This is a genomic window from Mesorhizobium sp. M0983 (assembly GCF_040318975.1).
In the GTDB taxonomy this organism is placed as follows: Bacteria; Pseudomonadota; Alphaproteobacteria; order Rhizobiales; family Rhizobiaceae; genus Mesorhizobium.
Genome location: NZ_JAMYNH010000021.1, coordinates 1 through 56,728 on the forward strand (window position 1 = coordinate 1; position 56,728 = coordinate 56,728).

The window sequence follows — 56,728 nt, forward strand, 5'->3', positions numbered from 1 at the left end:
TCAACTGGCCCGTCTGCTTCACTGCCATCGCGATTCCCTCAGACCGTCCACCTCAGAGAATCACAATCAGCGAATTACGCAACAGGCCCCTTGTGGGAGAAGGGGCGCCCGCAACGCTGGCGCTCTCTCCTCACGACGATCCGAAGCACGGGTTGAGACCCGCAGCTCAACCCCTTAAGGGTGGGGCAGCAGAAATCTCGAACGGAATGGTCTCTCATGCCGACAGTCGCCCCGCTCGATCTCGAAGGCCACTGCCTCGCCGCCGTGTTCCTTGGCGACGTGCCGCATTTCGCGCTGGCCGACGGCACAATCCATCGGCTCGACCATGGGCACAAGACGGTGCAGGCCAATGACGGGCTGCTCGCCGCCCTTCACGATGGCGCAAACGACCGGCTGATCACCGGCGGTGAGGACGGCAAGATCTTTGCCGTGACCGCAGGCGGCAATACTGCGGAATTGGCGACCGCAGGCAAAAAATGGATCACCAGCGTGGCCGCCGGGCCGCAAGGCGCTGTTGCCTATGCTTCGGGCAAAATTGCCTATGTGCGTTTTGCTGACGGCAAGACCAGGGAATTCTCGCATCCGCGCTCGGTCGAGGGGCTGGCCTTCTCGCCCAAGGGCATGCGCTTCGGCGTTGCCCGCTACAATGGCGCGACGCTGCATTTCCCGGCCGCCGACGGCAAGCCGGTCGAGCTCGAATGGGCCGGCGCCCACACCGGCATCACGTTTTCGCCGGACGGCGGCTTCGTCGTCACCACAATGCAGGAAAACGCGCTGCATGGCTGGAAACTCGCCGACGGCAAGCACATGCGGATGTCCGGCTATCCCGGCAAGGTCAAAAGCCTGTCGTGGAGCGCCAAGGGCAAATGGCTGGCGAGTTCCGGCGCGCCGGCGGCGATCGTCTGGCCGTTTTCGGGCAAGGATGGGCCGATGGGCAAGGCGCCGCTGGAACTCGGCACGCGCGGCAGTGCGATGGTCACCTCCGTCGCCTGCCATCCGAGCCAAGATGTAGTGGCGGTAGGGTATGATGACGGCATGGTGATGGCGGTGCGCTTCGCCGACGCCAGGGAAGTGCTGCTGCGCCGGCCAGGCAAGGGCGCCATCACATCGATGATGTGGGACAAGGAAGAGCGCCGCGTCGCGTTCGGCAGCGCCGCCGGCGATTGCGGCGTCATCGACATTTCCGCCTAGCCCGTTAGTCGGCTCCGCAAGATACTTTGCCGGTCAATTCAGCCGGCTTGCCATCCTTTTCGGCATCGTCCGTTACATCATAGATTGAGAGCAAATAGCGGCCGTCATAGACGCCTTCGTCGCTGGCCTTGGTCAGGATCGCCAGTTCGACATAGTCGTAGGCGTTTTCGACCTGCCGTTCGCGATAGACGAGCAGCCGCAATTCCTTGTTGTCGAGCCAATATTGCGTGAGGTTCTGATCCTCGAACACAGTCTTGCGCAGACTGTCGCCGACTGGCCTGCCCAGAATTTCGAGCTCGCCGCGAAAATTGAAGGTCGGCCCGCCCATGCCTCTGGTGACCCCGGCATCGACCTCAAATTTGACGGCTGCATCCTCGGCGGAACACCAGATGCCGCCGGATACCAAAGCCGCACCAACCGACGACAGCAGCGTTGCCGCGCAGATGATCGCCCGCACCATCGTGTCCCCTCCAGCCGAAGTGCCATTGGCGCCCGAAGGCGGCTCGCGGTCAAGCGCCTGTTCCATTCAAATGACCGCTGACCCAACACAGGGCAGCCGCCCGCCAATTGCGGTGGCGGATGCCGATTGTCTAAAGTGCGGCGGAGAGGGCCGCCATGAACGTCATCGACCATTCAAAGACCTCCATCGGCGGCATCGGCCCGGCCCGGATTGCCGAGTTGCGCGAGACCGAGGCAGAAGCCTTCCGCCAGGCGCGGCCGAAATCGATGGCGAAAATCGGCAATGGCCTGCCCGGCTTCTTCGGCGGCGTGCCGATGCACTGGATGAACGACTGGCCGACGCCGTTCCCGATCCTCGTTGATAAGGCCAAAGGCACCACCATCAGAGATATCGACGGCAACCGGCTCGACGATTTCTGCCTCGGCGACACCGGCTCGATGTTCGGTCATTCGCCGCCGCCGGTCGCCCGCGCCATCCGCCGGCAGGCCGGACGCGGTCTGACCTACATGCTGCCTGCCGAGGACGCGCTCGCCATCGGCCCGCTGCTGCAACAGCGCTTCGGTCTGCCGTTGTGGCAGATCGCGACGACGGCAACCGACGCCAACCGCTTCGCGCTGCGGGTTGCCCGTGCCGTTACCGGCCGGGAGAAGATCCTGGTCTTCAACGGCTGCTATCATGGCTCGGTCGACGAGACGATGGTCCGGCTGGTCGACGGCAAAGCGGTGAACCGACCGGGACTGGCCGGCGAATTCCGCGACCTGACGCGGGCAACTGATATCGTCGAGTTCAACGATCTGCCGGCGCTTGAGGCCGCACTTCAGGGCAACGATCTCGCCTGCGTCATCGCCGAGCCGGTGCTGACCAATTCCTGCATGGTGCTGCCCGAAGCCGGCTTTCATGACGGCTTGCGGCGTCTCACCCGTGCGACCGGCACGCTGCTTCTAATCGACGAGACGCATACGATCTCGACCGGTCCCGGCGGCTATACAAGCAAATACGGGCTGGAGCCGGACCTGTTCGTGCTCGGCAAGCCGATTGCCGGCGGCATACCGGCGAGTGTGTGGGGCATGAGCGAAGGCGTTGCGGCGCGCTATGCCGCTTATATCAGCCGGAAAGAGCCCGGCTATTCCGGCATGGGGACAACGCTGTCGGCCAATCCGCTGCAATTCGCGGCGATGCGTGCCACGCTCGAAGACGTCATGACCGACGAGAACTACAGCCATATGGACCATCTGGCGCGGCGGCTCGACGCCGGGCTGACTGCCGTTATCGATCGCTATCGCCTGCCCTGGCATGTTGCTCGGGTCGGCGCCCGCGTCGAGTTCATCTGCGCGCCAGGCCCGCTGAGGAATGGCGGCGAAGCCGAGAGGGCGCATGCGCCGGAGCTCGAAGCGGCGATGCATGTCGCGCTGGTCAATCGCGGCGTGCTGATCGCACCGTTCCACAATATGATGCTGATCTCGCCGGCAACTCGCGCCGCCCAGGTGAACCGGCTGATCACCGCCTTCGGCGCGGTTGCGGCAAAGCTTACGGCATGAGACAAGCTGGCAGCATGAAACAAGCGCCCAAGCAAAGTTTGAACCTGGTCACGGCATCCCCTTCGGGCTCGACGCCCGCCGAGGCGCAGGCCTTTCTCGACGCCCATCCGGAGATCGAAGCGTTCGACATCGTGCTGACCGACGCCAATGGCGTGGGGCGCGGCAAGATCGTGCGCCGACATGAGTTGATGAGCATCTTCGAGGGCGGCCGGCACATGCCGATCTCGATCCTCGGCCTCGACATCACCGGCGAGGATGTTCACGAGACCGGGCTGATCTGGACGACCGGCGACGGCGACCTGCGGGCGTGGCCGATCCCCGGCACGCTGGTGCCGCTGTTCGGCACCCAGCCGCCGCGCGGCCAGGTGTTGATGGCGATGTACCATCTCGATGGCCAGCCGATGTCGTCCGACCCGCGGCTGGCGCTCGCCCGCCAGGTAGATATCCTCGCGGCCAAGGGCCTGCATCCGGCCGGCGCCTTCGAACTCGAGTTCTTCCTGCTCGCCAATGAGCGCGATGCCGAAGGCAAGGTGCAGCCGGCGCATGCGGTGCTCGACGGCCGCCGCTCGGCCAAGACAGAGGTCTATTCCGTCGACCATCTGCACGGCATGGAGCCGCTGTTTTCCGACATCTATGCCGCGGCCAAGGTGCAAGGCATCCCGGCCGAGACGGTCATCTCGGAATATGCGCCCGGCCAGTACGAACTGACGCTCAATTACCGCAAGGACGTGATGCGGGCGGCCGACGATCTCGTCATGCTCAAGCGGCTGGTGCGGGCGCAGGCACGCCGTCATGGTGTCACCGCTTGCTTCATGGCCAAGCCGATCGAGAAGTATGCCGGCTCTGGCATGCATTTTCATGTCTCGCTGCTGGATGATGCCGGCAAGAACGTCTTTGCCGAAGCCGGCGGCGAAAGCTGGTCGCTTCCGCTGCTGCGCGGTCTCGGCGGACTGATCCAGACGATGGCGGAATCGATGCTGGTGTTCGCGCCGCACGCCAATTCATGGCGGCGCTTCGTATCGCAATCCTATGCGCCGGTGGCGCCGACCTGGGGCGTCAACAACCGTTCGGTGGCGCTGCGTGTGCCAGCCGGCGATGCCAAGAACCGCCGCATCGAGCACCGGCCATCGGGCGTCGACGCCAACCCTTATCTAGTCGCGGCAACGGTGCTGGCCGGCATCACTAGGGGTCTCGACGAAGGTCTTGACCCCGGCCCTGAAACCACCGGCAATGGCTACGAATCCGCCGTCACGCGCACGACGATGCCGGTCGACTGGCGTGCCGCGATCGAGGCGGCAAGGGCGTCGACCTTCCTCAAGGGCGCATTGGGCGAAGACCTGCACCGGACATTCGTGGCGATCAAGCAGTCGGAATATCTGCGCGTGGCGCGCACGGTCAGCGAACTGGATTATCACCTCTATCTGCACGAGGTTTAGGGCTTCACATCGTCGGCCATCTGCCGGTGAAGGCCCATGCGGAATAATTTCAGCGGAACCTTCGGCGGGCTTTGCTCATTGCGTGTCTGATTGCAGGAGCGAACAAGGCCGCCTTAGTCATGATCGCCAGGATGCAGACAACCCCGACGCCGCACCATGCCAAGGTGCAGTCGAGAGGCTTGCCTGCAAGCAAGTCCCCGGACACGACAGAAATCGACGCCAGGACGATTCCTGAACTGCGCGAAACGGCCAAGATCTGCCGCCGCTGTCCGCTATGGCGCGATGCCACGCAGACCGTGTTCGGTGAGGGTCCTGATAAAGCCAAGGTGATCTTCGTCGGCGAACAGCCGGGCGACCAGGAGGACCTGGCGGGCAAGCCTTTCGTCGGTCCGGCCGGCAAGGTGTTCGACGCGATCCTGGATGATGCCGGCGTCGATCGGCTGAAAGTCTACGTCACCAACGCGGTTAAGCATTTCAAGTTCGAGCCGCGCGGCAAGCGGCGCATCCACTCCAAGCCGAATGCCGGCGAGGTGCAGGCTTGCCGCTGGTGGCTGGACAAAGAGATCGATCTGATCAAGCCCAACCTGGCGGTGGCACTCGGCGCCACTGCAGCGCAGGCGCTGCTCGGCAAGCTGGTGCCGATCATGAAGATGCGCGGGGCGGTAGTGGAGCGCGACGATGGCTTGCGTGTCTTCGTCACCATCCACCCGTCCTTCATTCTGCGCATTCGCGAGCCGGCGGACAAGCGGGCCGAACGCGAGCGGTTCCTGCAGGATATGAGAGCGGTGAAAAGGCTGATGGCGGCCTGAGCTATTTGATCAATATCGCCCGGAGATCGTTGATGTTTGTGCCGGTCGGACCGGGTACGAAAAGGTCATCTACGGCATTGAATGCCGTCCAGGCGTTGTTGCCGGCAAGCATGGCCTTGGCATCGACGCCCGCCGCGCGCATCCGCGAAACTGTCGAGCCGTCGGCGAAGGCGCCGGCATTGTCTTCCGAACCGTCAATGCCGTCGGTGTCGGCGGCCAGTGCGTGCACGCCCGCCATGCCGGTGATGCCGATGGCGAAGGCGAGCAGGAATTCCGAGTTACGGCCGCCTTTGCCTTTCGCGCGCAGGGTCACCGTCGTCTCGCCGCCCGACAGGATCAGCACCGGCTTTGCAAATGGCCGGCTGCGCGTCGCCACCTCGCGCGCGATTGCGGCGTGGATGCCACCGACCTCGCGTGCCTCGCCCTCGATGGAATCGGAGAGAATGACGGCCTGAATACCTCGGCGCTTCGCTTCGGCCGCTGCTGCTTCCAGCGAGACGCCGGCCGAAGCGATCAGATGCACCTCGTTGCGGATAAAACGCGGATCGTCCGGACGTGGCGCATCGGCCGCCGGCGACTTGATATGCGCCATGACCGAAGCCGGCAGCTTCATGCCATAGGCAGCGATCGACGCCAGTGCGTCCTCACGGCTGCCTATGTCCGGCACGGTCGGACCAGAAGCGACCAGAGCCGGATTGTCGCCCGGAATGTCTGATACCACCAGCGAGACCACCTTGGCCGGATATGCGGCGGCCGCCAGCCTGCCGCCCTTGATGGTGGAAAGGTGCTTACGGATCGTGTTCATCGCGGCGATCGGCGCGCCGGAGGCGAGCAGCGCCTCGTTGACGGCGATCTCATCGGCCAGCGTCAGACCTTCGGCGGGTGACGGCAGCAGCGCCGAGCCACCGCCGGAAATGAGCGCTACGACCAGGTCGTCCGCAGTCAGTCCCTGGACTTTTTCGAGCAGCCGTCGCGAAGCTTCCAGCCCGGCGGCATCCGGCACCGGATGCGCCGCCTCGATGATCTCGATGCGCCGGCAGGCCGCGCCATAGCCGTAGCGGGTGACGACCAAACCTTCGATCGGCCGGTCCCACACTTTCTCGAAAGCCGCCGCCATCTGCGCCGAGCCTTTTCCTGCACCGATGACGATCGTGCGGCCCTTCGGCCTTGCGGGCAAATGATTCTTGATCGTCCTCTGGGGATCGGCGGCGGCAACGGCGGCGTTGAAGATGGATATAAGGAAGGATTTCGGGTCGAGAATGGTCATACTGAGCTGCCACCGACGTTCTGCGAACTTCTGCGGCGTTTGCGCTGCCCCTCACCCTTACCCTCTCCCCGTCTAGAGACGGGGAGAGGGGGTAGCCAGCGTTGGAGCGCTTCCCTTCTCCCAGTCGCTAGACGGGGAGAAGGTGCCGGCAGGCGGATGAGGGGCGGCGCCAACGTCACGATGTTGCTTCCGGCGGCAGGACCAACTCCTGGTTATCCACGCCCAAATAGGCACAGAGCGCATCGACGACCACACCATGGTCCTCACGCTCCGGCAGGCCCGAGACGGCGATCACGCCGATGACACCGGCGCCCTTGACAGTGATGGGAAAGCCGCCGCCGGCCAGCACGTAGTCGACAATGTCCAGCCCCTCGCCAGGCTTGAAGCTGCGGTCGGGGCGCTGCTGCTCCAGCACCATGCGGTAGGTGCTTTTCAGGAATCGCCGCACGACGTTGATCTTGCGCCGCGCCCAGTCCGGATTGGAAGCGTTCGAGCCGGGCATTGCCGCATAGAACAGCGGCCGATCGAAGGTTCTGATATCGATGATGATCGGCAGGTTCTCGGTCAAAGCCCGGTCGCGGATCGCCGAGCCGATCTCGAAAGCGACAGCCTCGTCGAAGGCGGAGAAAACAAGCGCGGCTTCCTGTTTCTTGATCAGAGCGATGTCGTCCGCAACGGCCATGTCGTTCCCCTGTCAATCTCGCCGCACGCTTTGGCCGATGGCTGCCGTTCGGTCAAGCCGGGACGCCGGGACCAGCTAGGTCGCCATGTCCGCCTTAGCTGCCCGACCGGCGACATAGACCTCGTGCACGGCGCGGTCGTCGCCGAGCGTCTGCAGCAGAAACAATTCCTCGGCGAGCGTGTCCGCCGTCTCCACCCGCAGCCGCATCGCCGGCGTGGCGCGGGCGTCGAGCACGACGATATCGGCGTCGCTGCCTTCCTCCAGAGTGCCGATCTTTTCCACAAGCGACAGCGCCTCAGCATTGCCGCGGGTCAGTTGCCAGAATGACTGAAACGGATTGAGCTTCTCGCCATTCAGCGCGATCACCTTGTAGCCCTCGTCCATGGTGCGCAGCATCGAATAGTTGGTGCCACCGCCGACATCGGTGGCGGCGGCGATGCGGAGCGGCTTCTCGCGGCGGCGATAGCGCTGATAATCGAACAGGCCCGAGCCGAGAAACAGGTTGGAGGTCGGGCAGAACACCGCCACCGAGCCGCTATCGGAAAGCGCATCCGCCTCGCGTTCCGACAGATGGATGCAATGGCCGAACAGGCTTCTGCGCCCGAGCAGCCCGTAATGCTCATAAACATCGGTATAGTCGCGCGCCTGCGGATGAAGCTGCTGCGTGAAGGCGATCTCGGCGTGGTTTTCCGACAGATGCGTCTGCATATGCAATTGCGGATATTCGCGGCAGAGCGCGCCCGCCGTTTCCAATTGCTCGGGTGACGAGGTGATGGCGAAGCGCGGGGTGATGGCATAGTGCTGGCGCCCCTTGCCGTGCCACTCCTCGATCAGCGCCTTGCTGTCGTCATAACCCGATTGCGGCGTGTCGAGCACGCCGTCCGGCGCGTTGCGGTCCATCATCACCTTGCCGGCGATGTTGAGCATGTTGCGGTCATGCGACTCGGCAAAGAACGCCTCGGCCGATTCCTTGTGTACCGAGCAATAGGCGGCGACAGTCGTCGTGCCATGACGCAATACTTCATCCAGGAACAGCCTGGCGATACGGCGGCCATGCTGAGCGTTCTCGAATTTTGTCTCTTCCGGAAAAGTGTAGGTGTTCAGCCAGTCGAGCAGCTCGGCGCCGAAGGAAGCGATGACCTGCATCTGCGGAAAATGCGCGTGCGCATCGATGAACCCGGGCAGCAGCAGATGCGGCCGATGGTCGACCTTTCTTGTTCCCTCGCCCGCCTTTTTCTCGACCTCGGCATAGGCGCCGGCGGCAATGATCCTACCATCGCGGAGCAGCAGGCCGCCATCTTGCTCGTAGCGCCAGGCGGAATGGTCGTCGACGGTTTCGGGCCAGCGCAAAAACGACAGCGTGCGGCCGCGCAGGAGCGTGCTGGTCATTTCCTTGCGCCTTCGAACCATGCCACCAGCAGCGCCCGTTCCTTGTCGGTGATCTGGGTGACGTTGGCGGGCGGCATGGCGTGGCTGCGGCCGGCCTGCAGGTAGATCTCGCCGGCGTGCTCGGCGATGCCGGCATCGGTGTCGAGCATCACGCCCTTCGGCGCGTGGTAGATGCCCTCGTAGGACGGCTCCGCGGCGTGGCACATCGAACAGCGGCCAAGCACCGTATCGCGCACGGCAGGGAAATGCGCCGAGGCAACGTAGACCTGGGCCGCCGCCGACGCCTTCGCCTCGCCGGTCAGCAACTTCGGCACCGTCGACAGCCAGATGATGACCAAGAACAGCACGGCCGCCGCCAGCCAGGTCCAGGTCGGATTGCCTTTGCGCGCATGCCTGGTGTTGAAATAGTGCCGGATCAGCACGCCGATGATGAACACCAGCGAGGCGATGACCCAGTTGAACTCTGTCCCGAACGCCAGCGGATAATGGTTCGACAGCATCAGGAACAAAACGGGCAGCGTCAGGTAGTTGTTGTGCAGCGAGCGCTGCTTGGCGATCTTGCCGTATTTCGGATCGGGCTTACGGCCGGCGATCAGGTCGGCGACGACGATCTTCTGGTTGGGGATGATGACCATGAAGACGTTGGCCGACATGATCGTCGCGGTGATGGCGCCAAGATGCAGGAACGCGGCGCGGCCGGTGAACAGGTGGGTCAGTCCCCAGGCCATGAATACCAGCACCCCATACAGCACCAGCATCAGGCCGGTGTCGCTGTTGCCGAGCGGCGAACGGCACAGGAGATCGTAGACCACCCAGCCGACGCCGATCGTCGCCAGCGACAGCAAGATGCCTGTAGGCACCGACATGGCAAGCACATTCGGATCGATCAGGAACAGGTCCGCCCCGGCATAATAGACCACGCACAGCATCGCGAAGCCTGACAGCCAGGTGGCGTAGGATTCCCACTTGAACCAGGTCAGGTGCTCGGGCATTTCGGCCGGTGCCACCAGATATTTCTGCACGTGGTAGAAGCCGCCGCCATGCACCTGCCATTCCTCGCCGAAAGCGCCTGCAGGCATGCCCGGGCGTTGGCGCAGGCCGAGGTCGAGCGCGACGAAATAAAAGGACGAGCCGATCCAGGCGATGCCGGTGACGACGTGCAGCCAGCGCACGGCGAAACTCAGCCAATCCCAGAATATCGCGAAATCCATCATGAAAAATCGTCCCTGCCGATCGACTGACTTTACGGACTGGAGCGCAAACGGAAAGGGCTGAGGTGCACGATGACTTTCAAAAAAAATTGGAAAATACTAGGCTGATCATACGCAGCCACATGAGAGCCCCGAAAGCCGCATGGCCTATCTCGATAACATCGCCGTTTTTGTTCGCGTCGTCGAACTCGGCAATTTGTCGGCGGCTGGGCGCGACATGCGCATTTCGCCGGCGGTCGCTTCCAACCGGATCAAGGAGCTCGAGAAGCATCTCGGTGTCAGGCTGTTCAACCGCACGACGCGGCAGTTGATGCCGACCGAGCACGGCACGGTGTTCTATTCCGGCGCCAAGCAGGTGCTCGAGGCGGTCACCGAGGCCGAAGCTGCGGTCAGCGCGTTATCCGGCCAGCCGCGCGGCACCATAAAGGTGACAGCGCCGCTCGGCCTCGGGCGGAGACTGGTGGCATCCGGCATCCCGGATTTCCACGACAGATACCCAGATATCGAGGTGCGGCTCCGGCTTTCCGACCACAATGTCGATATCATGAAGGAAGGCATCGACGTTGCGTTCCGGCTGGGCATCATCGAGGATTCCAGCCTCAGGATGCGCGGCATCATGGACTGCGAGCGAGTGCTGGTGGCGGCTCCGCAATATCTGGAGGCGCGCGGCGAGCCGAGCGAGCCGAGCGAGTTGATCGGCAAGAAGCACGATTGCCTGATGCTGCGCTATTCCGGCGCGCGCGAATATGTCTGGACCCTGCAGACGCGGAACGGGCCGCAAAAGTTCGAAGTGCACGGCCCCTACGATACCGATGACGGCGACGTGCTGACCGGCTGGGCGCTGTCCGGCCGCGGCATCATCAACAAGCCGCGCTTCGAGGTCGAGCCGTTTATCCGCGACCAGCGGCTGAAGGTGATCCTGAGCAAAACGCCGCCGACGCCGGTGCAATTCGCCGCCGTCTACCCGCATAAGAAGCTGCAGGATCCGAAGGTGCGGCTGCTGCTCGACTTCATGGCCGAGCGCTGCCAGCGGCTGATCAGGGATATTCTGGCCGGCAAATGATCGCCGGCTGGCCGGTTGCTTTCCGTCCAGCCGGCGAAGATATTTCTTATGGAATCTCACTCACCAGGGAAGACCGATGGCCAGCGGCGCCACAATGCATCTAGCCGTTTCACTAGCTCCGGAAACTGCTCCCTCCTCTCCGTCCGACGTCGTTCCGGATTTCAGTCTGCTGACGCGGTCCGTGCAAAAAGCCGAAGCGGCCGGCCTGGATATGGTGTTGCTCGCCGATTCCGCGCCGGTTGCAGGCGGACCGAACCGGCAAATGCGCTTCGAAGCAACGACCTTGCTGGCAGCGCTGGCGACGGTGACAAGCAGGATCGGTCTCATCGCCGCGGCGTCAATGGTCGCCCACCAGCCCTATAATCTCGCGCGCCGTTTCGCTTCGCTCGACATTATCAGCCATGGCCGCGCCGGCTGGAACGCCAGCATGATGCCCGACCCGCGCGAGGCGGCCAATTTCAGCCGACCGGAAGGGTTTTCCGGCGACGCATTCCGCCTGCGCGCCGAGGAATTCGTCGGCATCGTGCAAGGCTTGTGGAAAGGCTGGGACGCAGACGCGCTTCTGTTCGACAAAAGTGGCGGCCGCTTCTTCGATCCCGAGAAGATGCACCTTCTCGACCACAGGGGCGAATATTTTTCTGTGCGCGGGCCGCTCAACGTGGCGCGGTCGCCGCAGGACACGCCGGTGCTGGTCATTTCCGGCCTGTCCGAGCCCGACATGGATATCGCCGCCCGCACCGCCGATGTTGTCCTGCTAGACCAGCGATCGATCGACTGGGCTGACGATCTGAAGCGCCGTGCGCTTGCCTTCGGGCGCAGGCCGGAGGGGCTGAAGGTGCTGATGAATGTTGTCACGGATGGCGAGATGGCCGCCATGCCGGATATGTTTGCGGATAGGCTCGAAGAGTGCTTTCGCTCGAAAGCCTGCGACGGTTTCAACATCGCCGTGCCGCTCACGTCGGCGCTCGACGATTTCATCGGTCTCGTGCTGCCGGAGCTTCGCCGCCGCGGCCTTGTCCGGTCCGGCTACAGCGCGGCGACACTGCGGGCCCATCTCGGGCTTGCAGGGGAGGATCGGCAATGAGCGCCGGTCGAGGCCAGATGAAGCTCGGCGCCTTCCTATGGGCGACAGGCCACCACATCGCCGCCTGGCGCCATCCGCAGGCGCATGTCACGGCTGGCATCGACATCGATCATTACATCCAGCTGGCGCGGACGGCGGAAGCGGCGAAGTTCGACATGATCTTCTGCGAGGACGCCGCCGGTGTGCGCGAGGCCAATGTCGACATCGCCAGCCAAACGTCGCGCTCGATTGGCTTCGAGCCGATCAGCCTACTTGCGGCGCTCGCGGTGCAGACGGAGCGCATCGGCCTCGTCTCCACGGCATCGACGAGTTACAACGAGCCTTACGGGCTGGCGCGGACCTTCCTGTCGCTCGACCATCTGAGCGGCGGGCGTGCCGGCTGGAACCTTGTCACTTCGGCCAGCCAGATCGAGGCCGCCAATTTCGGCTCGACCGGTCTGCGCCCGCATGCGGACCGTTACGGGCGGGCGCGCGAATTCGCTGCCGTGGTTGCCGGCCTTTGGCGAGGCCAGGGTGGACACGAAGGCAGAAGTTTTTCGGTGCGTGACCCGCTCGATCTGCCGCGCTCGCCACAAGGTGCACCGGTCATGGTGCAAGCGGGAGCGTCGGACGAGGGTCGTGACCTCGCCGCCCGGACCGCCGACGTGGTCTTTACGGCGGCGCAGACATTCGAGGAAGCGAAGGCCTTCTACGACGACCTCAAGGGACGGCTGGCTGCCTATGGGCGCAAGCCGGACGACCTCAAGATCATGCCTGGGGTGGCGCCGGTCGTCGCGGCAAGCGAAGCGGAAGCCCGGGCAAAACATGATGAACTGCAGGAGCTGATACCGGACGATGTCGGCGTTGCGCTGCTTTCCAGCTATCTCAGCATATCCGATCTCTCGCGCTATCCCATCGACGGACCGCTGCCGCAGCTGCCGGCCAGCGAAGGCATGCAGAGCCGGCAGGCGCTCGTCATCGAGCAATCGCGCCGCGACAACCTGTCCATTCGCCAGCTTGCCCGTCATTTCGCCGGCGCGCGCGGCCATTGGCGCGTCGTCGGAACTCCGGCCCAGATCGCCGACCAGCTCGCAGCACGCTTCGAGGGCGGCGCGGCAGACGGTTTCAACGTGATGCCATCCTATTTTCCCGGCGAACTCGATGCCTTTGCCACGCTTGTCGTGCCGGAGCTGCAGCGGTGCGGTCTGTTCCGTACGGATTATGACGGCAGCACGCTGCGCGACCATCTGGGCTTGAAAAGGCCGGCGTAAACGACGAGCGGAACGAAAGTCGGAGATCGCCGTTTTGGGATGCTGTGCCGCGGCGATGAGGGCGTCTGCGCGCATGTTCGATTGACCTTCCACAAACTTCGCCCTCTTCAAACCACGCGGACGCAACCGCCACAGGAGCCGATCATGGATGCCATCGCCACCCGCAACGACCTGCAATCCAATGCCAAGAAAGAGTGTATCGATCTTCTCAACGCCCGCCTCGCCGACGCCATAGATCTGGCCTTGATCACCAAGCAGGCGCACTGGAACGTCAAGGGGCCGCAATTCATCGCCATCCATGAGATGCTCGACACGTTCCGCGAGGAGATCGACGGACATGTCGACACCATTGCCGAGCGCGCCGTACAGCTCGGCGGCACGGCGCTCGGCACATCGCAGGAGGTGTCGAAGGCGACTATGCTCGAGGCCTATCCGACCGACATCCACAAGACCCGAGATCATCTGGCGGCGCTGATCGACCGCTATGCCGCGACCGCCAAGCGGGCCCGCGCGGCGATCGACGAAGCGGCGGGAGCGGGCGACGCCGACACCGCCGACATCTTCACCGCCTATTCACGCTCGCTCGACAAATTGCTGTGGTTCCTCGAGGCACACACGCAGGAACAGGAATAGAAGGAAACGTCAGCCCGCCATCGCCTTGCCACGACGTGCTTTGGACGGAGCTGCCGGTTCTATCGCGTGGGCGGCCAACGCCGTCATGATCTCGGCTGCGGCGAGTGCGGCGATCACTTGCGGGCGCTTGTCCTTGACGGCATCGCCGCCGATCGGCGAGACGAGGCGGTCAAATTCCGCCTCGCTTCCGTCCGCCGACTTAAGGAACCAGTTCCGAAACGTCGCCTTCTTGGTTCTGGAGCCTATCATGCCGACATAGGCGGCATCCCGGCGTTTCAGCGCCTCGGCGACGATCAGGAAATCCAGCGCGTGGTCATGGGTAAGGACGACGAAGGCGGATCCAGCCGGGGCTTCGCGCACCGTCGCCTCAGGCATCGGCGTCAAACAGGTTTCGACCGTGTCTGGCATGCCCTCCAGCGCTTCGGCTCGCGTCTCGGCAATGACGACATGCACCGGCAGCAAAGCCACCGCCGAGGCCAGCGCATGGCCGACATGGCCGCCGCCGAAGATGTAGACATGCGGCAGCTGCGCCTCCTCGGCTTCCGCCGCCGCGACCAACTTGGCCTCAAGCGCGGCGTCAACCAGCCGGATCAGCACCTCGACCCTGCCGCCGCAGCACTGCCCGATCTCCGGGCCGAGCGCGACGTCGAGCGTCGCGACAGCGTTGCGGCCAGCCCCCTTCTCCCCGTAACTATACGGGGAGAAGGGGCCGGCAGGCGGATGAGGGGCGGCGCCAGCCTCGACAGATTCGCCAGAACCTGAGGCCGATCGACCAAGCATCTGCCGCGCTTTGTCGATCGCCATATATTCGAGCTGGCCGCCGCCGATCGTGCCGAAAGTGGCCGATCCTGAGACGAGCATGAAGGCACCCCTCTCGCGCGGCGTCGAGCCTTTTGTCCCGGCCACCTCAACCAAGGCGACCCGGCAGGCACCGGCAAGAAAGGCTTTCAGGCTCTGCATTTTCGCGTTCATCATTCGCGTTCCCTGTTGGGAAATATAGAGTTTTTCGGCCTGAATTGCACGTTTTCCGGGATTCAAGTGCCGGTCCTGGCTTCTCGCTTCAGCCGTTCGATCGCCATCAGCACCCGTTCCGGCGTGGCAGGCGGGTCAAGGCGCGGGCAGATCTTGTGGCCAGCAACGCTCGCCACCGCATCCGACAGCGCATGCAGCACCGACATTGCGAGCGGAAAGGGCGGCTCGCCGACCGCCTTGGAGCGGTGCACCGTCGGCTCGCCTGCTTCCGCCCAGTCGGCCAACGTGATGTTGAAAATCTTCGGCCGGTCCGAAGCGAGCGGGATCTTGTAGGTCGACGGCGCATGGGTGCGCAGCCGCCCCTTGTCGTCCCACCACAGTTCCTCCGTGGTCAGCCAGCCCATGCCCTGGATGAAGCCGCCCTCGATCTGGCCGAGGTCGATGGCGCGGTTCAGCGAACGCCCGGTTTCGTGCAGAATATCGGTGCGCTCGACGACATATTCGCCGGTCAGCGTGTCGACCGAAACTTCCGAGCAAGCCGCGCCATAGGCGAAATAATAGAAGGGGCGACCCTCGCCCTTGTCGCGGTCCCAATGGATTTTCGGCGTCTTGTAAAAGCCAGCCGCCGAAAGCTGGATGCGCGCCATATAGGCCTGCCTGACGAGATCGGCGAAGGCGATCTCCTGGTTACCGATGCGCACCCGGTTTGGCAGGAACAGCACCTGGTCGCGCGGCACCTGGAATTTCTCGGCGGCGAAATTGGTCAGCCGGTCCTTGATCTGGCGGGCGGCGTTCTGCGCCGCCATGCCGTTGAGGTCGGAGCCGGAAGACGCGGCAGTGGCCGAGGTGTTCGGCACCTTGCCGGTCGTCGTCGCGGTGATCTTGACCTGATCGAGGTCGATCTGGAACTCTTCCGCCACAACCTGCGCCACCTTGACATAGAGGCCCTGCCCCATCTCGGTGCCGCCGTGGTTCAGGTGAACTGAACCATCGGTATAGACATGCACCAGCGCGCCGGCCTGGTTGTAATGGGTGGCGGTGAACGAGATGCCAAACTTGACCGGCGTCAGCGCCAGTCCCCGCTTGATGAAGCGGCTGTTGGCATTGAAAGCATCGATGGTGCGGCGGCGCCTTGCATAGTCGGAACTCGCCTCCAGCTCGGCGACGATGCGGTGGATGATGTTGTCCTCGACCGTCTGGTGGTAGGGCGTGATGTTGCGGTCGCTGGTGCCGTAGAAATTCTTCTTGCGGATTTCGAGCGGGTCCTTGCCGACGGCAAACGCGACTTCGTCGATGACGCGCTCGGCGCCGACCATGCCTTGCGGGCCGCCGAAGCCGCGAAAGGCGGTGTTCGATACCGTATTGGTGTAGAGCGGCGCCGATTGCGCGTGCACCGCCGGCCAGAAATAGGTGTTGTCGCAATGGAACAGCGCGCGGTCGGTGACCGGGCCGGAGAGGTCGGCCGAGAAGCCGCAGCGCGCCGCGAACATGAAATCTACGCCGAGAATATTGCCCTCATCGTCGAAGCCGACCTCGTAGTCGACGAGGAAATCGTGGCGTTTGCCGGTGGCGATCATGTCGTCGTCGCGGTCGGGCCGGATTTTCACGGCCCGATGATGTTTCTTCGCGGCGATAGCGGCCAATGCCGCAAACTGATTGCCTTGCGTTTCCTTGCCGCCGAAAGCGCCCCCCATCCGGCGGATTTCCACCGTCACCGCGTGGCTCGGAACACCGAGCGCATGGCTGACCATGTGCTGGATTTCGCTCGGGTGCTGGGTCGAGGAATAGATGGTGACGTCGTGGTCCTCGCCAGGGATGGCCAAGGCGATATGACCCTCGAGATAGAAATGCTCCTGGCCGCCGATGCGCATCTGCCCTTTCAGCCGGCGTGGCGCTGCCTTGATCGCAGCCGCTGCATCACCGCGCTTCAGGGTCAGCGGCGGCGTGACCAGCTTGTCTTTCCGGGGATCGAGCTTGCCAATATCGGCGACGAACGGCAATTCCTTGTATTCGACCTTGGCCAGCCTCGTCGCCCGGCGCGCCTGCTCGCGGGTTTCGGCGATGACGCAGAAGATCGGCTGGCCGAAGAATTGCACCTTGCCGTCGGCAAGCACCGGCTCGTCGTGGCGGCCGGTCGGCGAAATATCGTTTTCGCCGGGCACGTCGCTCGCCGTCAGCACGTCGATGACGCCGGGTGCGGCGCGGACCCCCGACAGGTCCATGCTGGTGACGGTGGCATGCGTCGCCGCCGAAAGCCCCAGACAGCCGTGCAGCGTGCCGGCCGGTTCCGGCATGTCGTCGATATAGACGGCCGTGCCACTGACATGCTTGTGCGCGGAATCATGGCGCTGATCGGTGGCGACGCCGCCGGCGATTTTTTGCGCCTTCAAGTTCGGAGTGGCGTGCTTGTTCATCATGCCGCCTCGTGCCGTGATACCTGGATCGGCGCCCGGGTGCCCATGGTTTCGGCAAAGAAGCGCAGCAGCAGGTTGCGCGCCGCCAGCGCCCGGTATTCGGCGCTTGCCCGCATGTCGGTCAGCGGGGTGAAATCGCCGGCGTACGCGGCCATCGCCGCCTCGACCGTCGCTTCCGTCCAGGGCTTGCCAAGCAATGCCTTTTCTACGCCAAAGGCGCGCTTCGGCGTTGCCGCCATGCCGCCATAGGCGATGCGTATCTCCGCCACCGTGCCGTCCGCGGCCAGCGTCAGGAAAAACGCGCCTAGCGCTGCGGTGATGTCTTCGTCGCGGCGCTTGGTGATCTTGTAGACGGCAAATTTCGTCTCGCTGCCCGGCAGCGGAACATGCACGGCCTCGACGAATTCGCCGGGCTGCCGGTCCTGTCGGCCATAGGCGATGAAAAAATCTTCGAGTGGGATCGTCCGCCGCTTGTGGCCGCGACGCAGCGTCATGCGGGCACCGAGTGCGATCAGCGGCGGCGGCGTGTCGCCAATCGGCGAACCGTTAGCGATATTGCCGCCGATGGTGCCCATGTTGCGCACCTGATCGCCGCCGATGCGATCGAACAGCGGGCCTAGCGCCGGGATGCATTTTGCCAGCGTCGAGAAGGCTTCGCTATAGGTGACACCGGCGCCGATCGAGATGACGCCCTTGTGCTCGGACATCCCGCACAGACCATCGAGATTGCCGATGAAAACCGCCGGCGAAATATCGCGCATGTGCTTGGTCACCCAAAGGCCGACATCGGTCGAACCGGCGACGATAGTGGCGCCCGGCTCCTCGACCAGCACGCTGGCGAGATCGTCGGCATTGGCCGGCACGATCAGCCGCTTGTTGCCGGAGCCGATCTCAATGCGCGAACCGTCCTTCATCGCGTCGAGCTTGGCCGTGACTGCCTTGCGCTCGGCCGCCAACGGATCCTTTGCCGCCTTGCCGTAGCTGGAGATGGCACGTGCGGCGCGCATGATCGCCTCGTAGCCGGTGCAGCGGCAGAGATTGCCTTGCAGTGCCTTTTCGATGGCGGCGTCCGACGGCTCCGGCGACCGCATCCACAGCGCATAAAGCGACATGACGAAACCCGGCGTGCAGAAGCCGCATTGCGAGCCGTGGAAATCGATCATCGCCTGCTGCACGGGGTGCAGTTTTCCTGCGTCGCCGCGCAGATGCTCGATGGTCACGACATGCGTGCCGTCTAGCGAGCCAAGGAAGCGGATACAGGCATTGACGCTTTCATAGACCAGTGTTCCACCGGAGAGCCTGCCGACCAGCACCGTGCAGGCGCCGCAGTCGCCCTCGGCGCAACCTTCCTTGGTGCCGCGCAGCGAGCGGTCGAGCCGCAGCCAGTCGAGCAGTGTCTGGTCGGGTGCAACCGTGCCGAGCGCGACGTCCTCGCCATTGAGGATGAACCGGATTTCGTTGCGTGTCTTGATCCCGGCCATCTCAGCTTCCCCGGTAGGTCGAATAGCCGTACGGCGACAGAAGCAGCGGCACATGATAGTGCATCGGCTCGGCCATACCGAAGCGGATGGGCACATGGTCGAGGAAGGCCGGTTCCGGCAGTTTTGTCCCCTGCCGGCGCAGATAATCGCCGGCCGCAAAGACCAATTCGTATTCGCCGGTACGGAACTCCGCGCCGGCAAGCAACGGAGCATCGCAACGGCCGTCATCATTGGTGACGACCGTTTTCAGATGCGTCCGGGCCTGGCCGTCAAGATGATAGAGCTCAATCGACAGACCGGCCGCCGGTTTGCCGGCCGCGGTGTCGAGGACATGGGTCGTCAGGCGCCCGCCTTCGGCTTTCGACGTTTCCGCCACTGGCTGCTCCATTCCCTGCACAGTCGAACACTATTCATGAATTGTGCGCCAATTAAAGGCGATGCATAAGTCCCGGTCGAGCGGAGCGCGACAAAAACACTTTCAAAAATTTCGGGGGAATGCGCAGGCACTCCTTTCGACTATCCTGATCACAATTTCCGGCAGGAGCGAGAATGCGTTACGAACGAGACATGCGCGGCTACGGAGCCAATCCGCCGGATCCAAAATGGCCCGGCGGGGCGCATGTCGCGGTCCAGTTCGTCGTCAATTACGAAGAGGGCGGCGAGAATTGCGTCCTGCACGGCGACAAGGCCTCGGAGGCTTTCCTGTCGGAGATCGTCGGCGCCGCGCCCTGGCCCGGCCAGCGCCACTGGAACATGGAATCGATCTACGAATACGGCGCCCGCGCCGGCTTCTGGCGATTGCTGCGCCTGTTCAGCGCGGCACAGGTGCCGGTCACCTGCTACGGCGTCGCCACGGCCCTGGCGCGCTCGCCCGACCAGGTCGCAGCGATGCAGGAGGCCGGCTGGGAGATCGCCTCGCACGGGCTGAAATGGATCGACTACCGCGACCACGCGCCAGAAGACGAGCGCCGCGACATGGAAGCGGCGATACGGCTGCATTATGAGGTGACAGGCGCGCGGCCGACCGGCTGGTACACCGGCCGCACGTCGATCAACACGGTGCGTCTGGCGGCGGAAGAAGGCGGCTTCGACTATGTGTCGGACACCTATGACGACGAACTGCCCTACTGGTTCGAGCATGTGACACCGAACGGGTCGGCGAAGCCGCAGCTGGTCATCCCCTATACGCTCGACGCCAACGACATGCGCTTTGCCACGCCGCAGGGCTTCAACTCCGGCGACCAGTTCTTTGCCTATCTCAGGGATAGTTTCGACACGCTCTATGCCGAGGGCAAGGCAGGGCGGCCGCGCATGATGAATATCGGCCTGCACTGCCGCCTGGTTGGGCGGCCGGGCCGGGTCGCGGCACTGAAGCGCTTCATCGACTACGTCAAATCACACGACAAGGTCTGGCTGGCACGGCGCATCGACATTGCAAAACATTGGCAGGAGACGCATCCGTTCCGGTTGCCGGCATTGCGCCCGTCGAAAATGGAATTCGAGGCCTTCGTCCACGCATTCGGCGGCGTCTTCGAACATTCGCCGTGGATTGCCGAGCGCGCCTACGAGTTGGAACTCGGCCCGGCGCATGACAGTGCCGGCGGCCTGCACAACGCGCTCTGCCGCGTCTTTCGCGCGGCCAGCGAGGCCGAGCGGCTTTCCGTGCTCAATGCCCACCCCGACCTTGCCGGAAAACTGGCGCAGGCCAAGCGGCTAACCGCGGAATCCTCCAGGGAACAGGCTTCGGCCGGGCTAGACGCGCTGACCGACAACGAGCGCGAGCTGTTCGCAAAGCTCAATGCCGCCTACGTCACCGGTTTCGGTTTCCCGTTCATCATTGCGGTGAAGGGCAAGACCAAGGAGGACATCCTGGCCGAGTTCGAAACGCGTATCGGCAACAGCCGCGATGTCGAATTCGAAACCGCCTGCAGACAGGTCGAGCGCATCGCGCTGCTTCGTCTCAAGGACATGCTTCCACAATAGGCTTTGGCTGCCGCGATGGGCCCTGGCTTCCGCAACAGGCTTGAATTTATGGATATGATGAAAATGGCCGAGCGAACCTATTATGCGCCGCAGGGCGGACATCCCGGCCAGAGTGAATTGCTGACCGGACGCGCCGTGTTCACACAGGCCTATGCCGTAATCCCCAAAGGCGTGATGCAGGACATCGTCACCAGCGCCTTGCCGTTCTGGGATGGGACACGGGTCTGGGTGCTGTCGCGGCCGCTGTCGGGTTTTGCCGAGACGTTTTCGCAATACATCGTCGAGCTCGCGCCCGGCGGCGGCAGCGACCGGCCAGAACCGGATGATGATGCCGAGGGCGCGATATTCGTGGTTGAAGGCGAGCTGAGCGTGTCGCTAGCCGGAAAGAAGCATGTGCTCAGGCCGGGCGGGTTCGCGTTTCTGCCGCCAGCGAGCGGGTGGACGGTGCGCAACGAAAGCGGCGCTGCCGTCCGCTTCCACTGGATCCGAAAGGCTTACGATGCGGTCGACGGCATCGAGCTGCCGCAAGCGTTCTTCGCCAACGAACAGGATATCGTACCGACGCCGATGCCAGGTACCGAAGGCCGCTGGGCAACAACGCGCTTCGTCGATCCTGAAGACATCCGCCACGACATGCATGTCACCATCGTGACGCTCGAGCCGGGCGCGGTCATTCCCTTCGCCGAGACGCATGTCATGGAGCACGGGCTTTATGTGCTGGAGGGCAAGGCGGTCTACCGTCTCAACCAGGACTGGGTCGAAGTCGAGGCCGGCGACTATATGTGGCTGCGCGCCTTCTGCCCGCAGGCTTGTTATGCCGGCGGGCCAGGCAAATTCCGCTACCTCCTCTACAAGGACGTGAACCGCCACGCCAAGCTCGGCGGTGTGGGCATCGAGGGTCGCGCGCGGTGATCCGCATCGTCGCGCGGCCGCTGACCCGCGAGAATTTCGCCGAATTCGGCGACGTCATCGATATGGGCGGCGACAACCATTATCCGATCAATGGCGGCAAGGCCGAGCGCTATCACGATCTCGCCACCGCTGAAGCACGAGGGCCGAATGCGCACGTGCTGATCTCGATGGTGCGTGGCACGCCCTATGAGCTGCCGTTGAAGCTTACCATGGTCGAGCGCCATCCGTTTGGCAGCCAGGCCTTCATTCCGCTGTCACCACGGCCGTTCCTGGTCATCGTCTGCCATGACGGCGAGGAAGGCCCGGGCGAGCCGCATGCGTTCATCACCGCGCCCGGGCAAGGCGTCAACTATCCGCGCAATTTGTGGCACGGCGTGCTGACGCCGATCGGCGAGCCCCAGGACTTCCTGGTCGTCGACCGGGGCGGCGACGGCTCCAACCTCGAAGAGTGCCACTTCTCGCACGCCTATGAGATTCATCTTCCCGATGGGAGCCGGTGATGGCTGACATTTCGCTGATCGACCGCCTGCTCGACGTCATCGAGCACGACATCGTGCCGAAGACCGCCGAAGGCGTCGCGCACGGCAACAAGCTGTTCGGCGCGGCGATCCTGCGCAAGGACGACTGCTCAGTGGTGCTTGCCGAAACCAATAACGAGACGGGAAACCCGCTCTGGCATGGCGAGGTGCATTGTCTCAAGCGTTTCTACGAACTGCCGAAGGCCGAGCGCGTCGACACCAAGGAAGCCATTTTTCTCGCCACGCACGAACCTTGCTCGCTCTGCCTGTCGGCGATCACCTGGACCGGCTTCGACAATTTCTACTATCTGTTCAGCCACGAGGATTCGCGCGACAGTTTCGCTATCCCGCACGATTTGAAGATCCTGAAAGAGGTCTTCACCCTCGATCCCGGCGGCTACAATGCCGAGAATGCCTATTGGAAGAGCTTTTCGATCCGCAGACTGGTACGATCGCTGTCGGGGCCTGAGCGCGAGCGGCTGGAGGCGCGGATCAGCGCCATCTCGGCAATCTACGACGAACTGTCCGGCGCTTACCAGGCGAGCAAGGCCGAAAACGACATCCCGTTGAATTGACGCGGATTGACCAGCCGAATTCGTTGGCTGGCCCACGACGACATCCTGCGGACTCCATCATCTGGCGCTCCTGGAGTCTGCCGGCATGAAAATCGTCACTGAATTCCCACGAAAGATCGTCGAATTTCCGGATATGGGGATCGTCATGCCGGACGGCTGCCGGCTGTCGGCGCGGGTGTGGATGCCGGCCGATGCCGCCGACGATCCGGTGCCGGCAATCCTCGAACATCTGCCCTATCGCAAGCGCGACGGCACGATCTATCGTGATCAGCTGACGCATCCCTATTTCGCAGGCCACGGCTACGCCTCGATCCGCGTCGACATGCGCGGCAACGGCGATTCCGAAGGGCTGATGGACGATGAATATTCCGAGCAGGAATTGCAGGACGCTTGCGACGTCATAGCCTGGGCGGCGGCGCAGCCCTGGTGCAACGGCAATGTCGGCATGATGGGCATTTCGTGGGGCGGCTTCAACTGCCTGCAGGTAGCAGCCAAGCAGCCGGCGGCGCTGAAGGCGGTTATCAGTCTCTGTTCGACAGTCGACCGCTACGCCGACGACATCCACTACAAGGGCGGCTGCCTGCTGATCGAGAATTTCGGCTGGGCTTCGACCATGCTGTCCTATTCGTCGCGGCCGCCGGATCCGTTGCTGGCCGGCGACAACAGATGGCGCGAGCTGTGGCTGACCCGGCTGGAGAACCAGCCCTTCCTGGCGCCGCTGTGGTTGAAGCACCAGCATCGCGACGCCTATTGGAAGCGCGGCTCGATCTGCGAGGGCTATTCCGCCATTCATGCCGCGGTGCTGTCGATCGGCGGCTGGCATGACGGTTATCGCAATACGATTTCCCATCTCGCCGCCAATATCGAGGCGCCGGTCAAGGGCATCGTCGGCCCGTGGATCCACAAATACCCGCATTACGCCGCGCCCGAACCGCGCATCGGCTTCCTGCAGGAGGCGTTGCGCTGGTGGGACCGCTGGCTGAAGGACCTCGACACCGGCGTAGAGGCCGACCCGGCCTACCGCACCTATGTGATGGACAGCGTGCGTCCGGCGCGCTGGCATCCCGAGCGGCCGGGCCGCTGGGTCGCTGAAACGGAATGGCCGTCACCCAACATCAAGACGCAAGAGGTTGAGCTTATCGCTGAAGGCAACCACGCTATCGTCACTTCGCCGCAAAGCTGCGGCCTTGCCGGTGGCGAATATTTCCCCTTCACCTTTGGACCGGAACTGCCGGGTGACCAGCGCACCGACGATGCGCTGTCGGTGTGCTTCGACCAGCCGGTGCTGACCGAAGCGGTCGACATCGTCGGTGCTCCCGAAGTTGTGGTCAGGGTCTCGTCGGACCGGCGCCAGGCGAACATCGCGGTTCGGCTGTGCGACGTCCATCCGGACGGAGCGTCGGAGTTGATCTCCTACGGCGTGCTCAACCTGACGCATCGCAACTCGCACGAATTTCCCGAAGCGCTGGTGCCCGGCGAAACCGTCAGCGCCCGGGTGGTCCTCGACCAATGCGCCTATCGCGTGCCGGCCGGTCACCGCTTGCGTGTGGCCATTTCCAACAGCTATTGGCCGATGATCTGGCCGTCGCCGGAGCCGGTCCGGCTGGAATTGTCGGCCGCGACATTGATGCTGCCGCTGCGCCCGCCGGCGACAGGCGACGAGGTCACCTTCCCCGCCCCCGAAGGCGCCACGCCCTGGGCAACCGAAACGGTCCGCGCCGCCAATTCCGAGCGTCATGTCGATCGCGACGAAAAGACCGGAATGATCACGCTTTCCATCGTCGACGATTTCGGTGAGGTGCGCGACCTGGAACACAGCCTTGCCAATGGCAGCATCGCGAGAGAGACGTGGGCGATCCATCCTGACGATCCGCTGTCAGCCTTGGGCAAGACGCATTGGACCCAGACGCTGTCGCGAAATGAATGGTCGGTGCGCACCGAAACCTTCGCCGAAATGCGCTCCGACGCGCAAAGCTTCATGGTTAGCGCCAGAATTGAAGCCTATGAAGGCGAGAAACTGGTCTTCGAGCGCGACTTCGAGGAGAATATCCCGCGGGTACTGCTTTGAGCACTTATAGCGATTGGTCCAATTGCGACGCACGATTTACGCCACGGCATGTCGCATTCGGTCTTGCTTACCCCTTTCCCTTACGGTCATTATTCTCCCGATTGAAATGAGAAAAAACGACCATAAGGTCGGACCAACAGAGTGAGGAACTCAACATGTCGAACGAACTGGAATATCTGAGCCGGCGCGTTGCGTCCGGCAAGCTGAGCCGTCGCGATTTTCTCGGCCGGGCGGCAGCGCTCGGCGTCACCGCAACCTTCGCCAATTCGCTGCTTTCCAGCGCTTCCCGCGCGGCGGGTCCGGTCAAGGGCGGCACGCTCAAGGCCGGCCTCGTCGGTGGCGAATCCACCAACAGCCTCGATCCGGCGCTGTTCATGACGCAGGTGCCGTTCGCCTTCGGCAAGATGTGGGGCGAACTGATCGTCGAGCTGTCTCCCGAAGGCAAGCTCGAGAACCGCATTGCCGAGGAGATCGGCTCGTCGGACGACGCCAAGACCTGGACGCTGAAGATCCGCGACGGCGTCGAGTTCCACAACGGCAAGAAAGTGACTGCAGAGGACGTGGCCGCCACCCTCGAACGCCATTCGGACGAGAAGTCGAAATCCGGCGCGCTCGGCTATATGAAAGGCATCGAGAGCATCAAGGCCAGCGGCAAGGAAGTGGTGTTGACGCTGAAGGAGCCGAATGCCGATCTTCCCTATCTGCTTAGCGACTATCACCTGATCATCCAGCCGAACGGCGGCAAGGACAAGGCCGATGCCGGCATCTCGGCGGGTCCTTACAAGGTCACCACCAACGAGCCCGGCGTGCGCCATGGCGGCGAGCGCTTCGCCAACTACTGGCAGGGCGACAAGATGGGCCATGCCGACCAGATCGAGATCATCGTCATCAACGACGCCACGGCGCGTACGGCGGCCCTGCAGGGCGGCCAGGTCCACATGATCAACCGCGTCGAGCCGAAGATCGTCGACCTGATCAAGCGTGTGCCCGGCGTCACCATCCGCAACCATTCGGGACCCGGCCACTACGTCTTCATCATGCACTGCAACACCGCGCCGTTCGACAACAACGATTTGCGCATGGCGCTGAAGCTGGCGATCGACCGCGAGGAGATGCTGAACAAGGTGCTGCGTGGCTATGGCTCGCTCGGCAACGACTTCCCGATCAATGCATCGTACCCGCTATTCACCGAGATCGAGCAGCGCAAATACGATCCCGACAAGGCCAAGTTCCACTACAAGAAGTCGGGCCATGACGGTGCCGTCCTGCTCCGGACGTCGGACGTCGCCTTCCCCGGTGCCGTCGATGCCGCACAGCTGTTCCAGCAAAGCGCGGCCAAGGCCGGCATCAAGCTGGAGATCAAGCGCGAACCGGGCGACGGCTACTGGTCGGAAGTCTGGAACAAGCAGCCCTTCTGCGCCTCCTACTGGGGCGGCCGGTCGACGCAGGACCAGATGTACTCGACTGCCTATCTGTCGACGGCCGACTGGAACGACACACGGTTCAAGCGTCCGGATTTCGACAAGATGGTGCTGGCGGCTCGCGCCGAGCTCGACGAGGCCAAGCGCAAGGCAATGTACCACGACATGGCTGTGATGGTGCGCGACGAGGGCGGCCTGATCCTGCCGATGTTCAATCAGTTCATCGACGCGACGGGCGCCAAGGTTGCCGGCTGGGTGGATGATCCGCATCAGGAGTTGATGAACGGATATGCTCTCGCGAAGTGCTGGCTCGAAGCCTGAGCCCGGCCTTGCGGATATGTCCTCACCCATCGTGAAACTGGTGGCCCAGCGCATTGCGCTGGGCATCATCCTTCTATTGGCCGTTTCGGTCCTGATCTTCGCCGGCACCCAGATCCTGCCCGGCGATGTTGCGCAAGCCATTCTCGGGCAGTCGGCGACACCGGAGTCGCTCGCCAATCTGCGCGAACAGCTCGGGCTCAACGATCCGGCTTACATCCGTTATTTTCGCTGGCTCGGCGGCATTCTGACCGGTGATCTCGGCACGGCTATGTCGAGCGGTCAGGATATCGCAACCTCTATCAAGGGAAGGCTGTGGAACACGCTGTTCCTCGCCTTCTGGGCGGCGGTCGTCGCGGTGCCGCTGGCGATCATCCTCGGGCTGATCGCGGTGCGCTACCGCAATGGCTGGGTCGACAAGCTGATCTCGGGACTGGCGCTGGCCTCGACGTCCTTCCCGGAATTCTTCGTCGGCTATGTGCTCGTCTTTTTCTTCGCGGTGCAACATCAATGGTTTCCCGCCATTTCCACCGTCTATGACGGAATGCCGTTCGGCGAGCGCATCCAGGCCATAGCACTGCCGGCGGCGGCGCTGACCTTGGTGGTGCTCGCCCATATGATGCGCATGACGCGCGCCGCGATCCTCAATGTCATGCAGTCGGCCTATGTCGAAACCGCCGAACTCAAGGGGCTTTCGGCCTTCGCCGTCATCCGCAGGCATGCCTTCCCCAATGCTATTGCGCCGATCATCAACGTCGTAATGCTCAACCTGGCCTATCTCATAGTCGGCGTCGTCGTTGTCGAGGTGATCTTCGTCTATCCGGGTATGGGCCAATATCTCGTCGACCACGTCACCAAGCGTGACGTGCCTGTGGTGCAGGCGGTCGGGCTGATCTTCGCCGCCGTCTACATCAGCCTGAACATCATCGCGGACATAGCGGCAATCGTCGCCAATCCGCGCCTTAGACATCCGAAATGAAGGGGTCGGGTATGCTCGTCATCAAACGCATCCCCATCCCGGCATTGATCGGCATCGTGCTGACGGCGCTGTTCGTTCTGGCGGCGATTTTTGCGCCGTGGATCGCGCCGCATGGCAATGCCGAGATCGTCAGCGACGTCCCTTGGGAACCGATGTCGGCGGCGCATTGGCTGGGCACCGACAATCTGGGCCGCGATCTGTTGTCGCGCATGATCTATGGCGCCCGCATCACCCTGTTCATCGCGGTGCTGGCGACCGCGCTATCGTTCTCGCTCGGCGCCATACTCGGCTTCTCGGCGGCGGTTTTCGGCGGCTGGTTCGACACGCTTCTGTCGCGTCTCGTCGATCTCCTGATGTCGATCCCGACGCTGATCATGGCCCTTGTCGTGCTTTCGGTGCTGCCATCCAATCTGGTGACGCTGATCCTGGTCATGGGCGTTCTGGATTCGACCCGCGTCTACCGCCTGTCGAGGGCGGTCGCCGTCGACATCAACGTCATGGATTACGTCGAGGCGGCCAAATTGCGCGGCGAAGGCAGCGGCTGGATCATCTTCCGCGAAATCCTGCCCAATGCGCTGTCGCCGCTGGTTTCGGAACTCGGCCTGCGCTTCATCTATGCCGTGCTGTTCCTGTCGACGCTGTCCTTCCTTGGGCTTGGCGTACAGCCGCCGGACGCCGATTGGGGCGGTATGGTCAAGGAAAACAAGGATGGTATCGTCTTCGGCATAGGCGCCGCCCTCATTCCGGCGGCGGCGATCGCAGCGCTGGCGATTTCCGTCAATCTCGTCGCCGACTGGGTGCTCAACCGCACGACAAGCCTGAAGGGAGGACGCGGGTAATGGCTGACAAGCAACCGAAGCCCGGGCAACCGAAGCCCGGGCAACCGAGGTCCGGCGTGCTGCTCGACATCCGCAATCTGCGCATCGAGGCCACGGTATATCCGCCGGGCGAGGCGCCGAAGAACATCGTGCTGGTGCACGATGTCTCGCTGACGCTCGAAAAGGGCAAGGTGCTCGGATTGATCGGCGAGTCCGGCGCCGGCAAATCGACCATCGGCCTGTCGTCGATGGGCTACGGCCGCGGCGGCGTGCGCATCACCGGCGGTGAGGTCATCCTCAATGGCCGCGACATCCTGAAGGGCGGCAACGAAGGGTTCCGCAAATTGCGCGGCCGCGAGGTCTGCTATGTCGCGCAATCGGCGGCAGCTGCCTTCAACCCGGCGCACAGGCTGATGGACCAGGTGGTCGAGGCAGCACTGCTGCACGGCACGGCGACGCGGGCCGAAGCCGAAAAGCGCGCCGTGGCGCTGTTCAAGAAGCTCAGCCTGCCGAACCCCGAAAGCATCGGCGAGCGCTTCCCCCACCAGGTGTCGGGCGGTCAGCTGCAGCGCGTGATGACGGCAATGGCGCTGTGCTCGGAGCCCGACCTGATCGTCTTCGACGAGCCGACCACGGCGCTCGACGTGACGACGCAGATCGACGTCTTGGCGGCGATCAAGGATGCCATCCGCGACACGCATGTCGCGGCGCTCTACATCACCCACGATCTTGCCGTCGTCGCCCAGGTATCGGACGAGATCATGGTGCTGCGCCACGGCCGGCTGGTCGAATGGGGCGGCACGCGCCAGATCATCAAGGAGCCGCGCCAGGAATACACCAACGCGCTGGTTTCAGTGCATGAGATCGAACATCAGGAGCAGAAGCCCGGCACGAGCCCGTTCCTGTCGGTCAAGAACATCACCGCCGCCTATGGCCGCAGCCACATCAAGGTGTTGAAGAACGTCTCGGTCGATATTTTCCCGGGCCAGACGCTGGCGGTGGTCGGCGAGTCCGGCTCCGGCAAATCGACGCTGGCGCGCGCCATCACCGGCCTCTTGCCGCCCGAACAAGGCACCGTCACCTTCGACGGGCGGCCGCTCGCCAACCGGCTTGCCGACCGGCCGAAAGAGGATCTGCGCCAATTGCAGATGATCTACCAGATGGCCGATGTGGCGATGAACCCGCGCCAGACGGTCGGCACCATCATCGGCCGGCCGCTGGAATTCTATTTTGGGATGCGCGGGCGCGAGCGCGACAAACGCGTCGCCGAACTGCTCGACAAGATTGAAATGGGCAAAGGCTATATCGACCGCTATCCGGCCGAGCTTTCGGGCGGCCAGAAGCAGCGCGTCTGCATCGCCCGCTCGCTCGCCGCCAAGCCGAAGCTGATCATCTGCGACGAGGTGACCTCGGCGCTCGACCCGCTGGTCGCCCATGGCATACTGGAGCTGCTGCTCGGGCTGCAGAAAGAGGAAAACGTCGCCTATCTGTTCATCACCCACGACCTGGCCACGGTCAAGTCGATCGCCGATTCAATCGCGGTGATGTATCGCGGCGAGGTGGTGCGCTACGGCGCCAAGAGCACCGTGCTGACGCCACCCTTCGATGCCTACACCGATCTTTTGCTGTCGTCGGTGCCCGAAATGGAGATCGGCTGGCTGGAAAAGGCGATCAAGGGACGGCGCATGGCCAGCGCGGGAAATTAGACACTCCCGTGGCGCTCAAGACAAAACTTTTGGTCATCATCCTCGACGGCGTGCCTTACCGGAACTGGCGGCGGCTGATGGGCAATCTCGAAGGCTGGGTGCAATCAGGCGAAGCCCGCGTATGGAAAATGCGCTCCGTCCTGCCGTCGACCTCGGCATCCTGCTACGCCTCGATCCACACCGGCGTGCCGCCCCAAGTGCACGGTATCCTGTCGAACGAGAACCGGTTTCGCGTCGAACAGCCTGATATTTTTTCCGAAGTCAGCAGGGCCGGCGGCAAGACGGGTGCGGTCACCCATTCCTACTGGTCCGAATTCTTCCGGGCCTATCCGTTCGACCTGGTCGAGGACATGGAGTTCGACGAGCCGGGCGGGCCGATCGGCCACGGCCGGTTCCACACCATGACCGGCTATAATGCCAGGAACCAGATGACGCCGAGCGACGTCGACCTGTTCGCTACCTTGACCATGCTGACCAGGCGCTACGGCATCGACTACGGCATCCTGCACAGCTGCACGCTGGACTCGATGGGCCACCGCTTCGGCCATGACTGCCATGAGATGGATCATGCCGTCTATGCAATGGACGCCATGCTCGCCGGCTTCCTGCCGCGCTGGCGGGAGGCCGGCTACGAGGTGATCGTCACCGCCGATCATGGCCAGACCGATCGCGGCCATCATGGCGGCCACGACGAGGAGATGCAGGATTTCGCACTTTACTACTTCGGATCCGGCGAGGGTCCGGAAGCCAAGACGCTGCTCGATCAGCTGCAGCTCGCGCCAACGGTGCTTGCGCGCCTCGGCGTGCCGGTGCCGGCGACGATGAAGGCAAAGCCATTTCTCGACTGATTGGTGCCTGGCCTGCTTTGCTTGCGGAGAACATAAAGCCGGTCGAAATGCGCGACGCCAAATGGAGGCCAGATACAGGAGTCAAAGTTCGAGACAGACCTTGCCAAAATGCTTTTGGGACTCGTAGTGCTTGAAGGCATTGGCGATCTCCTGCAGGGGAAAACCGCGGTCGATCGCAGGCTTCAAACGGTTGGCCTCTATGGCACGGATCATGTCGTTCTGGTCTGCCCTGCTGCCAATCGAGATTCCGCTGATCCTGATCTGATTGGAAAACAGGGCCGGGATCGAAACTTGCCCGGCAAAACCAGTCAAGACACCGATCAGTGCGATGTGGCCGCCCATCCTGCAAGCTGTTATCGACTGCGCCAATGTGCCGGGCCCGCCAACCTCGATCACATGATCGACGCCGCGTCCGTCCGTCAATGCCCTTGCCTTCTGGCCCCAATCCGGCACCGCCTTGTAATTGACGACAATGTCGGCTCCAAATCGCTTTAACTTTTCCAGCTTCTCCTCCGATGAGGAGGTGGCAATAACCCGAGCGCCTGCAATTTTTGCGAATTGCAGCGCGAACAGCGATACACTTCCCGTGCCAAGGACCAGCACCGTATCACCAGGCTTCACCTGGCCGCACACCATCAGGGCTTTCCAGGCGGTGACGCCGGCACAAGTAAGCGTTGCCGCCTCCACATGCGTGAAGTCTGCCGGTGCCCTTGTGAAGGCATGCCAGGGCATGCACACATACTCGCGGGCATAGCCGTCAACATCATCTCCCAATTCGCCCTTCTTATTGGCTGGCGTCGGTTCGCCTGTCAGCCAATGGGGCCAATAGGTGCTGACGACGGCATCTCCGACCTTGAATTCTTGGACATCGTCTGAGACCGCAACCACCTCTCCGGCGCCATCGGATAGCGGGATACGGCCATCGGCGCACGGTTTCTTTCCCAGCGCCACCATACTGTCGTGGAAATTCAACGAACACGCTCGTATCCTGACAAGCAACTCACCCGGCCCTGGTTCTGGGCAATCTTCCTCGACCAGCTTGAGATTTTCCAAGCCTCCCGGCGCTTTCAGCCTAATCAATCTCATGGAAAGCTCCTTCCGACCGCGCAAGGCTTCATGCGCCCACCACTCGCGTGGACGCTTGACCGCGTCGAACACCGCCATGGGCGACTGATCCACGAGAATCGCGGCCGCAAAGCTGTTGTTGGTCATAACATTTCGTTTCTTCAGGCTGGATTGCCATTTGCGATCGGGACCTTAGTCGCCCGGCAGCGGACTGTTGAGTTACAAAACTGTCGGGAATCCCTGCACGGCGATGGCGTCCAATTACGCCTCGCCCGAGGCTGAACGACTGCACCTTACCCGATGGTTATGAGCCGCCTTGTGGCCGCCGTCATTGCGAGCCTGACGGCCGAGACAGTATCGCTAAAAAGGGGGAGAACGGTACACTCTGGCAACCTCTCCGCTCTTCGGTTAGCCTCCGCAAATATCCGGCGGAGGCGGTGAACCCTTTTTGGGCCGATCAGCGACAGATGCCCGAAGTGGAGATCGGCGGGCTGGAGAAGGCGATCAAGGGACGGCGGATGGCAAGCGCGGGAAATTGAGCACCTAGGGATTCCCTCGCGTCACGGGAAATGCCGAGGATCGGTGCGCGGATCACGTGCGAGAACGGGTACTTTCGGGAGGTCACGTCGCGGCGAGCTTTGCGAGCCGGCGATAATCGCAATCCACCAGATTGGGGAGGCGCTGAAGTTCCTCGACGTCAAACCACCGGATCTCGGTGTGTTCCTCGCAAATGTTGCTTGGATCCCCGCCTTCCCAGCCGATGACCTTGAAAACGTGGTGCAACGCCTTCCCATAGAGCTCGGGATGGCGCTCTCCAATGCACCGCATCCAACCGAAATCTGTTGGCGTCACTCCAATTTCTTCCTGAATCTCGCGAACGAGTGCCTCTTCCAGCGTCTCTCCGGCTTCAACGCGGCCGCCGATCGTGTCCCAATGCCCAGGCCACGCGCTCTTCCAGGCAGCGCGAAGACCCATCAAGACCTTCCGGTCGTGGTTCACCAGCAATGCACCGACCGCAACTGTGGGATTCCTGATCATTTGCGGAGCGTATTCGCTGCAGCGATGTTTGCAAAGGCGGCGTCTTCCCTCCCCCGCAGGGAGAAGGAGAAAGCGCACCTCTGGCAACCTCTCCGCTCTTCGGCTAGCCTCCGCAAATATCCGGCGGAGGCGGTGAACCTTTTTGGGCCGATCAGCGACAGAGCAGGCAGGAGCCAGGCGGCTCGACCGGCGATGACGGCCGCGGAGACCGATCGCGCGCTCGTCGAGCGGGTCGCGAAGGGCGACCGTGCCGCCGTGCGGCTCCTGTTCATGCGCCACCACGCGCGAGTCTACCGCTTCGTGGCACGCCAGACGGGATCGGAACTGATGGCCGACGATATCGCGAACGAGGTGTTCCTCGAACTCTGGCGGCAGGCGCCGGCCTTCGAGGGGCACTCGGAGGTCTCGACATGGCTGCTCGGCATTGCCCGCTTCAAGGCGCTGTCCCTGCTGCGCAAGAAGAAGGAAGACTGGATCGACGACGATGACGCGGCCCAGGTCGCCGACGGTGCCGACACGCCGGAAGTCGTGACGATGAAGGAAGACAAGGCCGCTGCCTTGCGACGCTTCATCGATGCCATGCCGGAAGAGCATCGCACGGTGATCGACCTTGCCTATTATCACGGGCAATCGGTGAGCGAGATCGGCGAGGTGCTCGGTATTCCGGTCGCCACGGTCAAGACCAGGATGTTCTACGCCCGCAAGAAACTCGGCGAAGCTCTCAAGGCCGCCGGTTACGACAGGGGGTGGCCATGAGCGCCGCTGAAAAAATGTCACGCCGCGACGAAATGGAAATGCTGCTGCCGTTTTATCTGAACGGCTCGCTGGAAGGCGCCGAGCTGGAAGCCATCGAGGAATGGCTGGAGAGCGATCCGGCGGCGATGGCCGCGCTTGGCGAGGCCGAGGCCGAATTCTCCGGCACTGCTGCCGCAAACGAGGCAATCCGCCCGCCGGCCGATGCGCTCAGCCGCTTTGCCAAGGCGCTCGACGCCGAGGCCGGCCCGGCCCGCGCGCCGGCGGCGTCGCCCTGGTTGGCGCAGGCCTGGAGCCGCTTCATGGCGGTGCCGGCCGGCGTCGCCTGGGCCGCGGCCGCGGTGCTGCTGGCCCTGGTCGTCGCGCAATCCTTTGTCCAGACCGGCAGCAGAGGTGGCGACTTCAAGATTGCCGGATCGGCAGACGATCTGGCCAAAATGCCGTTTGCACTGGTGAAGTTCAAACCGGATGCGAAGCTGTCCGATATCGTCGCTTTTCTCGACCAGAACCAGTTGAAGATCGCCGGCGGGCCGACCGCCGACGGTGTCTTCCGCCTCGGCGTTCCGGCCAAGACCGCCGCCGACTATCAGAAGCTGCTTGGCCTTATTGCCGCCCAGCCTTTCACCGAAGCTGCCCTGGAGGGAAGGAAACCGGCTGATGGCGGCTAAGGCGGTCATTCGATTGACGGCGGCGATGACAATCTTCGCCACGTCCGCGATGGCGCAGACCAACGACCCGAACCTCACCCAGGCGGAGATCGACTGCCTGAACCGGGCAAGTGCCGCCGGCACCGACTGCGCCAAGGACAGCGACGACGGGAAGGATAGCGGCGGCAAAACGCCGGCTAAGGCTTCAACGGTGAGTGCCGTGTTTCTTCCCGCGCTGATCGTCGACTTGTTCCCCAATCCTGCCGCAGTCACCGAGGCGCCGATACCTCCCGGCAATACTGCGGCCCCGCCGACCGCTCCGCCTTCGGGCCTGCCGGCAATACCGGCGGCCGCGCCGGGCGGTCCGGTCGTAGCACCCACCGATCTTGTCGCAACCGAGCCGCCGCGCGCCGTGATCGGCGATTTCGTGCCCGACGAGGTGCTGGTCACGGTCAATGGCGATGCCGGCGCGGTCCAGCAGATCGCCGCCTCGTTCGGCCTCGAAATACGCTCGCAGCGGCAGTCGCGGCTGCTCGGCAATACGCTGGTGCGCTTCGGCATTCCCGATGGCCGCCCAGTCGGCGTCGTGCTGGCGCAGCTTGCCGCCGACGGCCGCACTTTGCGGCGTGAGGCCAACCACGTCTATTCGCTGCAGCAGGCGGCCAGCATCGTCAATTATGCGTTCGAGCGCATCGCGCTCGACGCCAAGGAAGCCAGCGGCGAGAATGTCCGCGTCGGCGTCATCGACACCGGCATCGACGACAGCAATCCCGCGCTCTCCGGTGTCATCGCCGAGCAGTTCGATGCCATGCCCGACGTGCCGATCAAGGCGCGCGACCACGGTACTTCGGTCGATGGACTGATCGCCGGCACCGGCGCGTTCAAAGGCATGGCGCCGGGCGCCAGGATCTATCACGCCCGCGCCTTCGAGGGCGGCAAGTCGACCATGGACGTCATCCTTTCGGCGCTCGACTGGGCGGCGGAGCAGGATGTCCGTATCATCAATATGAGCTTCGTCGGCCCGAAGAACGACCTGCTCGGCATCGCCTGCCGCAATGCTCGCGCGCTTGGCATCGTGCTGGTCGCGGCCGCCGGCAATAACGGGCCGAAGGCGCCCTATGGTTATCCGGCCGCCTTCGACGGCGTGATCGCGGTGACGGCCACCGATGCCAAGGACGGGCTGATGCCGCAGGCCAATCGCGGCGCCTACGTCTTCATCTCCGCTCCCGGTGTCGAGATGGTGGCGCCAAGCGGCGCCGGCTCGGATGTGGTGACCGGGACGTCCTTTGCAGCGGCGATCGTGACCGGCGCGGTCGCCAACCTGTTGCATGCCGCGCCCGACCGTTCGGCCGACTGGGTCGAGAAAGCACTGGCCGCCACGGCAAAGGATCTCGGCCCCAAGGGGCGGGACAATGATTTCGGCTTTGGGCTTCTGAACACCAAGGCGGCCGAGGCGGCCAAGGACTAACTCTCGTGTTTGAACCGAGCCGTCTCATAACGCTGTCGCGAAACTTGTCTCACACCGTGCTATAATGACCAAGCCAACCTGCACTACGCCGCCGTAGGGAAAATGCTTCACCGCTGCGGGCGCACAGAATGTAGACCTGTGGTCGCCAGCCCGGATCAGAAATAAAAACGACAGGGAGGATGACGTGTCCCTCGACGCCAGTGGCTTCGATCAAGCAGTTGAAGAATACCACCTGGCTCTGGATGAGTTCATGAAAGGAAACCCCGCGCCAGCAAAGAAGCTCTTTTCCCAACGAGACGATGTAACACTGGGCAATCCCTTTGGCCCTTTCGCGCATGGATGGAAGCAGGTCGTTGAGACGATGGAGCAAGCGGCATCGAACTACAGGGACGGCGACGCTACCGGCTTCGAGAACATAGCGAAGTGTGTGACGTCTGAGCTGGCATACATCGTCGAAGTGGAGCGGCTCAGGTCCAAGGTTGGCGGTCGGAGCGATGTCACGCCTCTTGCGTTACGCGCGACGAGCGTCTTTCGCCCAGAAGATGGTCTGTGGAAGATTGTGCATCGTCATGCCGATCCGATAACGACGGCTCAGCCGGCCGATTCGGTACTCCGCCGATAGCGGTTGTGGTATTGGGGAAGCGATCGATCTCCTTTGCTGCTGCAGCGCGGCTATTCTTCAGTCCGTTTTCTGCTAAGGGTTGGCCAGCGTCATCGGGCTCGCAGGGTCGGACGGCCGCTCTGGGTCGAACTCGGTCGCCGGGAGTGATCGAGTTTTGACCTTTACATCGGCGCGCCGGCCCTGGATGCCCTGACCACTGGTCGAACGGCCAGACCTCGCCGCGCGCGGCCTGCTCCGGCCAGAGATTCGCGACGCCAGCCGTTCGGCAATGCGCGCCGGCCAGGCGGATCGACTACGACGGCTCAAGTCGCGTTTTGCCGAGGACGCGCCAGAAAATAGAATGCGGCGATGTGCGTTATCATCAGCAGCGGTACGTAGATGATCGGGATCGCGTAGGTTGCGCCCAGTTCCCCCGCGCGGGCAGGAAGGCCGATCTGAATGGCGTGGTAATAGTCGACGATGAGGTCGACCGTCCCGACGACGTTGAAGGCGACGACCAACGGCCAGAAGAGCGGGCGTATCCTCACCGTGAGCAGCGCCAGCATGGCCAGCACGCCAGTCGCGAAATCGCCGTAGGCGGCAAACACGGCGAAATCGGCGGGCAGATTGGGGCTTACGACGCCCGGAACGATGAAGACGAGCCCGAAGAAGCGGAAGCTGTGCAGCGTAGCGATAGCACGTTGCGCTGCGACCCGGTCCATCGACCTGAGCCACGGCAAACCGTATGCGCCGAAGCAAAGCAGCCACGCGACATAGCCGAGAACAAGATGGGTTTGGAACACTATTTCCGTGGACATTTGGCCTTCTCTCAACAGTTGATTCACGCGGCTTTAAGCCCGCTACCGCAATTCGACTATCCGGTGTAATCACAACAACCTATGAAGCAGAACTACACAGTCCGACATGGTGCGCTGGAGGGCGTCGAGGCGTTCCTGGCCGTCGCCAGGCGCCGCAACTTCCGCCGTGCTGCCGCCGATCTCGGCGTGACGCCGTCCGCTGTGAGCCAAGCGGTGCGCGCGCTGGAAGCTCGCCTGGGTACGGCGCTGTTCGTCCGCACGACGCGGAGCGTCGGTTTAACCGAGCCTGGCCAGCGGTTCCTCGACCGTGCCGGCCCGGCATTCGAAGAGCTCGTCGCGGCCGGCGAGGCTGCCCGCGATATCGGCCAACGGCCGACCGGTCTGCTGCGTCTGTCTGTGCCCCGCGCCATCGTGCCATTGATGTTGGAGCCGGTGCTCGCGTCGTTCTGCCAAGCCTATCCTGAGATCGAACTGGAGATCGCCGTGAGCGACCAGATGGTTGATCTGGCGACCGGCGGGTTCGATGCCGGCATCCGCCTCGGCCAGTTCATCGCCGCCGACATGGTCGCGGTGCGGCTGACTCCGCCGTTCTCGTTCGTGGTCGTCGGCAGCCCTGATTATCTCGAGCGCCACGGCCGTCCCGAGCGTGTCGAGGACTTGCGCCGCCACGCCTGCTTACGCTTGCGCCGCTCGAATGGCGCGATCGCGCCCTGGTCCTTCGTCGACGGCAATGGCGCGATCGAAGCGATCGTCTCAGGCCCGCTGATCGCGCACGACTATTCGACATTGGTCGGGGCTGCGACGCGGGGCGTTGGGCTGGCGCAGACACCACGACCACTCGCCGAAGGTCTGATAGAAGAAGGAAAACTCAAGTCGGTGCTGGACAGCATCGCCACGACGACGCCGGGTGTCTTCCTCTATCATCCAGGCAAGCGCCAAGTCCTGCCGAAGCTGCGCGCCTTCATCGATCACCTCAAATCTGCGGCCTGACACCAGGACGCACTCGCTGGTGCTGGCCAACAGCCGCCAAGAGTCGACCTCGGCCGTTCAGAGTGATTGCCTCTAGGCCGGTGCGCCGGCGACCGATCCCCTGACCACCAGGTCGACCGGCCAGACCTCGCCGCGAGCCCCCTCCTCCAGGCCGGAAATCCGCGCCGCCAGCCGTTCGGCGATGCGCGCGCCGGCCAGGCGGATCGACGAACGCGTCGTCGACAGCGGCACCGAAAAATTCTCCGGCTTCAGCCAGGGAAAGACGTCGTCATGGGCGATCAGCGACAGGTCGCCCGGAATGGTCAGGCCGAGATCGCGCACCGCGCGCACCACGCCGAGCGCCATGATCAGGCTGGAGCAGGCGATCGCCGTCGGCGCGTCGCTTTGTTCCAGCAAGCGCCGGGCAGCGCGGTAGCCATTCTCCTCGGTCATGGTGAGGGAACAGACATGCTGATCACCAAGCACCAGGCCGCTTGCCGCTAGCGCGCGCCGAACGCCGCGCTCGCGGTGGATGGCGAAGGTCTCGCGATCGTCGCCATTGATCAGCGCCAGACGCCTGTGACCGAGCTGGACGAGAAGCCGCGCCGCCTCGTGGAAGGCGCCCTCATTGTCGATGTCGGTGAAGGGATAGTGGAAATCGAAGCCTTCGCTGCGGCCATGGACGATGAAAGGAATGCCGAGCGTATTGACCAGCGCCACCCGGCGGTCGGCCGGCCTCGGCGACGAGATATAGACCGCGTCGACCTGCCGGTTGGCGACAATACGGCGGTAGGTCGTCTCCTGGTCGTCGGCATCGGCCGGTGACAGCACCAGGTCGAGCTCGTGCGAACGCGCATAGTCGCCGAGGCCGGACAGGAACTCGACGAAATGCGGGTCGATGTCGACGGTCGTCCCCGTCGGCAGCACATAGCCGATCATGCCGGTCTTGCCGGTCGCCAGCCGGCGCGCGCTCGGATTGGGGCGATAGCCGTGACGCTTGGCGGCATCGACCACCCGCCGGCGCGTTTCCTCGTTGACTTCCGGGTAGCCGTTCAATGCGCGGCTGACCGTGGTCTGCGAAAGCGCCAGCATGTGGGAGAGCTGCTTGAGGTTCACCGGAGGCCTCCAAAACCTCAAAGCGCTTTTAATCTGAATCGAGCTGGCCGCTACGAACCGCCTTGCCGAGCGCAATGACCATACGCACGGTTCAGACCGGTTTGAAGCCGAATTTGCTGCTGCACCGCCAGAAAACTGTGCTGCAGCGCACTTTCGCTGGCACTCGGCCGCAGAAATCAAATCGATTAGCGTGGCTTTCTCTTGACTCCGGATCAATTCAGTGGCGTGATCAAAATCACCAAAGCGCTTTGGAAGACTCTACGAAAGGTTGCAGTTCCTTTCCGACTGAGTCACAGTCCTGCAGCGCCGCCGGACGGAATGGAGGTTTCGTTCGGTGTTTGTCACCACTGGGAGGGAATACCGATGAAGAAAATGCTTCTGCTGGGCGCTGCGTTTGCCACGCTCGCCCTGGCCATGCCGGCGCAAGCCGAACTGAAGTTCAAGCCGGGCGAAGATCCCCGTTTCAACTGGGCCAACTACGAGGAGCTCAAGAAGGTCGACCTCAAGGGCGAGACGCTGACGATCTTCGGACCGTGGCGCGGCGAGGACGAAGGGCTTGTCCGCACCGTTCTCGATTATTTCTCCGAAGCCACCGGCGCCGAGATCAAGTACTCCTCGTCGGAGAATTACGAGCAGCAGATCGTCATCGACACGCAGGCCGGCAGCCCGCCCAACATCGCCGTGCTGCCGCAGCCGGGTCTGATCCAGGATCTGGCATCGAAGGGGCTTTTGACGCCGCTCGGCGACGACACCGCCACCTGGGTCAAGGACAATTACGGCGCCGGCCAATCCTGGGTCGACCTCGGCACCTTCAAGGACAAGGACGGCAAGCCCGGTTTCTTCGCGTTCCCCTACAAGGCCGACGTGAAATCGCTAGTCTGGTACTCGCCGGATAATTTCGAGGAAGCCGGCTACAAGGTGCCGAAGACGCAGGAAGAGCTTGCCGAGCTCGAAAAGAAGATCATCGCCGACGGCGGCACGCCATGGTGCATCGGGCTTGGTTCGGGCGGCGCCACCGGCTGGCCTGCGACCGACTGGGTCGAAGACATCATGCTGCGCACCCAGACGCCCGAGACCTACGACAAATGGGTGAAGAACGAAATTCCGTTCAACGATCCGGCCGTGGTCAACGCCATCGACATTTTCGGCCAGATCGCGACCGACGACAAAATGGTCGAGGGCGGTGCAAAGGCGGTTGCGGCGACCGATTTCCGCGACAGCCCGAAGGGCCTCTTCTCGGTGCCGCCAAAATGCTATCTGCACCACCAGGCATCATTCATCCCGACCTTCTTCCCGCAAGGCACCAAGATCGGCGAGGATGCCGACTTCTTCTATTACCCGCCCTACGCCTCCAAGCCCGATCTCGGCACTCCGGTGCTGGGCGCCGGCACGCTCGCCATGATCACCAAGGATAGCAAGAGTGCCCGCGCGTTCATCGAATTCCTGAAGCTGCCGCTCGCTCATGAGATCTGGATGGCGCAGGGTGGCTTCGTGACGCCGTTCAAGTCGGTCAACAAGGACGCCTATGCCAGCGACGCGCTGAAGAAGCAGGGCGAAATCCTGGCCAACGCCTCGACCTTCCGCTTCGATGGGTCCGACCTGATGCCGGGCAAGATCGGCGCCGGCGCCTTCTGGACCGGCATGATCGACCTGGTCGGCGGCAAGTCCGCCCAGGACGTCGCCACCGATATCCAGAAAAGCTGGGACGCGATCAAGTAAGCGGCCGGCTTGCGTTCCCAATGTGATGCGGTCCGGGCCTCAAACGGCCCGGACCTTATCCGGTGCTTGGCGTCGCGTCGATTGTCGTGAGCACAACGCATTCCGGCATGATGCGCGCCCAGTGACCTGCTTTTCGGCTGGTCGCGCTCCAGACAACTGAATCGGCGCATGATCCCGTCGCCAAAGCCATTCTCGACTGGCGGATCCGTGCGCAGGGGGAGGGACCCATGGCGGCTCAGATTTTTTCGGCGATATTCGTCATCATCATCGGCGTGGGCGGCTGCGTCGCCTATTTCTGGGGCGCCAACAAGGCACTCGATACGATCTTTCCGGCACGCGGCGTTTCCGGCAAGGCGGCGATTAACAATCTGCGGCGGCAGGGGGTGATCCGGCCGTGGCTGTTCGTCGGGCCGGCGATGATCATCCTCACCATCTACCTGATCTACCCGGTGGTGGAGACGCTGAGGCTGTCGTTCCTCGATCGCGGCGGCGGCCATTTCGTCGGCTTGGCCAACTATCACTGGGCGTTCGGCGACCGCGAGTTCCGCAACTCGATCCTCAACAACATCATCTGGCTGGCAGTGGTGCCGGCCGCCTGCACCTTCCTCGGGCTGATCATCGCCGTGCTCACCGACAAGATCTGGTGGGGCACCATCGCCAAGAGCCTGATCTTCCTGCCGCTGGCCATCTCCTTCGTCGGCGCCAGCGTCATCTGGAAATTCATCTACGAGTATCGCGGCGACGGCCAGACGCAGATCGGTCTGCTCAACGCCATCATCCAGTATTTCGGCGGCCAGCCGCAGGTCTGGATATCGCTGCCGTTCTGGAACAACTTCTTCCTGATGGTCATCCTGATCTGGATCCAGACCGGCTTTGCCATGGTCATCCTGTCGTCGGCCTTGCGCGGCATTCCGGAAGAGACGCTGGAAGCCGCCGTCATCGACGGCGCCAATCCTTTCCAGATCTTCTGGAAGATCATGGTGCCGCAGATCTGGGGCACCATCGCCGTAGTCTGGACCACCATCACCATCCTGGTGCTGAAGGTTTTCGACATCGTGCTGACCATGACCAACGGCCAGTGGAACAGCCAGGTGCTGGCCAATCTGATGTTCGACTGGATGTTCCGCGGCGGCGGCGATTTCGGCCGCGGCGCCACCATCGCCATCATCATCATGATCGCGGTCATTCCGATCATGGTCTGGAACATCCGCCAGGCGAACAAAGAGACGGAGGGACATTGAGATGGCCGTGGCGACCGGAAAGTCCTTTGTCAGCCGTTTCGGCGTCCATATCGCCGTCTTCATCTTCGTTGCGATCTGGACGATCCCGACGCTCGGCATCCTGGTCTCGTCGCTGCGCGACAAGGACCAGATCATCGCTTCGGGCTGGTGGAACTCGTTCACCAGTTCCAGCCAGACGGAAGCCGGACGGCTGCCGCCCGCTTCGGCGCAGGTCGAGAAGGACGGCAAGTTCGTCCTGCAAGGCAATATCTTCGGCGACGGTCCTGCCCGCAACATCAGCGCCTTCGGCGTCAAGTCGGCCGCACCGACGCAATATCCCGCCGGCACGACAGCCGATCTCGGCGACGGCGTGACCCTGCAGCTCAATGCCGACGGCAGTTTCGTCATGACCTCGCCGAAGGCTTTCGAAAGCGAACGCGGCCAGCGCGTCTATTACGCCTCGTCGGCGCCGCCGAAATTCACCACCGACAACTACGACACGGTGCTGTTTTCGGAAGGCATCGGCCGCTCCTTCATGAATTCGCTGACCGTCACCATTCCGGCGACCGTGATCCCGATCCTGATCGCCGCGTTCGCCGCCTACGCTTTGGCGTGGATGCGCTTTCCCGGCCGGGCGCTGCTCATCGCCGTCATCATCGGCCTCCTGGTCGTGCCGCTGCAGATGTCGCTGATCCCGCTGTTGAAGCTCTATAACGGCGTCGGCAGTTTCTTCGGCGTGCCGTCGAAAACCTATCTCGGCATCTGGCTGGCACATACCGGCTTCGGCCTGCCCTTCGCCATCTATCTGTTGAGGAGTTATATTGCCGGCCTGCCACGCGAGATCATGGAATCGGCGCGCATCGACGGCGCCAGCGATTTCGAGATCTTCGTCAAGATCGTGCTGCCATTGTCGTTCCCGGTGCTGGCCTCGTTCGCCATCTTCCAGTTTCTCTGGGTGTGGAACGATCTGCTGGTGGCGATGGTTTTCCTCGGTACCGAGGGCGACCAGATCGTGCTGACCGCCAAGCTCAATGCGTTGCTCGGTTCGCGCGGCGGCGACTGGGAGATCCTGACGACATCGGCCTTCGTCACCATCATCGTGCCGCTGATCGTGTTCTTCTCGCTGCAGCGCTATTTCGTCCGCGGGCTGCTTGCCGGCTCGGTGAAAGGAGGTTGAAATCATGCAATCCGCTTTGAAGGCGACCCCGAAGCCCGATCTCGCGATCGATCGCGACTGGTGGCGAGGTGCCGTGATCTACCAGATCTATCCGCGCAGCTATCAGGATTCGAACAGCGACGGCATCGGCGACCTCAGGGGCATCATCGGCCGGCTGCCCTACATCGCCTCGCTCGGTGCCGACGCCATCTGGATCTCGCCATTTTTCAAATCGCCGATGAAGGATTTCGGCTACGACGTGTCGGATTATTGCGACGTCGATCCGATGTTCGGCACGCTGGCCGACTTCGACGCGCTGACCGCAGAGGCGCACCGGCTTGGCCTCAAGGTGATGATCGACGAGGTGCTCTCGCACACCGCCGACATCCATCCATGGTTCAAGGAAAGCCGTTCGAGCCGCAGCAATCCAAAAGCCGACTGGTATGTCTGGGCGGATGCCAAGCCGGACGGCACGCCGCCCAACAACTGGCTGTCGATCTTCGGCGGCTCGGCCTGGCAGTGGGACACCAGCCGCCAGCAATATTACCTGCATAATTTCCTGGCCGAGCAGCCCGACCTCAACTTCCACAGCCGCGCGGTCCAGGACGCGCTGCTCGATGTCACCCGCTTCTGGCTGGAGCGCGGCGTCGATGGCTTTCGCCTCGATACCATCAATTTCTACTTCCACAGCCAAGGCCTGGAAGACAATCCGCCGCTGCCGCCCGAGCAGCGCAACGACCAGACGGCGCCGGCCGTCAACCCCTACAACTACCAGGACCATCTCTACGACAAGAGCCGGCCTGAAAACCTCGGCTTCCTCGAACGCTTCCGCGCCCTGCTCGACGAATATCCGGCGACGGCCGCGGTTGGCGAAGTCGGCGATTCGCAGCGTGGGCTGGAAGTGGTGGCGGCCTATACGGCAGGCGGCAAACGCGTGCATATGTGCTACTCCTTCGACTTCCTGGCGCCGGAGAAGATCAGCGCGGCAAAGGTGCGCTCGGTGCTGGAAACCTTCGGCAAGGTGGCCAGCGACGGTTGGTCGTGCTGGGCCTTCTCCAACCATGACGTGATGCGCCCTGCCTCGCGCTGGGCTGCCGGCGAGCCCGACCCGACCGCCTACCTCAAGGTCATCTCGGCGCTGCTGATGTCGTTGCGCGGCTCGGTCTGCATCTATCAGGGCGAGGAGCTCGGGCTTAGCGAGGCCGAGCTCAGCTTCGAGGATCTGCAGGACCCATACGGCATCCGCTTCTGGCCGGAATTCAAGGGCCGCGATGGCTGCCGCACGCCGATGGTTTGGGACGGCGCTGCCCGCAATGGCGGCTTCTCGACGGCAAAGCCCTGGCTGCCGGTGCCCAGCAAGCATCTTGCGCAAGCGGTCAATGTGCAGCAGGGCGACGACGGCTCGCTGCTCGAGCACTATCGGCGCTTCCTGGCTTTCCGCCGCGCCCATCCGGCGCTGGCCAAGGGCGATATCGAGTTCATCGAAAGCGAGGGCGACACCGTCGCCTTCACGCGCCGCGAAGGCAACGAGCAGATCGTCTGCGCCTTCAATCTCGGAGCAAAGCCGGCCGAGGTCGATCTCGGCGGCCGCTCACTGCAGCCCTTGCCGGGACACGGGTTTTCGGGACAGACTGGCGCCGGCACTATCCGCCTCGGCGGCTACGGCGCCTGGTTCGGGCGTATCGACTGAATTCAAGGAAGAACTGGAGGGTACCATGGCCGATGTCACGCTAAGGCAAGTGAAGAAATCATACGGCAATCTCAACATTCTGCACGGCGTCGACCTCGACATAAAGTCGGGCGAATTCATCGTCTTCGTCGGTCCGTCTGGTTGCGGCAAGTCGACCTTGCTGCGCTGCATCGCCGGGCTGGAGGAGATCACCTCAGGCGAGCTCAAGATAGACGGCGAAATCGTCAACGACGTGCCGCCGTCGAAGCGCGGCATCGCCATGGTGTTCCAGTCCTATGCGCTCTATCCGCACATGACCGTCTACGACAACATGGCGTTCTCGATGAAGATCGGCAAGGAAAGCAAGGCCGAGATCGACAAGCGGGTGCGCCAGGCGGCCGAGATCCTGCAGCTGACCAAATATCTCGACCGTCTGCCCAAGGCGATGTCGGGCGGCCAGCGCCAGCGCGTCGCTATCGGCCGCGCCATCGTGCGCAATCCCAAGGTCTTCCTGTTCGACGAGCCGCTGTCCAACCTCGACGCGGCGCTGCGCGTCGCTACCCGCATCGAGATCGCCAAGCTCAAGGAATCGATGCCGGCCACAACGATGATCTACGTCACCCACGACCAGGTCGAGGCGATGACGCTGGCCGACCGCATCGTGGTTCTGAAGGAAGGCCATATCGAACAGGTCGGCACGCCGATGGAGCTCTACAAGCGGCCCGGCAATCTGTTCGTCGCCCAGTTCATCGGCTCGCCGGCGATGAACATCCTGCCGGCAACGATCGACAAGACCGGCAACCCGACGCTCGTCAGCCATGTCGGCGGCCGCAAGGCAACGGTGCCGATCGCAACGCCTGCCTCGGCGAAAGGCGCTGCGGTGAGCTTCGGGGTGCGGCCGGAGGATCTGATGATTGCCACCGGCGCCGACTATTTGTTCGAAGGGACGGTCGATTATGTCGAGCAGCTCGGCGAGGTCCAACTCGTCTATGTCGACATCGGCCGCGCCGACCTGCCGCTGGTGACCAAGCTGCCGGGCAATGTCGAGGTCAAGCGCGGAGCGACGCTGCGGCTGACGGCGGACGCAGGCGACCTGCATATTTTCGACGCCGACGGGCGCTCTTTCGCGCTCCATGAAGCAGAAGCAAAGGCGGCTTGAAGCAGGCGTTTTTCCGCCATGCAAAGACAAGAGCGGCGGGCATGGCCCGCCGCTCTTGTTTGGAATTCCAGTTCGGCTGTTAGAGCGGTTCATCGTTTTCACGGAAACGCCGAACCGCTCTATCTCTTTGTTTTGACGCAATTCCGGACGGAAAACCGTTTCACACTTTTCCTGGAATTGCTCTAGTTGTTACCGAAGAGGTTGCGGTCGGCGCCCTGAGGCGCGGACTTGGGCACATCGCCAGACGAATTCAGCAGTTTGTAGATCGGCGAATTGCTGTCACGTACCGAAAACGTCTGCGTCTTGTCGACGTTGACGGTCGACTGCTTGTTGATGTCGGTCCCGCCAACATTGTCGTTGCGGGCATAGGCGCTGCCGGCGGCAATCAAGAGAGCGGCGGCAGTAAGAACAATCTTTTTCATTTGGGTACTCCTGGATTTTCAAATCAAGCGGCGGGCTCACCCGCCGCTTTGATGCTGGGATCGGCTATTAGTTGTTGCCGAAGAGGTTGCGGTCGGCGCCCTGGACGACCGGCTGCTTTTCAGCATGGTCCGACGTCTTGACGGAAGCCGTGTACGAGCTATCGACGGAAGGCGCAGGCTGGTTGGCACCGTTGGAACCATAATTGTCGCTAGCGGCGAAAGCGCTGCCGGTGATGGTCAGAACGGCGGCGGCAGCAAGAACGATCTTTTTCATTTTAATACTCCTGAATTTCTCGGGTCCCAGGCGGCGGATAATGCCCGCCGCCCTGATGCTGGGATCGGCTGTTAGTTGTTGCCGAAGAGGTTACGGTCGGCGCCCTGGACAGGCTGCTCGTCAGCATGAGCCGGCTTCTGAATGGAAGCCGTGTACGAGCTGTCGACCGAAGCGGCAGGCTGGTTCGCACCCTTGGAACCAAAGTTGTCGCTGCCAGCGAAGGCGCTGCCGGTGATGGCCAAAACGGCGACGGCGGCAAGAGCGATCTTTTTCATTTTAGTACTCCAGTATCTCAGTTTTTCCGTCCGGCGAGCGGCGTGTCTTGGGAGGAATTCGCGTCGTCCGGACAGCCCCGATGTGGGAAAGCCAATGGCCAGTTTCCAATCACGAAGTTGTTTGGTGTGGACCAAGAATCTACACCTTGAAATTGTGCCAGAGATTCCCTCCGCCACAATTTTATTGCTAAATATCAAGTAGATAGCCCATAGCATCGGTCTGGCTGCAAGGTGGCTTGGAGAGGCAGCGTTCACAGCGTCCTGCACGCATTGTCAACAGAAACGAACCGTTCGGTTCGATTTTTTAAACCGATAAAAGTAGCAGCAGGGGTTGTTTGTCGAATCGTTAACCATTTCAGCCAAGCGCGACCTTGCCGTTCTACCTGTTTTCGGCCTGTTTATGCCGGGCAGCAAAGACTGCAACGGGCAAGCAGAACCGGGTCAGACCCCGTAGCGTTCGGTGCGGATGAGTGCCGCCGGGACGCCGGCATCGATCAGTGCCTCGGCGGCGGCCGTCACGAATGCGTTCGAGCCGCAGACGAAGGCCAGCTTCGGCGGCGCGGGCAGCCTCGTCATGGCTTGCACCATCATCGCGGCGTCGATCCGCCGCGCATAATCCGCCGGACGGCGGGCCGGCTCGCGCGTCAGCGTCAGCACCAGGTCGAAGCCATCCCGGCGCTCGGCGAGGTCGATCAACTCGTCGCGAAAGATCACCTCGTCCCAGACCCGCGCGGAAAACACCAGCGCGGCGGCGACCAGCGACTCCCGCATCGCCCGGTGACGGACCATTGACATCAGCGGCACCACGCCCGACCCGCCGCCGACGAGCAAGAGCGGTCCGCCATCGCTGTCGGACCAGACGAAATGGCCGCCGAGCGGCCCGCGCAATTCGACGTCGTCGCCCACCGCCGCGATCTCGTGAAAGAACGGCGAGACCTCGCCGTCCTCGAGTTTTTCAATCGCCAGCTCGATGGTCTCGCCGGTCTCCGGCGCCGAGGCGATGGAATAGGAGCGGCGCGCCTGATAGCCGTCAGGCGCTGTCAGCCTGACGTCGACATGCTGTCCGGCACGGTAAGCGAAGGGCCGCGATGGCTGTAGGAAAAAGCTGGTGACGCGCGGCGTGCGCTTTTGGATGCGGGTGATGGTGACTGTCTGCCAGGGCGACTGCGTCGCCGGTGCGTCGCTCATGGATCGTTCGTGTAGCGCTGTTCGCGCCACGGGTCGCCATAGATATGATAGCCTCGCAGCTCCCAGAAACCCGGCTCGTCACGCTCGGTGAACTGCAGCCCGTTCAGCCATTTGGCCGATTTCCAGAAATAGAGATGTGGAACGAGCAGCCGCGCCGGCCCGCCATGATCGGGGGTGATCGGCTTGCCCTCGTAAAGCAGTGCCACCATCGCCTTGCCGCCGGTGAGATCCTTCGTCGGCACGTTGGTGGAATAGCCGTCGAAACCCAGCGCCAGCGTGAAGGCGGTGGGCGGCTCGATGCCGGCGTCGGCAAGGATGTCATCGACCAGCACGCCCTGCCACGCGGTGTCGAACTTGGTCCATGCGGTCACGCAATGGATGTCGCGCGTCATCTTGGTCAAGGGCAGCGCATTGAACTCGGCCCAGTTCCACTTCTTGATCGGCCGCGGCCCGTGCTTAAGCGTGAACGACCAATCCTCGGTGCGCACATGCGGCGTCGGGCCGGCCGACAGGACCGGGAAACCTTGCTCGAGATACTGCCCCGGCGGGATACGTGCATTCGTATCCGTCGGGGGCTTTCGTCCGGAAGAGAAGCCTCGGGTAACCATCGAGAATATCCGTTTGCGCAAGGTCCAATCGACCCTTGTCAGTTTTCTCGAAGACGCGCCCGCGGGCAACCGAAATCTTGGCTCGGCCTGGCGGCAGTGCTCTACGTCGATTTTGGCAGCGCGGCGCGTGCCTCAGCCACTGGCAAAGGGCACGGCGACAAACATCTGGGCGTCGCCGCGCTCGACAAGCAGCAGCACCGATTTCTTGCCGGATTTGGCAGCCTGAGAAATCGCCTGGTTAGCCTGCCTGGCGCTCCTCACCGGATGCTGGTCGACGGCGACGATGATGTCGCCGGGCTGAATGCCGGAAGCCGATGCCGCCTTGTTCGGGTCGACGCGCTCGACCAGTGCGCCGTGCTGGTTGCCTGCCAGGTTCATTGCCTGGCGCACATCCGGGGTGACGTCCATCAGGCCGAGACCGAGCGTCGGTGCGCGAAGGCCCTGCCCCGTCGACGGCTGACCCTGATCGCCGGCCACCGATCCCGTCGCCATATCGTCTTCGTTGCGCCCGATCTCGACGGAGATCTGCAGGCCCTTCCCCTTGCGCCAGACATTGAGCGCTTCCCTCGTGCCGGGCGCAATGTCGGCGACGGCGCGTGACAGGTCCCTTGGATCCTTTATGTCCTGGCCGGCGAAGCTGGTAATGACATCGCCGGTCTCGATGCCGGCCTTGGCGGCCGGCGATCCGTCGCTGACCTGCGCGACCAGCACGCCGGCGGGGTGATCGAGGCCGATGGCGCTCGCCATATCAGGCGTCACCGGCTGGATCTGGACGCCGAGATAGCCGTACTGGATGGAGCCGCCCTTCATCAGCTTGGCGACGACCTTTTGCGCCTGGTCCGAGGGGATGGCGAAGCCGACGCCGACGCTGCCGCCATTCGGCGAAAAGATCGCCGTGTTGATGCCGACGACATTGCCGTTCACATCCGTCAGCGGGCCGCCGGAATTGCCCCGGTTGATCGGTGCGTCGATCTGGATGAAATCGTCAAACGGCCCGCTGTGCAGGTCGCGGCCGCGCGCCGAGACGATGCCGGCCGTGACGGTGGTGCCAAGGCCGAAAGGATTGCCGAAGGCGAGCACCTGATCGCCCGGCATGAGCTTGTCGGAATCGCCCCATTTGACGGTCGGCAAGGGCTTGCCGGCTTTGACCTCGAGCACGGCAAGATCGTTCTTGGCGTCATGGCCGATCAATTTGGCGGGAAGCTCGGTGCCGTCGTCGAGCGTCACCTTGATCGACTGGGCGCCGTCGACGACGTGATTGTTGGTGACGATGGTGCCGTTGGCGCCGACGATGAAGCCTGAGCCGAGGGCCTCGGTGCGCGGCGCCTGTTCCGGCGGCGTCTTGGGGGCGGGCTGTCCCTGGTCATCGAAGAAATGGCGGAAATAATCGTCGAAAGGCGAGGTTCCGCCAAAGGGAGAGCCATCGCTCGTGGTGTCCGGCTGTTGGGCTTTCATGACCGTCGTGATGGTCACCACTGCCGGTTTGTCGGCCGCCACGACCGGAGCGAACGAACCGCTGGGAGCGGTCATGCCGGTGACAGGTGGCGTCACTGTTGCCGCCAGGACATCATTCAGCCTGGGAGCGAGAGGCAGGGCGAAGGGGCTGACGATCAGCGCGGCGCCCAGCAAAGCGGCGACGCGATGTCTGCGAAGGGTCTGGATTGGTGACATGGCCGTTGTCCGGGCGAGAGATTGATCGGGCGCCGCAGCGTTCCGTCACCGGAACGCTCCATCGGCGTGTCGGCCTTGCCTGTCTCGCCTGGCACGGCGGCCGACCGAATCGACAGCCCCGCATCTAGGGCGCCGATCGTGGTTTCCAGATAATATTACGAAGATTTAATTTCCGGCTGGCAGCCGCCTTGCCGGGCTGGCGCCGAAAGCCGAAAACAAAAACCCGCCTTGCGGCGGGTCGTTGGGGCAAATCAGCACCATACCCAAATTACTAGCATAGCTGCCGGCACAAAGCAAGAACAAAATAGCTACCCAAGAAAAATCGCCTCAGGTTGTGCCGCCCCTCACCGCCCCTGCCGAGGCTTCCTATGCCGCTGTCCCGTCCGTTCGCCTGAGATACGCCGAGGCGATCTCGCGCATCCGCCTGCCGTCGAAGCTCGGTCCATGACCGCCATGGCCGATGCGGATCGGCAGATCGAGCAGCCGCTGCATCGTGTGGCGGTAGGCGGCACGATCCGAATCCGGCAGGTCGTCGATCAGCGTGGCGTCGTAGATGGCGTCGCCGGCGAAGAACAGGCCGTCGGCCTCGTCGAACAGCGCGATCGAATCAGGAGAGTGGCCGGGCAGATGCAGGACGCGGAATTGGCGGTCGCCGAGGTCGACCCTATCGCCCTCGTCCAGGGTCCTAGTCAGCGGCGCCGGCGGAATCCTGTAATCGGCGGCTTTCCAGCCCTCCGCCGGCAGCCTGGAGACAGCCCCTTCCAGGTCATGGAACATGTAGGCGTAGGTAATCGCTTCATCCATGCTGCCGAACTGCGCGGCGCTGTGGCGCGGCCCTGCCCGCAACGGAAACTCGTGCAGCGAGCCGACATGATCGAGATGGATATGCGTGGCGACGACGAGCAGCGGCTTGCCGGCCGGCGTGTCGATCTGCGGCGCCAGTGGGCAGATCCCCATGCCGGTGTCGACCAGCAGGTCGACGTCGCGGCCGCGCAAATGCCAGATGTTGGCGCGCACGAATTCATGCACGAAGGGCTCGGTCAGCATGGTCGTCTCTGCGTCGACGATGGTTTTGCTGAACCAGTTGTCCATCAGATCAAGGCCCGCATCAGACGAACGGCTTGCCGACCTTGTATTTTTGCGGGACCAGCCGCTTCAGATAGGCCATCCCCGCATCGGACAGCCGGTTGACATCGGGCAGCATGAAATCATCCGGCATATGGCGCGTCTTGCCGGCGACGTTCTTCAGCGGCACCTTCTTCAGCACGGTTTTCTTGCCGTCATATTGCAGCGCCACCGAACCGCCGCCCTCGTCGGCGACCGTGACCGCGAAGGCGCCGGCGTCGAAGGCCTCCTGCGCGTCCACCGCGCTGATGGCGCCGACATAGCCGCGCGGCATGTAGCCGAGCGCATCGACGCGCGCCCGCTTGCCCGGCAATCCCTCGGCCAGCGCGCGCTCCAAGGCTGCCGGCAGGTCGCTGCCCGACAGCTTGACGTTGCCGTGCTGGTCGCGCTCCAGCCTTTCCGGCGGCACCAGGCTTTCGACCAGTGCCTTGCCGTCGGCGGTGCTGACGCCTTCGGAGACGGCAACGATGCAGCGCTTGTGGCGGTCGAGCGTGGCGCGCACGTCGTCGATGAAACCGGCCGCCGAGAACGGCCGCTCCGGCACGTAGACGAGATGCGGGCCGCTGTCCTGATCGAGCTGCCATGCCGCGGACGCGGCCGTCAGGAAACCGGCGTGCCGCCCCATGACGATGCCGACATAAATGCCCGGCAAAGCGCGGAAATCGAGATCGACCGAAAGAAACGCGCCGGCGACGAACTCGGCCGCCGACATGAAGCCGGGCGTATGGTCGTTCTCCTCGAGATCGTTGTCGATGGTTTTTGGCGCATGCACGAAGGCCATCTTGCCGCCGGCGGCGTCGGTCAGGATCTGCTGCGTGCCCGAGGTGTCGTTGCCGCCGATATAGATGAAGGCGTCGGCACCGGCTTTCTTCAAGCCGTTGAGGACGAGGTCGCAATAGGCGGCATCCGGCTTGTCGCGCGTCGAACCAAGCGCGGCGCTCGGCGTCGCCGCGATCAGCCGCAAACGGTCCTCGGGGATGGCGGAAAGATCGACGTAATTGCCGTCACGAATGCCGCGCACGCCGTGGATGGAACCAAGGACCTTGGCGCCGGGATGCCGCTTGCGGATTTCGAGCGCAGCGCCCACCACCGTTTGGTTGATGACGGCGGTCGGGCCGCCGCCTTGCGCGATCACAAAAGTTCCGGCCATTGTTCACGTCTCCCGGGCGATGAAAATCGCAGGCACATTCGCCTGTCTTGTGGCATCGCGCAACGGCAGAGGCAGTGGGTCAGTTTGAAATCGCGCCACTCTTCGCTTGCAGCGCGATAGGATCCGTTTCGATGAGCCGAAGTGACCTGACCATACTCGCCGTCTGCGCCTTGTATTTGAGAAAGTGCGGCGTGGTCAGGTGGGCCTCATAGGCCGCCCGATCGGCGTAGCATTCGATCACGCGCACCTTTTCAGGCGTGCCTTTTACTGCCACCGCATGAAGGAAAAGCACGCCCGGCTCGACGCGTACAGAAGCCTCAATCTCTTCAGCAAGCAGGGCCCTGTAGCTGCCGATCTGCTTAGGATCGATTTCCAGTTCAGCTATCCTGACAAGCGGCATCAATTGCTTTCTTGCTTCTTGCAAGGGACCACGCATGGTCGGCTTCTCCGCTTCGCTCGCCTCGATCAGCGCAACGATGTCGCGATCTCCCAAAACTTGTCAGTCACACGAGCGGACATGGCTGGGCAAGGCGAAGCGTCGCATGAATTCGCACAAAATTGTAGTACATGGGTGTGCAGTGCTAGCCGGCAGAGTAATCGCTCGAGCCTTGGCCGCCGGTCAGACGACGACCACCGGATTCTTCTTGGAGACGCGGCTGTAGAGATCGATGATGTCCTGGTTGATCAGGCGCACGCAGCCCGACGACATCGCCTGGCCGATGCTCCACCATTCGGGCGAGCCGTGGATGCGATAGCCGGTGTCGCTGCCGTTCTGATAGATGTAGAGGGCGCGCGCGCCGAGCGGATTGTCGAGGCCGCCCGGCTTTCCGCTCTGCCATTTCACCAGCTCCGGCTTGCGGACGATCATCTCGGGCGGTGGGGTCCAGACCGGCCATTCCTTGCCGTACTGGATGTTGGCGCGGCCGGACCAGCGGAACCCGTCCTTGCCGATGCCGACGCCGTAACGGATCGCTTCGCCGCCGGGCTGCACCAGATAGAGCAGCCGCTCTTGCGAATGCACGACGATCGTGCCGGGTTGCTCGCCGGTCGGATCGACGACAATCTGGCGGCGGAATTCCGGCTTGACCTTGAGATAGGGCACTTCCGGCACATTGAAGCCACCGTCGGTGAGCGAAGCGTACATCACGTCGGGGCTGGTGATGTTCTTGTCGACGCTGATACTCGGGCGGATGGGCCGGATCGAGCCGGTGGTGACGTCGTCGAGCTGGAGCGACGGCAGATCCAGCGTCTGGCTGCAGCCGGCGACGCCGAGCAGCGCCAGCGCACCGGCGCCGGACAGCACCGTGCGACGGGAAAGCTGTATCTCGGTTTCGATTGCGTCGCCAGTGTGCGGCAGCGACAGACCGTGCGGCAACTCACGCATTTACCCAAACCCTACGCTATCGGCGGGAAACACGGTCCGGCCGGATAGCAGGCATTTTCACCAATCATGGTTGAAAAAGCGTGAAGGCCAGCCATCTGCCGTTAACGAGGGGCTTTTTCGGTTTTTGCCTCTTTACATCTTCGCGAGGCCAAGGATTTATCCTCTTCTTTGAGCTCAAGGAGAAGAAAATGTCCTTCGAAAACTGGGCCGCCTTTGCCGCCGCCTCGGCAGTCCTTCTGGTCATTCCGGGCCCGACCATCCTGCTGGTGGTGTCCTATGCGCTCGGCCAGGGCTGGCGCACGGCGCTGCCGATGGCAGTCGGCGTGGCGCTCGGCGACTTCACCGCGATGACACTGTCGATGCTGGGCATCGGCGCGCTGCTGGCGGCGTCGGCCACCGTATTCACCGTGCTGAAGGTGATCGGCGCCGGCTATCTGATCTATCTCGGCATCAAGCTGTTTCGCGCCGGCGGCGCGCTGCGGGCCGAACCGCGCACCGATGCGGTGTCATCGGCCAAGATGACGGCACATGCCTGGCTGGTTACCGCGCTCAATCCGAAAAGCATCACCTTTTTTGTCGCCTTCCTGCCGCAGTTCCTCGACCGGCATGCGGATTTCTGGACACAGATGCTGATCTTCGAGACGACCTTCCTGGCGCTCGCCTTCGCCAATGCCTTCGGTTATGCGCTGATTGCGGCAAGGGCGCGCAACGTCGTGCGCAATCCCAAGGCGATCCGCATCTTCAACCGCACCGGCGGCACGCTGCTGGTCGGCGCCGGCATCGCCACGGTGGCGATGCGCTCGGGCAACTGAGGACAAGCCATGGCGGTCAGGGATGCATTTGGCCTAGCGCTGTCTGGCGCGACGGAGGCCGGGTTTTCGTCCTACAGCCAGGCTGTGCGCGAATTGCAGTGCTTCATCGGCGATCCTGTCGGTTCCGTTGACCGGGCAATCGCCGAAGATCCCGGCTTCGTCATGGCGCATGTGTTCAAGGGTTATCTCTTTGGCCTCGCCACCGAGCGTGAAGCGACGGCGGTGGCCAAGGCATGTCACGAGGCAGCGCTGCCGCTTGCCGCGACGACGCGCGAGCAGGCGCATGTCGCCGCGCTTGGCCACCTTGCGGAGGGCCGCTGGCACGAGGCCGCCCGCGTGCTGGAGGATATCGCCATCGAGTTCCCGCTCGATGCGCTGGCGCTGCAGACCGGCCACCAGATCGACTTCTTCACCGGCAACGCCCGCATGCTGCGCGACCGCATCGGCCGCGCGCTGCCGTCCTGGCAGAGCGGCATGCCGGGCTACCACGCCATACTCGGCATGCAGGCCTTTGGGCTGGAGGAAATGGGCGACTACGCGCGCGCCGAAAAACTTGGCCGCACGGCGGTCGATATCGAGCCGCGCGACGGCTGGGCCCAGCATGCCGTCGCCCACGTCATGGAGATGCAGAGCCGGCAGAAGGACGGCATTCTGTGGATGCGCGCCAACCCCGAAGCGTGGACGCGGGAAAGCTTTCTGCAGGTGCACAATTGGTGGCACCTGGCGCTGTTCCACTACGACCTCGGCGAGACCGACGAGGTGCTGGCGCTCTACGACGGGCCGATCTATGCCGAGCGCTCGACGCTGGCGCTCAACATGGTCGATGCCTCGGCGATCCTGTGGCGGCTGCATCTCGGCGGCGTCGATGTCGGCGACCGCTGGACGGCGCTGGCCGCCAACTGGTTGCCCAAGGCCAGCGCCGGCAACTATGCCTTCAACGACGCCCACGCGATGATGGCGTTTGTCGGCGCCGCCCTCGAAGCGCCGGCCCGCGGCTTGCTCGAGGCGCAGCGCGAGGCGATGCAGGGCAAAGACGACAACGCTGGTTTCACCAGGGATGTCGGCCATCCCCTGACGCTCGCCATCAAGGCATTCGGCGACGGTAATTATGCCGAGACGATCCGCCTGATCCGGCCGATCCGGGCGATCGCCCATCGCTTCGGCGGCAGCCACGCCCAACGCGACGTCATCGGCCTGACGCTGATCGAGGCGGCATTGCGTTCCGGTGATGGTGCGCTGGCGCGGGCGCTTGCCGCGGAACGCGCGCTGGCACGGCCGGACAGCCCGCTATCGGCACTGTTTTCACGGCGCGCAACCGCTCTCGCGGCGAATTGACCAAGACTAAATCTTGCCTTAAAAACTGCCCCGGCAAGATTTTTTCGAGTGTCGAAAAAA

53 protein-coding genes are annotated in these 56,728 nt (G+C 63.2%); 30 read left to right on the forward strand and 23 right to left on the reverse strand.

Features of this window, described 5'->3' with window-relative positions; genetic code table 11:
- The first annotated feature begins 216 nt into the window (after nt 1–216).
- Complete coding sequence (locus tag NKH71_RS27025) at nt 217–1,191, forward strand: WD40 repeat domain-containing protein (RefSeq protein ID WP_023718064.1); 975 nt, start codon at nt 217–219, stop codon at nt 1,189–1,191.
- Nucleotides 1,192–1,195: 4 nt separating this feature from the next.
- On the opposite strand, the gene NKH71_RS27030 is transcribed toward NKH71_RS27025, so the two are convergent.
- Nucleotides 1,196–1,717, reverse strand: coding sequence for a hypothetical protein (locus NKH71_RS27030; protein ID WP_352640555.1), 522 nt, complete (start codon nt 1,715–1,717; stop codon nt 1,196–1,198).
- A gap of 89 nt (nt 1,718–1,806) precedes the next feature.
- Between NKH71_RS27030 and NKH71_RS27035 the strand changes: the two genes are divergently transcribed.
- From NKH71_RS27035 to NKH71_RS27045, 3 genes are all read left to right on the forward strand, one after another.
- Entirely contained in the window at nt 1,807–3,189 is a 1,383-nt protein-coding gene (locus NKH71_RS27035) for an aspartate aminotransferase family protein (RefSeq protein ID WP_352547941.1), read from the forward strand.
- A 14-nt stretch (nt 3,190–3,203) separates the two neighbouring features.
- Nucleotides 3,204–4,625 (forward strand): glutamine synthetase family protein, encoded by a 1,422-nt coding sequence (locus NKH71_RS27040; RefSeq protein WP_352547943.1) that lies wholly within the window; start codon nt 3,204–3,206, stop codon nt 4,623–4,625.
- Between the two features lie 86 nt (nt 4,626–4,711).
- Nucleotides 4,712–5,434 carry a UdgX family uracil-DNA binding protein gene (locus NKH71_RS27045; RefSeq protein ID WP_352548001.1) on the forward strand — a complete coding sequence of 241 codons (723 nt, stop codon included), beginning with the start codon at nt 4,712–4,714 and terminating at the stop codon, nt 5,432–5,434.
- Between the two features lies 1 nt (nt 5,435).
- On the opposite strand, the gene NKH71_RS27050 is transcribed toward NKH71_RS27045, so the two are convergent.
- From NKH71_RS27050 to NKH71_RS27065, 4 genes are all read right to left on the reverse strand, one after another.
- Nucleotides 5,436–6,701 (reverse strand): glycerate kinase type-2 family protein, encoded by a 1,266-nt coding sequence (locus NKH71_RS27050; protein WP_023718069.1) that lies wholly within the window; start codon nt 6,699–6,701, stop codon nt 5,436–5,438.
- 175 nt (nt 6,702–6,876) lie between these two features.
- A complete protein-coding gene (locus tag NKH71_RS27055) occupies nt 6,877–7,383 on the reverse strand; it encodes a heme-degrading domain-containing protein (protein WP_352484371.1) in 507 nt (168 codons plus the stop codon).
- Nucleotides 7,384–7,458: 75 nt separating this feature from the next.
- Nucleotides 7,459–8,772: a guanine deaminase gene (gene guaD, locus NKH71_RS27060; RefSeq protein WP_352547944.1), complete on the reverse strand. Its 1,314-nt coding sequence runs from the start codon at nt 8,770–8,772 to the stop codon at nt 7,459–7,461.
- Entirely contained in the window at nt 8,769–9,986 is a 1,218-nt protein-coding gene (locus NKH71_RS27065) for a urate hydroxylase PuuD (protein WP_023718072.1), read from the reverse strand. The genes guaD and NKH71_RS27065 overlap by 4 nt, the downstream gene beginning before the upstream one ends.
- A gap of 139 nt (nt 9,987–10,125) precedes the next feature.
- Between NKH71_RS27065 and NKH71_RS27070 the strand changes: the two genes are divergently transcribed.
- The 4 genes from NKH71_RS27070 to dps all read left to right on the forward strand — a co-directional run bounded on the left by NKH71_RS27070 (nt 10,126) and on the right by dps (nt 14,013).
- The gene (locus tag NKH71_RS27070; protein ID WP_023718073.1) at nt 10,126–11,046 is read left to right on the forward strand and encodes a LysR family transcriptional regulator; all 921 of its coding nucleotides are present in this window, start codon (nt 10,126–10,128) and stop codon (nt 11,044–11,046) included.
- 76 nt (nt 11,047–11,122) lie between these two features.
- Nucleotides 11,123–12,130 (forward strand): LLM class flavin-dependent oxidoreductase, encoded by a 1,008-nt coding sequence (locus NKH71_RS27075; protein ID WP_352895478.1) that lies wholly within the window; start codon nt 11,123–11,125, stop codon nt 12,128–12,130.
- Nucleotides 12,127–13,380 carry an LLM class flavin-dependent oxidoreductase gene (locus tag NKH71_RS27080; protein WP_352895479.1) on the forward strand — a complete coding sequence of 418 codons (1,254 nt, stop codon included), beginning with the start codon at nt 12,127–12,129 and terminating at the stop codon, nt 13,378–13,380. Before NKH71_RS27075 ends, NKH71_RS27080 begins: the two co-directional genes overlap by 4 nt.
- A gap of 144 nt (nt 13,381–13,524) precedes the next feature.
- Nucleotides 13,525–14,013 carry a DNA starvation/stationary phase protection protein Dps gene (gene dps, locus NKH71_RS27085; RefSeq protein ID WP_023718076.1) on the forward strand — a complete coding sequence of 163 codons (489 nt, stop codon included), beginning with the start codon at nt 13,525–13,527 and terminating at the stop codon, nt 14,011–14,013.
- 9 nt (nt 14,014–14,022) lie between these two features.
- Here the strand turns inward: dps and xdhC are convergent, their stop codons facing one another.
- The 4 genes from xdhC to uraH all read right to left on the reverse strand — a co-directional run bounded on the left by xdhC (nt 14,023) and on the right by uraH (nt 19,256).
- Nucleotides 14,023–14,985: a xanthine dehydrogenase accessory protein XdhC gene (xdhC, locus tag NKH71_RS27090; protein WP_352548003.1), complete on the reverse strand. Its 963-nt coding sequence runs from the start codon at nt 14,983–14,985 to the stop codon at nt 14,023–14,025.
- 62 nt (nt 14,986–15,047) lie between these two features.
- Nucleotides 15,048–17,399: a xanthine dehydrogenase molybdopterin binding subunit gene (gene xdhB, locus NKH71_RS27095; protein ID WP_352895487.1), complete on the reverse strand. Its 2,352-nt coding sequence runs from the start codon at nt 17,397–17,399 to the stop codon at nt 15,048–15,050.
- Nucleotides 17,399–18,880, reverse strand: a complete 1,482-nt coding sequence (gene xdhA, locus NKH71_RS27100) for a xanthine dehydrogenase small subunit (RefSeq protein ID WP_352895480.1) — start codon at nt 18,878–18,880, stop codon at nt 17,399–17,401. The genes xdhB and xdhA overlap by 1 nt, the downstream gene beginning before the upstream one ends.
- A gap of 1 nt (nt 18,881) precedes the next feature.
- Nucleotides 18,882–19,256: a hydroxyisourate hydrolase gene (gene uraH, locus NKH71_RS27105; protein WP_023676223.1), complete on the reverse strand. Its 375-nt coding sequence runs from the start codon at nt 19,254–19,256 to the stop codon at nt 18,882–18,884.
- Between the two features lie 173 nt (nt 19,257–19,429).
- Here uraH and puuE point away from each other — a divergent pair, with 173 nt between their 5' ends.
- The 10 genes from puuE to NKH71_RS27155 all read left to right on the forward strand — a co-directional run bounded on the left by puuE (nt 19,430) and on the right by NKH71_RS27155 (nt 31,026).
- Nucleotides 19,430–20,863: an allantoinase PuuE gene (gene puuE / locus NKH71_RS27110; protein WP_023718080.1), complete on the forward strand. Its 1,434-nt coding sequence runs from the start codon at nt 19,430–19,432 to the stop codon at nt 20,861–20,863.
- Between the two features lie 63 nt (nt 20,864–20,926).
- A complete protein-coding gene (locus tag NKH71_RS27115; RefSeq protein ID WP_023718081.1) occupies nt 20,927–21,775 on the forward strand; it encodes a bifunctional allantoicase/(S)-ureidoglycine aminohydrolase in 849 nt (282 codons plus the stop codon).
- A complete protein-coding gene (locus NKH71_RS27120) occupies nt 21,772–22,275 on the forward strand; it encodes an ureidoglycolate lyase (protein WP_023718082.1) in 504 nt (167 codons plus the stop codon). The genes NKH71_RS27115 and NKH71_RS27120 overlap by 4 nt, the downstream gene beginning before the upstream one ends.
- Nucleotides 22,275–22,868, forward strand: a complete 594-nt coding sequence (locus tag NKH71_RS27125; protein ID WP_352895481.1) for a nucleoside deaminase — start codon at nt 22,275–22,277, stop codon at nt 22,866–22,868. The genes NKH71_RS27120 and NKH71_RS27125 overlap by 1 nt, the downstream gene beginning before the upstream one ends.
- A gap of 85 nt (nt 22,869–22,953) precedes the next feature.
- Nucleotides 22,954–24,936: a CocE/NonD family hydrolase gene (locus tag NKH71_RS27130; protein ID WP_352895482.1), complete on the forward strand. Its 1,983-nt coding sequence runs from the start codon at nt 22,954–22,956 to the stop codon at nt 24,934–24,936.
- 155 nt (nt 24,937–25,091) lie between these two features.
- Nucleotides 25,092–26,678: an ABC transporter substrate-binding protein gene (locus NKH71_RS27135; RefSeq protein WP_352464554.1), complete on the forward strand. Its 1,587-nt coding sequence runs from the start codon at nt 25,092–25,094 to the stop codon at nt 26,676–26,678.
- Between the two features lie 16 nt (nt 26,679–26,694).
- Complete coding sequence (locus NKH71_RS27140; RefSeq protein WP_023718086.1) at nt 26,695–27,654, forward strand: ABC transporter permease; 960 nt, start codon at nt 26,695–26,697, stop codon at nt 27,652–27,654.
- Nucleotides 27,655–27,665: 11 nt separating this feature from the next.
- On the forward strand, nt 27,666–28,493 hold the full coding sequence (locus tag NKH71_RS27145; protein WP_023718087.1) for an ABC transporter permease: 828 nt from the start codon (nt 27,666–27,668) through the stop codon (nt 28,491–28,493).
- Nucleotides 28,493–30,178, forward strand: a complete 1,686-nt coding sequence (locus NKH71_RS27150) for an ABC transporter ATP-binding protein (protein ID WP_023718088.1) — start codon at nt 28,493–28,495, stop codon at nt 30,176–30,178. Before NKH71_RS27145 ends, NKH71_RS27150 begins: the two co-directional genes overlap by 1 nt.
- Before the next feature lie 8 nt (nt 30,179–30,186).
- Nucleotides 30,187–31,026 carry an alkaline phosphatase family protein gene (locus NKH71_RS27155; protein ID WP_023718089.1) on the forward strand — a complete coding sequence of 280 codons (840 nt, stop codon included), beginning with the start codon at nt 30,187–30,189 and terminating at the stop codon, nt 31,024–31,026.
- An 81-nt stretch (nt 31,027–31,107) separates the two neighbouring features.
- On the opposite strand, the gene NKH71_RS27160 is transcribed toward NKH71_RS27155, so the two are convergent.
- Both NKH71_RS27160 and NKH71_RS27165 read right to left on the reverse strand, forming a co-directional pair.
- The gene (locus NKH71_RS27160) at nt 31,108–32,112 is read right to left on the reverse strand and encodes a zinc-dependent alcohol dehydrogenase family protein (protein WP_502900423.1); all 1,005 of its coding nucleotides are present in this window, start codon (nt 32,110–32,112) and stop codon (nt 31,108–31,110) included.
- A gap of 600 nt (nt 32,113–32,712) precedes the next feature.
- On the reverse strand, nt 32,713–33,129 hold the full coding sequence (locus NKH71_RS27165; RefSeq protein ID WP_352789384.1) for an NUDIX hydrolase: 417 nt from the start codon (nt 33,127–33,129) through the stop codon (nt 32,713–32,715).
- A gap of 192 nt (nt 33,130–33,321) precedes the next feature.
- On the opposite strand from NKH71_RS27165, the gene NKH71_RS27170 reads away from it, so the two are divergent.
- The 4 genes from NKH71_RS27170 (at nt 33,322) to NKH71_RS27185 (ending at nt 36,619) form a co-directional block, all read left to right on the forward strand.
- Nucleotides 33,322–33,885, forward strand: a complete 564-nt coding sequence (locus tag NKH71_RS27170) for a sigma-70 family RNA polymerase sigma factor (protein ID WP_352789387.1) — start codon at nt 33,322–33,324, stop codon at nt 33,883–33,885.
- Entirely contained in the window at nt 33,882–34,550 is a 669-nt protein-coding gene (locus NKH71_RS27175; protein WP_352484363.1) for an anti-sigma factor, read from the forward strand. Before NKH71_RS27170 ends, NKH71_RS27175 begins: the two co-directional genes overlap by 4 nt.
- Nucleotides 34,540–35,997, forward strand: coding sequence for a S8 family serine peptidase (locus NKH71_RS27180; protein ID WP_352789390.1), 1,458 nt, complete (start codon nt 34,540–34,542; stop codon nt 35,995–35,997). Before NKH71_RS27175 ends, NKH71_RS27180 begins: the two co-directional genes overlap by 11 nt.
- Before the next feature lie 184 nt (nt 35,998–36,181).
- Nucleotides 36,182–36,619 carry a YybH family protein gene (locus NKH71_RS27185; protein ID WP_352789393.1) on the forward strand — a complete coding sequence of 146 codons (438 nt, stop codon included), beginning with the start codon at nt 36,182–36,184 and terminating at the stop codon, nt 36,617–36,619.
- A 302-nt stretch (nt 36,620–36,921) separates the two neighbouring features.
- Here NKH71_RS27185 and NKH71_RS27190 read toward each other — a convergent pair whose 3' ends face one another.
- Complete coding sequence (locus NKH71_RS27190) at nt 36,922–37,416, reverse strand: DUF8737 domain-containing protein (protein ID WP_352484362.1); 495 nt, start codon at nt 37,414–37,416, stop codon at nt 36,922–36,924.
- An 81-nt stretch (nt 37,417–37,497) separates the two neighbouring features.
- Here NKH71_RS27190 and NKH71_RS27195 point away from each other — a divergent pair, with 81 nt between their 5' ends.
- The gene (locus NKH71_RS27195) at nt 37,498–38,406 is read left to right on the forward strand and encodes a LysR family transcriptional regulator (protein ID WP_023718344.1); all 909 of its coding nucleotides are present in this window, start codon (nt 37,498–37,500) and stop codon (nt 38,404–38,406) included.
- Nucleotides 38,407–38,478: 72 nt separating this feature from the next.
- Here the strand turns inward: NKH71_RS27195 and NKH71_RS27200 are convergent, their stop codons facing one another.
- Nucleotides 38,479–39,501 carry a substrate-binding domain-containing protein gene (locus NKH71_RS27200; RefSeq protein ID WP_023718343.1) on the reverse strand — a complete coding sequence of 341 codons (1,023 nt, stop codon included), beginning with the start codon at nt 39,499–39,501 and terminating at the stop codon, nt 38,479–38,481.
- A gap of 363 nt (nt 39,502–39,864) precedes the next feature.
- Here NKH71_RS27200 and NKH71_RS27205 point away from each other — a divergent pair, with 363 nt between their 5' ends.
- From NKH71_RS27205 to NKH71_RS27225, 5 genes are all read left to right on the forward strand, one after another.
- The gene (locus NKH71_RS27205; protein ID WP_352789396.1) at nt 39,865–41,220 is read left to right on the forward strand and encodes an ABC transporter substrate-binding protein; all 1,356 of its coding nucleotides are present in this window, start codon (nt 39,865–39,867) and stop codon (nt 41,218–41,220) included.
- 227 nt (nt 41,221–41,447) lie between these two features.
- Nucleotides 41,448–42,461 carry a carbohydrate ABC transporter permease gene (locus NKH71_RS27210; protein WP_352640567.1) on the forward strand — a complete coding sequence of 338 codons (1,014 nt, stop codon included), beginning with the start codon at nt 41,448–41,450 and terminating at the stop codon, nt 42,459–42,461.
- A gap of 1 nt (nt 42,462) precedes the next feature.
- The gene (locus tag NKH71_RS27215) at nt 42,463–43,617 is read left to right on the forward strand and encodes a carbohydrate ABC transporter permease (protein WP_023718340.1); all 1,155 of its coding nucleotides are present in this window, start codon (nt 42,463–42,465) and stop codon (nt 43,615–43,617) included.
- A gap of 4 nt (nt 43,618–43,621) precedes the next feature.
- On the forward strand, nt 43,622–45,286 hold the full coding sequence (gene bglA / locus NKH71_RS27220) for a beta-galactosidase BglA (protein ID WP_352855789.1): 1,665 nt from the start codon (nt 43,622–43,624) through the stop codon (nt 45,284–45,286).
- A gap of 25 nt (nt 45,287–45,311) precedes the next feature.
- Entirely contained in the window at nt 45,312–46,424 is a 1,113-nt protein-coding gene (locus tag NKH71_RS27225) for an ABC transporter ATP-binding protein (RefSeq protein WP_023718338.1), read from the forward strand.
- A gap of 182 nt (nt 46,425–46,606) precedes the next feature.
- Here NKH71_RS27225 and NKH71_RS27230 read toward each other — a convergent pair whose 3' ends face one another.
- The 10 genes from NKH71_RS27230 to NKH71_RS27275 all read right to left on the reverse strand — a co-directional run bounded on the left by NKH71_RS27230 (nt 46,607) and on the right by NKH71_RS27275 (nt 54,521).
- Complete coding sequence (locus tag NKH71_RS27230; RefSeq protein ID WP_023718337.1) at nt 46,607–46,846, reverse strand: DUF680 domain-containing protein; 240 nt, start codon at nt 46,844–46,846, stop codon at nt 46,607–46,609.
- Nucleotides 46,847–46,913: 67 nt separating this feature from the next.
- Nucleotides 46,914–47,120 carry a DUF680 domain-containing protein gene (locus NKH71_RS27235; protein WP_352789403.1) on the reverse strand — a complete coding sequence of 69 codons (207 nt, stop codon included), beginning with the start codon at nt 47,118–47,120 and terminating at the stop codon, nt 46,914–46,916.
- 71 nt (nt 47,121–47,191) lie between these two features.
- A complete protein-coding gene (locus NKH71_RS27240; RefSeq protein WP_023718335.1) occupies nt 47,192–47,395 on the reverse strand; it encodes a DUF680 domain-containing protein in 204 nt (67 codons plus the stop codon).
- Nucleotides 47,396–47,836: 441 nt separating this feature from the next.
- Nucleotides 47,837–48,583, reverse strand: a complete 747-nt coding sequence (locus NKH71_RS27245) for an FAD-binding oxidoreductase (protein WP_352484723.1) — start codon at nt 48,581–48,583, stop codon at nt 47,837–47,839.
- A complete protein-coding gene (locus NKH71_RS27250; protein ID WP_352484722.1) occupies nt 48,580–49,191 on the reverse strand; it encodes a molybdopterin-dependent oxidoreductase in 612 nt (203 codons plus the stop codon). The genes NKH71_RS27245 and NKH71_RS27250 overlap by 4 nt, the downstream gene beginning before the upstream one ends.
- Nucleotides 49,192–49,323: 132 nt before the next feature.
- A complete protein-coding gene (locus NKH71_RS27255) occupies nt 49,324–50,862 on the reverse strand; it encodes a DegQ family serine endoprotease (RefSeq protein ID WP_023718332.1) in 1,539 nt (512 codons plus the stop codon).
- Nucleotides 50,863–51,228: 366 nt separating this feature from the next.
- The gene (locus NKH71_RS27260) at nt 51,229–51,954 is read right to left on the reverse strand and encodes an MBL fold metallo-hydrolase (protein WP_352495226.1); all 726 of its coding nucleotides are present in this window, start codon (nt 51,952–51,954) and stop codon (nt 51,229–51,231) included.
- 16 nt (nt 51,955–51,970) lie between these two features.
- Nucleotides 51,971–53,137: a diphosphate--fructose-6-phosphate 1-phosphotransferase gene (locus tag NKH71_RS27265; RefSeq protein ID WP_352484717.1), complete on the reverse strand. Its 1,167-nt coding sequence runs from the start codon at nt 53,135–53,137 to the stop codon at nt 51,971–51,973.
- Between the two features lie 79 nt (nt 53,138–53,216).
- Nucleotides 53,217–53,537: a putative quinol monooxygenase gene (locus tag NKH71_RS27270; RefSeq protein ID WP_031193766.1), complete on the reverse strand. Its 321-nt coding sequence runs from the start codon at nt 53,535–53,537 to the stop codon at nt 53,217–53,219.
- Between the two features lie 219 nt (nt 53,538–53,756).
- Entirely contained in the window at nt 53,757–54,521 is a 765-nt protein-coding gene (locus NKH71_RS27275; protein WP_023718328.1) for a L,D-transpeptidase, read from the reverse strand.
- Between the two features lie 188 nt (nt 54,522–54,709).
- Between NKH71_RS27275 and NKH71_RS27280 the strand changes: the two genes are divergently transcribed.
- Nucleotides 54,710–55,333, forward strand: coding sequence for a LysE family translocator (locus NKH71_RS27280; protein WP_023718327.1), 624 nt, complete (start codon nt 54,710–54,712; stop codon nt 55,331–55,333).
- 9 nt (nt 55,334–55,342) lie between these two features.
- Entirely contained in the window at nt 55,343–56,668 is a 1,326-nt protein-coding gene (locus NKH71_RS27285; protein ID WP_352484713.1) for a tetratricopeptide repeat protein, read from the forward strand.
- Nucleotides 56,669–56,728 lie beyond the last annotated feature (60 nt).

Excerpts from the sequence above, each read along its gene's own strand:
- NKH71_RS27275 (WP_023718328.1), bottom strand. The coding sequence starts at position 54,521 with ATGCGTGAGTTGCCGCACGGTCTGTCGCTGCCGCACACTGGCGACGCA.
- NKH71_RS27270 (WP_031193766.1), bottom strand. The coding sequence starts at position 53,537 with ATGCCGCTTGTCAGGATAGCTGAACTGGAAATCGATCCTAAGCAGATC.
- NKH71_RS27040 (WP_352547943.1), top strand. The coding sequence starts at position 3,204 with ATGAAACAAGCGCCCAAGCAAAGTTTGAACCTGGTCACGGCATCCCCT.
- NKH71_RS27160 (WP_502900423.1), bottom strand. The coding sequence starts at position 32,112 with ATGAGATTGATTAGGCTGAAAGCGCCGGGAGGCTTGGAAAATCTCAAG.
- NKH71_RS27130 (WP_352895482.1), top strand. The coding sequence starts at position 22,954 with ATGAAAATCGTCACTGAATTCCCACGAAAGATCGTCGAATTTCCGGAT.
- NKH71_RS27205 (WP_352789396.1), top strand. The coding sequence starts at position 39,865 with ATGAAGAAAATGCTTCTGCTGGGCGCTGCGTTTGCCACGCTCGCCCTG.
- xdhB (WP_352895487.1), bottom strand. The coding sequence starts at position 17,399 with ATGAACAAGCACGCCACTCCGAACTTGAAGGCGCAAAAAATCGCCGGC.
- NKH71_RS27180 (WP_352789390.1), top strand. The coding sequence starts at position 34,540 with ATGGCGGCTAAGGCGGTCATTCGATTGACGGCGGCGATGACAATCTTC.
- NKH71_RS27055 (WP_352484371.1), bottom strand. The coding sequence starts at position 7,383 with ATGGCCGTTGCGGACGACATCGCTCTGATCAAGAAACAGGAAGCCGCG.
- NKH71_RS27215 (WP_023718340.1), top strand. The coding sequence starts at position 42,463 with ATGGCCGTGGCGACCGGAAAGTCCTTTGTCAGCCGTTTCGGCGTCCAT.
- NKH71_RS27080 (WP_352895479.1), top strand. The coding sequence starts at position 12,127 with ATGAGCGCCGGTCGAGGCCAGATGAAGCTCGGCGCCTTCCTATGGGCG.
- NKH71_RS27025 (WP_023718064.1), top strand. The coding sequence starts at position 217 with ATGCCGACAGTCGCCCCGCTCGATCTCGAAGGCCACTGCCTCGCCGCC.
- NKH71_RS27265 (WP_352484717.1), bottom strand. The coding sequence starts at position 53,137 with ATGGCCGGAACTTTTGTGATCGCGCAAGGCGGCGGCCCGACCGCCGTC.
- NKH71_RS27230 (WP_023718337.1), bottom strand. The coding sequence starts at position 46,846 with ATGAAAAAGATTGTTCTTACTGCCGCCGCTCTCTTGATTGCCGCCGGC.
- NKH71_RS27260 (WP_352495226.1), bottom strand. The coding sequence starts at position 51,954 with ATGGACAACTGGTTCAGCAAAACCATCGTCGACGCAGAGACGACCATG.
- NKH71_RS27150 (WP_023718088.1), top strand. The coding sequence starts at position 28,493 with ATGGCTGACAAGCAACCGAAGCCCGGGCAACCGAAGCCCGGGCAACCG.
- NKH71_RS27240 (WP_023718335.1), bottom strand. The coding sequence starts at position 47,395 with ATGAAAAAGATCGCTCTTGCCGCCGTCGCCGTTTTGGCCATCACCGGC.
- NKH71_RS27210 (WP_352640567.1), top strand. The coding sequence starts at position 41,448 with ATGGCGGCTCAGATTTTTTCGGCGATATTCGTCATCATCATCGGCGTG.
- NKH71_RS27065 (WP_023718072.1), bottom strand. The coding sequence starts at position 9,986 with ATGATGGATTTCGCGATATTCTGGGATTGGCTGAGTTTCGCCGTGCGC.
- NKH71_RS27075 (WP_352895478.1), top strand. The coding sequence starts at position 11,123 with ATGGCCAGCGGCGCCACAATGCATCTAGCCGTTTCACTAGCTCCGGAA.
- NKH71_RS27030 (WP_352640555.1), bottom strand. The coding sequence starts at position 1,717 with ATGGAACAGGCGCTTGACCGCGAGCCGCCTTCGGGCGCCAATGGCACT.
- NKH71_RS27140 (WP_023718086.1), top strand. The coding sequence starts at position 26,695 with ATGTCCTCACCCATCGTGAAACTGGTGGCCCAGCGCATTGCGCTGGGC.
- NKH71_RS27285 (WP_352484713.1), top strand. The coding sequence starts at position 55,343 with ATGGCGGTCAGGGATGCATTTGGCCTAGCGCTGTCTGGCGCGACGGAG.
- NKH71_RS27280 (WP_023718327.1), top strand. The coding sequence starts at position 54,710 with ATGTCCTTCGAAAACTGGGCCGCCTTTGCCGCCGCCTCGGCAGTCCTT.
- NKH71_RS27255 (WP_023718332.1), bottom strand. The coding sequence starts at position 50,862 with ATGTCACCAATCCAGACCCTTCGCAGACATCGCGTCGCCGCTTTGCTG.
- puuE (WP_023718080.1), top strand. The coding sequence starts at position 19,430 with ATGCGTTACGAACGAGACATGCGCGGCTACGGAGCCAATCCGCCGGAT.
- xdhC (WP_352548003.1), bottom strand. The coding sequence starts at position 14,985 with ATGAACGCGAAAATGCAGAGCCTGAAAGCCTTTCTTGCCGGTGCCTGC.
- NKH71_RS27175 (WP_352484363.1), top strand. The coding sequence starts at position 33,882 with ATGAGCGCCGCTGAAAAAATGTCACGCCGCGACGAAATGGAAATGCTG.
- NKH71_RS27225 (WP_023718338.1), top strand. The coding sequence starts at position 45,312 with ATGGCCGATGTCACGCTAAGGCAAGTGAAGAAATCATACGGCAATCTC.
- NKH71_RS27135 (WP_352464554.1), top strand. The coding sequence starts at position 25,092 with ATGTCGAACGAACTGGAATATCTGAGCCGGCGCGTTGCGTCCGGCAAG.
- NKH71_RS27190 (WP_352484362.1), bottom strand. The coding sequence starts at position 37,416 with ATGTCCACGGAAATAGTGTTCCAAACCCATCTTGTTCTCGGCTATGTC.
- NKH71_RS27165 (WP_352789384.1), bottom strand. The coding sequence starts at position 33,129 with ATGATCAGGAATCCCACAGTTGCGGTCGGTGCATTGCTGGTGAACCAC.
- NKH71_RS27250 (WP_352484722.1), bottom strand. The coding sequence starts at position 49,191 with ATGGTTACCCGAGGCTTCTCTTCCGGACGAAAGCCCCCGACGGATACG.
- NKH71_RS27170 (WP_352789387.1), top strand. The coding sequence starts at position 33,322 with ATGACGGCCGCGGAGACCGATCGCGCGCTCGTCGAGCGGGTCGCGAAG.
- bglA (WP_352855789.1), top strand. The coding sequence starts at position 43,622 with ATGCAATCCGCTTTGAAGGCGACCCCGAAGCCCGATCTCGCGATCGAT.
- NKH71_RS27125 (WP_352895481.1), top strand. The coding sequence starts at position 22,275 with ATGGCTGACATTTCGCTGATCGACCGCCTGCTCGACGTCATCGAGCAC.
- NKH71_RS27245 (WP_352484723.1), bottom strand. The coding sequence starts at position 48,583 with ATGAGCGACGCACCGGCGACGCAGTCGCCCTGGCAGACAGTCACCATC.
- NKH71_RS27050 (WP_023718069.1), bottom strand. The coding sequence starts at position 6,701 with ATGACCATTCTCGACCCGAAATCCTTCCTTATATCCATCTTCAACGCC.
- NKH71_RS27035 (WP_352547941.1), top strand. The coding sequence starts at position 1,807 with ATGAACGTCATCGACCATTCAAAGACCTCCATCGGCGGCATCGGCCCG.
- NKH71_RS27145 (WP_023718087.1), top strand. The coding sequence starts at position 27,666 with ATGCTCGTCATCAAACGCATCCCCATCCCGGCATTGATCGGCATCGTG.
- NKH71_RS27115 (WP_023718081.1), top strand. The coding sequence starts at position 20,927 with ATGGCCGAGCGAACCTATTATGCGCCGCAGGGCGGACATCCCGGCCAG.
- dps (WP_023718076.1), top strand. The coding sequence starts at position 13,525 with ATGGATGCCATCGCCACCCGCAACGACCTGCAATCCAATGCCAAGAAA.
- NKH71_RS27195 (WP_023718344.1), top strand. The coding sequence starts at position 37,498 with ATGAAGCAGAACTACACAGTCCGACATGGTGCGCTGGAGGGCGTCGAG.
- NKH71_RS27235 (WP_352789403.1), bottom strand. The coding sequence starts at position 47,120 with ATGAAAAAGATCGTTCTTGCTGCCGCCGCCGTTCTGACCATCACCGGC.
- guaD (WP_352547944.1), bottom strand. The coding sequence starts at position 8,772 with ATGACCAGCACGCTCCTGCGCGGCCGCACGCTGTCGTTTTTGCGCTGG.
- xdhA (WP_352895480.1), bottom strand. The coding sequence starts at position 18,880 with ATGGCCGGGATCAAGACACGCAACGAAATCCGGTTCATCCTCAATGGC.
- NKH71_RS27070 (WP_023718073.1), top strand. The coding sequence starts at position 10,126 with ATGGCCTATCTCGATAACATCGCCGTTTTTGTTCGCGTCGTCGAACTC.